The sequence below is a fragment of the Desulfomicrobium macestii genome (genome assembly GCF_014873765.1).
GTDB classification, from domain to species: Bacteria; Desulfobacterota; Desulfovibrionia; order Desulfovibrionales; family Desulfomicrobiaceae; genus Desulfomicrobium; species Desulfomicrobium macestii.
Genome location: NZ_JADBGG010000003.1, coordinates 1 through 57,214 on the forward strand (window position 1 = coordinate 1; position 57,214 = coordinate 57,214).

Here is a 57,214-nt window from a genome sequence, read left to right on the forward strand (position 1 = left end):
GGCGACTCATAAACACGTAATCAGACGAGGTCGTCCGAGCGAAAATCTCTCACTTTTGCTGGATCTATTAGGGTGCCGATCGGTGGCTCCATTAGGGTGCTGATCAACAACTAGGGTACACATAATCTGGGTTTTTGTAATTTGAATCACAGACAGAACAAATATACCCCCGATCAGAAGCTGTCATCGGGACAAGATTCCCATCTTTCTTCCAGCATTTTGTACAATACGCAAGCCTGCTTACATCTTCTCGCATAAAAAATACGCCAATCTTACTGTCAAAATCAAGCCGATCATCTGTTTCCTTGCGCTTGCGCAGTTCGGCAAGCTCTGTCCGCAGGTCAACTATTTCATGCTTAGCATCCAAAACAGTTTGACGAAGATCTAATATCTTCTCAAGCAAATCACAAAGCTCTGAATTTTGTTTGATCTCCTGTACTTTCTTAAATGCTGCATGGGTGTCTTTTAGAACCTGCCCTCCGGCTGCCAACAATGCGAGATCAATCACTTCGCAATCCTCCAGTGCTGAATTTTTATAGGAAACCTTACAAGCATATCACAACAAATCAAGACCGATTTCGGGGTAAAAACCTGAAAGCCCATATATACGATATATCAATACCAAGTTCCCCCATACCTTCAGTCCGCTTCAGATTCTTGGAGAAATCGTCAGCGCCATAATCATCATCCAGCCCTTGCTTCAATAGATAGGCCGTCACCATCCTGGCCACCCTGCTACACCAGCAACCCCTTGACACCAGCAACCCCTTGACACCTGCCTTACCCTCTATTACAAAACCTCCTAACGAACGTAAGCGGGATTTGTAATCAGGAGTAAAGGACATGGCTGAAGGGAAGTTCATCTCATATCTGCGGGTATCCACCGCTAAGCAGGGGCTGTCAGGACTTGGCCTTGAGGCGCAGAGGAAGGCTGTCACCGACTACCTGAACGGCGGGAACTGGACCCTGTTGACTGAATACGTGGAGGTTGAGAGCGGGAAGAAGAACGACAGACCAGAACTGACCAAGGCCCTAGCCCATTGCCACCTCACAGGGGCCACGCTTGTCATTGCCAAGCTGGACCGCCTGTCACGCAATGCCCGTTTCTTGTTAGGCCTTCAGGAAGCTGGGGTTCACTTCATCGCCACCGACATGCCGACAGCAAACGAGCTTACAGTGGGCATCATGGCCCTTGTGGCACAGGAGGAACGGAAGGCCATCTCTGCCAGGACCAAGGCCGCTCTTGCTGCCGCCAAGGAGCGAGGGGTAAAGCTCGGATGCCCCAAGGGAGCCGCTCACCTCCGGCAGTACGGGAACGAGCTTGGTGTAGAAGCAGTGAAGCGTAATGCCGATGAGCGAGCCGGGAAGTTGGTTGATGTGGTCAGAGAGATTCAGGAAGCCCAAGGCATCACCAGCTTGAAAGGTATAGCTGATAAACTGAACAAGATGGGAGTGACCACGCCCAGGGGCGGGGCTTGGCATGCGTCTAGTGTGAAGAACCTACTGGCAAGGCTTGAATCGAGGTAGGCGGATGGCCTGTCCTTGTTTATGTTTCACAAATTATGTTTCACAAACAAACAGTAATCATCTGTTTTATTTTTTTCCGCTTGAGCCCCAAGGACCATCCAACGACCTAGACTGAACCAAGGGCCTCCCTCCTGGCCAAGTCAGGTTACTGGCCTAACAGGATCACCGGGCGGTTATCGTTTCACAGACCACAATAGGGGCATCGGACAAACGCCCCGGCCTTTCCTTCACCGCAGAACAAACAGACAGCCCGTGTCATGATGGCTTGCCCTCCTTGGTCTCTCCTTCTTCTCTCTCTCACATACCACGGGAGGGAGCAACGGGAAGAGAGGGCCTTGGCGTGTGCTGGCTGGGCGTAAGAAAAGCCACGGGGCATTCACGCCTTAACATGAGCATGTTGTGCGAGCCTGCACAGGCGATCTCTATGGCCCGCTTGGCCCGCTCCTGGCCCTTGACCTCCGAGAAGTCCCGCCGGAACTGTTCCTGCTCGCCCCACAGCCCCGCAACGTCGCAGACCAAAGGAGCGGTATCCTCTTCGCCGAGCACGAAACGCACAACCTGAGCCAGGCTTCTGCACCCGTACACCGGCAAACCCTGCACCACGGCGGCCTCCCTGCCGTTGGCCTCGGGCACGATCATGCCCCGGGCACCGGCTTCGCGGGCCCGGAGTGCCAGGGGCAAGGCACCCGGCACGGGTTTGAGTTCCCCGGAAAGTGAAAGCTCTCCGGCCAGATAAAGGCCGGAGAGCTTTTCTCCGGGGATGACTTCGGCCCCGGCCAAAAGGCCAAGGGCCAGGGGGAGGTCGTAGCCCGAGCCCTCCTTGCGGATGTCGGCAGGGGCGATGTTCACCGTGATGCGGCTGGGCGGCAGCTTGAAGCCCGAATTCTTGAGCGCCGAAAAAACGCGCTCCTTGGCCTCGCGCACCGCGCCTTCGGCCAGCCCAACCATGATGAAGGCGGGCATGCCCGAACGCGCCAGGTCCACCTCTAGCTCGATGGAGAATCCGTCGATTCCCAGCAAGGCGGCGGTGGAGACCTTGGCGATCATGCCTATTCCACCAGCTGCCCGATGCGTTCCCAGCGGATGTCGGTCAGGCTGGCCCAGGACCAGTACAGGATGAGCGCCTTGCCTTCGATGGTGTTGCGCTCGACAAAACCCCAGAATCGCGAATCGTAGGATTCGTCGCGGTTGTCGCCCATGACGAAGTATTTGTTCTCGGGCACCATGACCGGTCCGAAATTGTCCCGCCGGGGCACGGACGTCGAGGTGTCGACATGCTGGATGTAGGGCTCCTGAAGTTCCACGCCGTTGCGAAAGACCTTCTTTTCCCGGACCTCGATGACGTCACCCGGCAGGCCTATGACCCGCTTGATGAAGTCCTTGGAAGGATCCTCGGGAAACTCAAACACGATGATGTCCCCGTGCTCGGGACCTTCGCGCTCGATGATCATGGTGTTGGTGAAGGGAATCTTCACGCCGTATGCGAACTTGGTGACCAGCAGATGGTCGCCGATCTGCAAGGTCTGGAGCATGGATCCGGACGGAATCTTGAACGCCTGGACCACGAAAGAACGAATGAAAAACGCCAGGATGAGCGCCACGATAAGGGCTTCGGCGTATTCCTTGAGCATTGTCTGCCAACGAGGGTTCATGTGTTTACCTGCCTGATACGTAATCTGCCAATGCAGTTGTTATCGAAAGTAAGAGTCTATTCGTCCGACTGGAGGGCAGCCAGGAATGCTTCCTGCGGAATCTCCACGCTGCCCATGCGCTTCATGCGCTTTTTGCCTTCTTTCTGCTTTTCCAGGAGCTTGCGCTTTCTGGTAATGTCACCGCCGTAACATTTGGCCGTGACGTTCTTGCGCATGGGCGAAACCCGCTCACGCGCGATGATCTTGCTGCCCACGGCCGCCTGGATGATGATCTCGAACAGCTGGCGGTGGATGACCCGCTTGAGCTTCAGCGCCAGGGCGCGGCCCCGGTACGCCGCGTTGGAGCGGTGCACGATGACGGCCATGGCGTCCACGGGTTCGCTGTTGATGAGCACATCCAGCTTGACCAGATCGGCCACCCGGTAGTCAATGACCTCGTAGTCCAGGGAGGCGAAGCCCTTGGTCACCGACTTGAGGCGGTCGAAGAAGTCATAGACGATCTCCGAGAAGGGCAGCTCGTAGCTGATGACCACGCGGGTGGACGTCATGTAGCGCATGTCCTTCTGGATGCCGCGCTTCTCCTCGCAAAGGCCCAGCACGTTGCCGACATAATCGTTCGGGACGTGAATCTCCATGCGGACAAAGGGTTCGGCAATGGACTGGATCTTCTCCTGCGGCGGCAGGTTGCTCGGATTGTCGATGTCAAAGGTCACGCCGTCAATACGGGTCACTCGGTAGATGACCGAAGGAGCCGTGGCGATGAGCTTGGCCTGAAACTCGCGCTCAAGCCGTTCCTGGATGACCTCCATGTGCAGAAGCCCCAGAAACCCGCAACGGAACCCGAAACCGAGCGCCTGCGAGGTCTCGGGCTCGTAGTACAGGGCGGCGTCGTTGAGTTGCAGCTTCTCCAGCGCGGACTTCAGGGTGTCGTATTCCGCCGGCTCCACAGGATAGAGACCACAGAAAACCATGGGCTTGATGGTCTTGAATCCGGGGAAAGGGGAGGCTGTGGGATTGTCGGGGTCGGTGATGGTATCGCCGACCTGGGCATCTTTAAGCTCCTTGATGGCTCCGCACATGAAGCCGACCTCGCCCGCCGCGAGCTGTTTTATGTCCGTGGGCTCCGGCGAAAAAACGCCGAGCTTGGTGACCTCGAACTTCTTGCCCGTGGCGCACATCTGCACGCGCTGCCCGGTCTTGATCCGCCCTTCCAGAATCCTGAAAAGCACGACCACGCCCTGATACGAATCGTACCAGGAGTCGAAGATCAGGGCCTTGAGCGGCGCGTCAGTGTCGCCTTTCGGCGGTGGTACCCGTTCGACAAGACGTTCGAGCAGGTCTTCCACGCCAAGCCCGGACTTGGCCGAAACCTTGATGATGTCGGTGCAATCGATGCCGATGACTTCCTCGATCTCCTCAGCCACCCGTTCGGGTTCGGCGCTGGGCAGATCGATCTTGTTCAGGACCGGCAGCACTTCGAGGTCATTGTCCAGGGCCATGTAGACGTTGGCCAGGGTCTGGGCTTCCACGCCCTGGGTGGCGTCGACAACCAGCAGCGCCCCGTCGCACGCGGCCAGACTGCGCGAAACCTCATAGGAAAAGTCGACATGACCGGGCGTGTCGATGAGATTGAGGATATAGTTGCGGCCATCTTTCGCCTTGTACGGAATGCGTACGCTCTGGGCCTTGATGGTGATGCCGCGCTCCTGTTCCAGCTCCATGCGATCCAGATACTGATCCTTTTTCTGGCGATCGGAGATAAGCCCCGTCTTTTCCATAATCCGGTCGGCCAGGGTGGACTTTCCGTGATCTATGTGGGCTATAATACTGAAATTTCTGATATTTTCTTGTGTAGCCATATGTCCTGTGTTGGGAGAGAGACTTGCGTTCGTTACGGGTAAAACGTTTATTGATATTTGATTTTCTTTGGGATGTCCATTGAACGCAAGGAGGGACAAAATTCGGCGGAAAGAAACAAAAAGTAATAGATTCAATTGCTTAAAATATGGAGACACAAGCAAAAACAAGCCCGCTCCAAGGCCGGCATCGAAAGCGGGAACAGCGCTTGAGAACTTTTGAAATCAAGGATATATGATCGTTTTCCCACTACCTGCGACCAGGCTGGCGCCATGTCCAAACTCAAAGCGTTGCTTCTTCACCCGGATCCCGAAGTCAGGTCTCAATTGCGAGACATGCTCTCTCCTGTCAAGGAGATTGCCGTGCTCGGGGAGGCCGTGTCCTCGTTCGAGGCCCTGGAGATGCTGGCTTTCATTCCCTACGATGTCTTTTTCATGGGCACCGATCTCCCGCATGGAGTCAGCGGCATGGAACTGGCCGCGCATCTGGCCCAGGGCGACGACCCGCCCGCGCTCATTTTTCTGGCCACGGAAGAGGATCAGGCCTTCACCGCCTTCGAACTCGGTGCCGCCGACTACCTGCTCTGGCCCGCCAACGCGAACCGCTTCGCGCGCTCCATCGAGCGCCTGCGCCCGCTGCTTCCGCGCAAGAAGGCATCGCCGCCGACCCAGCCCCTGCAGGCCCGTCAGCACATAAGTGAAGAGACCGTGCAATTGTCCATGGGCGACGACGAGGAAGAGGTCTTCGTCAACGCCCTGCGCCAGGCGTGGGACATGAGCCGGGAGCGCTCTCCGGAGATCGAGAAGCTGCCTGTCAATCAGGAAGGTCGCCACATCCTCATTCCCTACACGCAGATCGTGTATGTGGAAGCCTACGAGGACTACAGCTTCGTGCACACGGCCCAGGACCGCTTCCTGACATCTTACCGTCTCAAGAACCTGGAAGCGCGCCTGCGGCCACATCGCTTCTGCAGGGTGCACCGCAAGTATCTGGTCAATCTGGACATGGTCACGGAGATCGCATCCATGCCAGGCGGCAATTTCATGCTGCGCACGGCCGGGCGCAAGAAGATCGAGCTTCCGGTCAGCAGGCGGCGCATCGGTGAACTGAAGAAAATTTTGCAGCTCTAGCGGCGCTTACCTGCCCCAAAAGGCCACTAGCCGAGAATGGGCTTTCCCCGAATACTAAAACGAGTACACAATATGGAACGACGCACCGGCATGAAACGCGGCCTGCCGCGCAAGGAGAACGCCATGAAAGAAACCGACATGGCCTATGGCGAAGAACTCGTCTTCCGCCCCCTGCCCCAACTGGTCATCGAGGCCAATGTCAATCCGCAGGAATTTGCCACGGCCCAGGCATCGGCCAAGGCCGACAACCTGGGGTATTGGGAAGACGCGGCCCAGGAGCTGGACTGGTTCAACAAGTGGGATGTGGTTATGGATGACTCCGAGGCCCCTCGCTACCAGTGGTTCAAGGGCGCCCAGTGCAACATCGTGTACAACGCCCTCGACCGGCACATCGCCACGGCCAACAAGAACAAGCTGGCCCTGATCTGGGAAGGCGAGGCCGGGGACACAAAAAAATACACCTATTATGAACTCTACCGCGAGGTGAACAAGCTGGCCAACGCCATGCGTTCACTGGGCCTTGGCAAGGGCGATCGGGTGGTGCTCTACATGCCGCTCATCCCCCAGACCATGATGGCCATGCTCGCCTGCGCCAAGATCGGGGCCGTGCATTGCGCGGTCTTCGCCGGCTTTTCGGCCAAGGCCCTGCGCCAGCGCATCACCGAGGTCGAGGCCAAGCTGGTCGTCACGGCCGACGGGTTCTACCGCAACGGGCGCATCGTCAACCTCAAAGCCACCGTGGACGAGGCGCTGGTGGGCGGGTGCGACTGCGTGGAGACCGTGGTCGTGGTCAACCGCGCCAAGCTGGACGTGGACATGGGCGAGGCCCGCGACATCTGGTACGACGCCCTGGTCCGCCAGGAGCGCTCCGACGCGGCCACGGAGATCATGAACTCCGATGATCCGCTCTTCATCCTGCACACCTCCGGGACCACGGGTGAGCCCAAGGGCATCGTGCACGGCCACGCCGGATACATGGTCGGACTGCACCGCTCGCTGGACTGGGTCTTCGACATCAAGCCCACGGACATCTTCTGGTGCACCGGCGACATGGGCTGGATCACCGGCCACAGCTACGTGGTCTATGGCCCGCTCATCGCCGGGACGACCACGGTCATGTACGAAGGGCACCCCCTCTATCCCCAGGCCGACCGCATGTGGGACATCGTGGCCCGTTACGGCGTGACCATCCTGTACACCGCGCCCACGGTCATCCGCATGCTCATGCGCTACGGCAACCAGTATCCGCGCATGCACGACCTCTCGACCCTGCGCCTCCTGGCCAGCGTGGGCGAACCCATTTCACCCGACACGTGGCTCTGGTTCTACAAATTCATCGGCCACTCCCAATGCCCCATCCTCGACACCTGGTGGCAGACCGAAACCGGCGGATGCATGATCAGCCCCTTTCCGGTCTCGGTCCTGAAACCGGGCTCCGTGCACCGCCCCATGCCCGGCATAGAGGTGGACATCGTCGATGAGGACGGCAATCCCGTGGAAGCCGGAGTCGCGGGCAATCTCATCGTGACCAAACCCTGGCCGTCCATGCTGCTTGATATTTTCGGCAAGCCCGAACTCCGCGACGCGACCTACTGGCCCCTGGGTCCCGGCAAATACTGGGCGGGCGATATCGCCACCCGCGACGAAGACGGCCTGATCTGGATCCACGGCCGCTCCGACGACGTCATGAACATAGCCGGGCACCGCATCGGCAACGTCGAACTCGAAAACGCCTTCCTGACCCACAAGGCCGTGGCCGATGCGGCCGTGATCGGCATCCCGGACAAGATCAAGGGGGAGGTGGCCAAGGCCTACATCGTGCTGCAGGCGGAATTCGCGGCCCTGGACGACCGCAACGAGATCATCCGCATGCTCAAGACCCATATCCGCAAGGAAGTGGGTCCCGTGGCCGTGATCCGGTCCATGGAATTCGTGGAGACCCTGCCCCGGACCAGCAGCGGCAAGATCGTGCGCCGGGTCTTGAAGGCCAGGGAGGCCGGGGTTCAGGTAGATCTGGCGGCAGTCGTGGAAGACTAGGCCGCACAGAAGGTCATGGTCGAAGCGCTCATTCCAAAGCACGGCGGGTAGCGAAGCCTCAAAAGTTTTCAGGTAGCGCTACTGGCCTACGACGTGACAGTGCTATTCTGTGAAAAATTCGTGGCCAAACGCAGCCGCACCCACGACCAGATGGTCCAGGCCGCACGCTCCGGCGTCCAGAACATCGCCGAAGGCAGCCAGGCATCGGGCACGTCGAAAAAGATGGAGCTCAAGCTCACCAACGTGGCCCGTGCCAGCCTGGAAGAGTTGCGCCTGGACTATGAAGATTTCCTGCGCCAGCGCGGTTTGCCACTGCTGGAACCTGAGCATCCGGCGCTGAAGCGATTCAAAGAGAAGCGCTGCGCGAAGCTGGATGATGTTCGGCGGTGGGTGAAAGAAGAAACAGAAAGACAGAAAGCGGTGGGCGAACACGGACTTTCAAGGCTCCCCACGGACAAAGCACAAAACATCCAGTCAGGTCCGGGGTCCGTGCCCGTCCGTGTCAGTCAGTGCCAGTCCACCACACCCTTCAGCCCTCTTTCCCCCGAAACCCTGGCCGCCAACGCCGCCCTTTCCCTCCTGAACCTGGCCTGCCATCTCCTGGATCGACAGCTTGCTGCCCAGGCTAAGGCCTTTATTCAAGAGGGCGGCTTCACCGAGCGGTTGCACCGCGTCCGATCACGGCAGCGCAGTTCCAAATAACAAACCTACCCCAACCCGCCCCTTAGCAGATCGGCATAAAGCCGAGCCTGAATATATTGGGCCAAGGCGGACACCGCGCGGTCGCAGACCGGGAAAACAGGCACGCCCTCGGCCATGAGCACGTCTCGCAAGGGATCATAAAGGCGGCCGCCGTCGATGACGCCGATAATCGGCTTGTCGCTCTGCCGGACCACTTCCGGCAGCAAGCGTGCAATGCTGCCTTCGGCGTGCAGGTCAAAAGCCGCGACATCGGTATCGGCCAGCGTGTGCATGGCCGGGGAAAGCGGGTCCAGACCCAGAACCACGGCGTCCACACCAGTATCGGCGGCCAGGATGGCGGCAATGCGGGCGTGGGCGTCATCGTCGGCGGCGGGGTTGATGTCCAGCGGGTTGACGATGCTGACCAGTGCGTCCAGCCGCTTCTCCCGCAACACCCCGGCGATCTCCTCCACGCTTTCCGGGGCGAATGGCGCAAGCTGCATGGAATAATCGTCGCTCTGGATGGAATCTGCCATGCCCACCGCCTCGAATCCCGCGCCGCTCACGGCCGCCAGCCGATTGCCCCGGATCTTCTTGCCGTTCAGGGTTTCAGCCAGCAGAAAAAGATCCTGAAACTGGTTGAAATTCTGGGCCACGATGGCTCCGGCCTGACGCACGCAGCTCTCGCAGACCATGAAGTCCCCGGCCAGTGAAGCGGTGTGCCCGCTGGTGGCGGACTTGCCTTCGGGTGTACGGCCCGCCTTGTAGAAGACCACCTCCTTGCCTGCCATGACCGCCTCACGCACGGCCCGGCAAAAAGCCAGTCCGTCAAGATCGCTGAAGCCTTCGGCATAGACCGCGATGACATCCACCTGATCCGAATCCTTGAAATAGCTGACCATGTCGCCAAGGGTCAGATCGGTCTGGTTCCCCATTGAAATCATGTAGGCTGGCACCAGTTCCGGGCACTGACTGCTGCGGTGCAGCATGAAGGCTCCGCTCTGACTGACCAGGGCCGCGCGGCGGTAGGGCTTGCCCCGGTCGCGGGGCAGCTTCTCCTCGGGGATGAACCAGGTGTCGTAGCGCCCGGGGCGGGAGACCACGCCCATGCAGTTGGCTCCGAGGAAAATCGGCCCGCCGTCGCCTTCCCCGTGGGCCTGATTGATCCGCGCCACCACCTGCGCGGCCCGCTCGCGGCTGTCCTCGGTCTCACCCATGCCGCCGGGAATGAGCATGACCGCGTGGGCCGCGTCCCTGCTGATGATTTCCTCCACCAGATCAGGCACCTGAGCCGCGCCGACGGCCACGACCAAAAGATCGAGCTTGTGCGGCAGCGCGGCCAGATCAGGCACGCACCGCACCCCGCTCTGATCCGGGACACCTTCGCGCAGGATGGTCACGTTTTCCGGGGCAAAGCCCTGGGCCAGGATGTTTTCCACAATGATGCGCCCGAAATTTCTGCGCGAAGACGAAACCCCGACAATGCCGATACGCTCCGGGTGTAGCAGCTTGTGGATTTTGCCCACCGGCCGACATGCGGGTTGCGACTCGGGCAGGGAAAAACGACACATGCCGTCCAAGGGTACCATCAGATAATCGGTGAAGGCGAAGGGATTGACCTCCAGTTCCTCGATGATGAAGGGCGCGTCCGGATTGTCCGGCGAATAAAAATTGGCCATGGCCACGAAACTTTCAAAGCACTCGATGAGCTGCTCGTCAGTGACGATGCGGCGCTGTCCCCGGGTCAGCCCGGCCAGTTTCTTGTAGGAGATGGTCTGGCGGAAAAGTTCGAAAAATGTCTGTCCATCGGTCATGGCCGTGGACGCCGCCACAATGGCCTGCCCCTTGCGAAAGCGTTGGGCGTAAAGCTCGGTGTCGGTCCCGCCGAGCCCGGCGCTTAAAACCATGCCGAACTCCCGCGTCCGCCGCAGGCCCACGATGAGCTCATGGCCAAAGGTGTCAGAGTCGGGAGGCATAAACTGCACCTGCAGCACACCCTTCAAATCCCGGCTGATGGCGGCAACCAGAGCCTGCCCGCCAAGTCCCCGGTAGGAGGGCGGCGCGGCGTCAGGATTGCGCCCGATCCAGGCTGCATAGTTCTCGGGCACCTCATAGAGCATGCGCCGCTGAGCCGACCGAACCCCCTGCGCCGTCTTACCCACAATCCGCACCCCGCCGACCTCGGTCTTGTGCACGATGGTCGGAGAAACGATCTTGAGCACCGCCTTCTCCCCGGGAATGGCCATCAACTCCTCATCCGAAACCCGCGCCCCACGGACAAGCAAATGGGCCCGAGGAGGAGTCTCGGCGCCGGATTTGGAGAGAAGGGAATAGACTTCGTATTCGTAAAGGAAGTTTCGGGATTCGGCGTGGGCGTGCTGAAACAGGGCCGTGATGGCCTTAAAGTCGATATAGTCGGGTGATTTCACGGGCGCTCCTTGGAGGGGATGATGCAGCGCATCATGCCCGGAGCAAGATTATCGATCAAGGGCGGACTTAAGATCTTTCAGAAGTAAAAAAAGATGATACGGGTCCGTCATGCTCGGCTCGAAATCCCAGGAAGCATACCATTCCCGGGCCTGTGCGTCCTTGGCATGCACAAGAACCGCCCTGATCCCCGCGATGTCCGCTGCCTGCAGCGTTCGCAGCAATGCATTTTTGAGAAGCGCCCGTCCCAGACCGTTACGCTGATACTCCACATCCACCGCCAGCCTGGCCAGAATCATGACCGGCACGGGGTGTCGGGCCAGCCCTTTGGCAACCCGGCACGGTGCATCCGCAGGTGATACGCTCCCAACGGCAAGGGAATAGAAGCCGGCCACGCGCCCCTTTGCAATGCTAACGTAGGTCTGGGCACAGCTGGCCTTCTGATTCATCAGCGCAAACCGCTGCAGAAACTGATTCAGCGCAGGCTGACCACAGTCGAACCCGTCGAGATCGTCACCGGCTTGGAGCTTGCGCACTGGTTCGAACATCAGTCAAGCACTCCGAATTCGGTAATGAGCCTGCGAAGTCGAGCCTTGGCTTGAACCGGTCTGTCGAGAGCCTGCTCGAAGGCTTCCCACTGAACCTCATCAAGCACGAAATGGCGGCGATCGGAAAGAGCCTGGTTTGCAGCATTGATACCTGCGTCCAACAAAAATTCGCTGACGCTCTTATGACTGGCGTGTGCGGCTTCCTGCAGCAGTTGCTTCACAGAAATACTGGCCCGCACATCGATCCTTTCGGTTTTGGACAATGTCGTGGTTGCCATAACCCCTCCTTAGTTCCTCTCTCTATAACGTCATGACAACGTCATGACAATACGTGACCGCAAAAAAGCCATAAGGGGTCAAGTCTTCTTTTGACTAAACTATCCCAAGCTGGCACTTTGCTCCCATGGCACGACCACTAAGAATCGATTTTAACGGCGCATGGCATCATGTCATGAACCGGGGACGGCAGCGGGAGAACATTTTCCGCGACGCCCAAGACTACAAGACATTTACCGACCTGCTCAAAAGCATATCGGAGATGTTCCGGATGAACGTCGCAGCTTATTGCCTGATGTCCAACCACTACCATATTCTGGTCCAGTCTTCCGAGGGCAACTTGGCGCGCGCCATGCGGCATCTCGGCGGCGTATACACGCAGTGGTTCAATCGGCGTTACGGTCTGGACGGGCAGCTTTTCAAAGGCAGATACAAGGCGATCTTGATCGGCGAAGACGAATATCTTCAAGGATTAATCCGGTACATCCACCACAATCCTTTGAAGGCCGGGTTGACCAAGTCACTGTCGGAATATCCCTGGAGCAGCCACGTTGGCTATCTCCGGCGTGGGGACGCATGGAAATGGCTGCATACCGAGACGCTGCTTTCGCAATTCTCCGACGATCCGGCCAAGGCGCGCGCCGAATATCGTCGCTTCATGGCCCGGGACGAAGACGAGGAGATCGAAAGGATTTTCTCCCTTAAGAAATTGCCCGCGATTCTAGGGAATTCGGACTTCGTCCAGACCATCAAAGACCGTTTTTTCGTAGCCAAGCTCAGCCCCGAAGTCCCGGAATCAAAGCAACTTGCGCCGGTCACAGTGGAGGCGATCAAAAAGGTCGTCTGCGAAGCCCATGGCGTCACCGAAAACGTCCTGGCCTCGTCAGTGCGAGGAGTCAATAACGATCCCCGTGACATCTCCATATATCTCTCCAGAATCCTCAAGGGAGACAGCCTGAAACAAATCGGGGAGCACTTCAAAATCGAGAAGTACAGCACCGTCGCCAGCGCCATCGCACGAGTGAAAAGGAAGGTTGATACAGATAAAAAAGAGGCTGAAAGAATTGAGAATATCATCAGGAGAATTAATAAAAGTCAAAAGAAGACTTGACCCCTTTTCTTCGGGATAGCCAAACGCGAGAAACCCTCGTCAATTGACGAGGGTTTAAAAAAAGACTTTGTCATGAAAATAATTTCGAACTAATTAATCGTACAATTTGCTCTTTGGTCTACAAGTGCAGGAGTAGCCGTAAATCCGCCATATTGCCCAGTACCTACTCGGCCGGCGACAAAGTCAATTTCGCCTGTATCTTCATCAATTGATACTTCTGTTGCGTTAAGGCCATTACCCGCAAGATCACTGCAATTAAACGCTTGTACAGCAGAATTATTTGCAAACTGTGCAGCCATCTCATTCATACAATTCCGCAAATCAGAGTTACAACCCTGTACAGCCGCATTTTTCTTATACTTCGTAAACTGCGGAATCGCGATCGCTGCCAAAATACCGATGATCGCCACAACGATCAAAAGTTCGACTAGGGTGAAGCCTTTTTCATTCTTTCTGAACCGGTTCATACAATCCTCCAATAAAGTTGGGTTGAGATATCCATGCTTGTAATGGGCTACTATCATTATCCGTGCCAAGGTGTCATTTCTTTTGTTTTGGGTTGGGCGGCGGTCTGGCGCAGAGTTAATCCTGCGGGGCGGGCCATGTTGGGTTTTGGCGGGAAACTCTTTTTTTTCATGATGTTGGGAAAGGCATGGATCCCCGCCTTCGCGGGGATGACCGAGGTGTGGCGGGAGGATTTTTTTTTGCGAAGGGATCTCTGTGTGCTTTCCTGGTCGCCGGAACAGGCAAACTGATGCGAATTCATGGTAGGGCTGACAAAATTTGTCAGTTCAAACCCATTTTTGGGCCCACGAGCGCCAATCCTTGACTTGCGCCCCAGATGACCTAAATCAGAAGGGCTGATTTCTGGCATCGGGCCGAGCAGGTCGAAGCACTTTTTTGAAGCTCTGGATACTTGCGAGGCTGTCGGAATTCATCCAAAAACAACCATAATGAGGAGGAACAATGAACTTCCAGACTGTTTCCCAGACCCGCACCGATGTGCAGGCAACGAACCTTTTCCTGCGCGGGGTCTACAATTGGATGAGCCTGGGCCTGGGGCTGACCGCTGTGGTCGCCTACGCCGTGGCCACCACGCCCGCCATCGCGCAAGTCATCTTTGCCAATCCCATAATTTTCTGGGGCCTGATCATCGCCCAGTTCGGCCTGGTGCTGGCCATATCCGGGGGCGTTCATCGCATGTCCGCCGGAACCGCCACGGGACTTTTTCTGCTGTACAGCGCCTTGACCGGCGCCACGCTGTCGTCCATCCTGCTGGTCTACACGGCGGCCTCCATCTTCAAGGCCTTCATCGTCTGCACCGGCATGTTCGCGGCCATGAGCGTCTACGGCGCCACTACCAAGAAGGACCTGACCGGCTGGGGCAGCTTCTTATTCATGGGGCTCATCGGCATCATCATCGCCTCCATCGTGAACATCTTCATGGCCAGCTCCGCCCTTGATTTCGTCATCAGCGGCATTGGCGTGCTCATCTTCACCGGCCTGACCGCCTACGACACCCAGAAGCTTAAAGTCATGGGCGAGTCCGCGCCCATGGACGATACCGTGGCCGTCCGTCGCGGCACCATCCTCGGCGCGCTGACCCTTTACCTGGACTTTATCAATCTGTTTCTCTTTTTGCTGCGATTCTTCGGATCTTCCCGAAACTAATCCAGGGGCGGCTGCTAGCCGCCCTTTTCCTTTTTCGGCGCCCATACCATGACTCCTGACCGCATCTCTCGTCTGCAAAGCCAGTTCCCACACATACTGGGCCCCTTAAGCAAGGCCTACGCCCGGCTCATGCGCCTGCGCGCCAGGCTCTACGCCTCAGGCAAACGCGTGTCCTGGCGGCCCCCGGCTCCCTGCATCAGCGTGGGCAACATCTCCTGGGGAGGCACGGGCAAGACACCGGTCGTATCCTGGCTGCTGGACTGGGCCCGTGACGAGGGGCTCCGCCCCACGGTGCTGACTCGCGGCTACGGCGGCAAACCGCCGCACCTGCCCTATGCGGTCCAACTTTTGAGTCCGCCTCACGAGGCGGGTGACGAACCGCTGCTGCTCAAACGCACGCACCCCCAGGCCCAAATCCTGGTCGATCCCAACCGCGTCCGGGCGGGCAAGATCGCGGCCAGAAAAATGGCCGATCTCTTTGTCCTCGACGACGGGTACCAGCACCTGCGCATCCAGCGCGACCTGAACCTGTGCCTCCTGTGCCCGCGCGATCTGGATGAGGAATGGAACCGGGTCATCCCCGCCGGATCATGGCGCGAGGACACCTCGGCCCTAGCCAGGGCCGATGCGTTTCTGATCAACACCATGTTCGACGATGACGGGTGCCTTGAGACCATCGCCCACATCAAGCTGGCGATCCTGGGCAAGCCCATCTTCTTTTTTCGGGTCACCGCCCGGGGCGTGGCCAACGCCTTGACCGGCGAGACACAGGACACGCTGGACGGCCAGCGCTTTATGCTCGTCACGGCCATCGCCAATCCGGACAAAGTGTGTCAGACTTGCAAGACCGATCTCGGAGAAAAGCCGGTCCGTCACCTGATCTATCCCGATCATCACCCCTTTGGCATCTCCGACTGGCAGGCCATTGTCGCGGCCGCCGAACGCAACAACTGCGCGCACATCGTCTGCACGCCCAAGGACGCCGTCAAACTGGCGCCCTTTGCCGATGAACGGCTGTGGACTCCGCAGCTGACGACATCCTTTTCAACCGCTGGCCCTCTGTCGTTTCGCGACTGGCTCGGCGATCGTTTTCACAACCTACCATGGACTTTACATGCCCCCGAAAAAGCAAGCTAAACAAACCAAATTTTCCAAGAAAAACCTCCTTACCGCCCTGCACCAGGCCGGTGCGCCCATGCGCAGCAAGAACATCTACGACCTGTTCGACGCCGACGCCTCCCTCAAGAAGGTCATCAAATCAACGCTGGCCCAGATGGTCGAGGGCGGCGAAATCGTGCAGATGGGCAAGAGCTACGGGCTCCTGGACAACCTGCCGCGCATGACCGGCACCCTCGACGTGCGCCGCTCCGGAGTGGGCTACCTCATTTCCGAAGACAAAAAGCAGAAGGATCTCTTCATCCACCCCAGCAACTTCGGCGGAGCCTGGCCCGGCGACAGGGTCGTCGCCGTCATCGACACCTCGCGCAAGAAGGACTCCCCGGAAGGACGCGTCGTCGAGGTTCTGGACCGGGCCACGCGTGAGCTTCTGGTCAGGGTCAGCCGACGCATCCATCAGGACAGCTATTTCTGCCATCCCACGGACTCGCGCATGCCCTTTTACACTGTGGTCGATACCAGCGGCATCCCCAACCCCGAGAAAGGCGATATCCTGAGCGTCGCGCCGGTGGAGGAGCAGGAAAAGGGACTTTGGCGCTGCACGGCCCTGCGCCGTCTGGGAGAAGAGCGGGATCTGGCCACGCAGGAGCTGCTCGTCAAGACCGGCTATTCCATTCCCGAAGTCTTTCCGGTTCCGGCGCTGCGGCAGGCCGAAGCCCTGCCGGATGCCCCCTCTCCCGAGGACTGGGCGGGCCGAAATGACCTGCGCCGCCTCGCACTGGTGACCATCGACGGCGAGACGGCCAAGGATTTCGACGACGCGGTCTACGTCGAACGGCAGGAGAACGGATACCGCCTGGTCGTGGCCATTGCCGACGTGGCCCACTACGTGCCCGAAGGCTCCCCGCTGGACGTCGAGGCGCTGGCCCGGGGCAATTCCTATTATTTCCCGCTCTCGGTGGAACCCATGTTCCCCGAGGCCCTGTCCAACGGACTGTGCAGCCTGCGGCCGATGGTTCCTCGACTGGCCATGGTCGTGGACACGCCCTATTCGCTTGACGGAGAACCCGGCGCGCCAAGCCTCTACAACGCCGTGATCATGAGTCAGGCCCGCCTGACCTATAATCAGGTGCAGGCCGCCCTGGACGGCTCGCCGGACCAGGACACGGCCCCGCTTCTGCCCATGCTACGCGACGCCGAGGAACTGGCCAGAATTTTCATGAAGCGCCGCATGGATCGCGGCTGCCTGGATTTCGACATCCCCGAGGCCCAGGTCCGCGTGGTCGAGGACATCATCAGCGTCCACGCCGGAACCCGACTCTTCAGCCACCGCCTGATCGAGGAGTTCATGATCGCGGCCAATGAACGCGTGGCCGAATACATGGGCGCGCGCCAGCGCGTCTTCCCGTACCGCATCCATCCCCAGCCCGACGAAAAAAAGCTGGAGACCCTGCTGCGCATGCTCTCGCACACCAGCCTGGTGGACCGCCTGCCCAAGGAAATGAACCAGATGGGCCTGCAGCAGATCTCGCATGCGGCCAAGGGCACGGACATCGAATATCTGGTCAACCGCCTCATCCTGCGCACCATGATGCAGGCGCAATATTCGCCGGACAACGACGGCCATTACGGACTGGCCTCGGTCGCCTACTGTCATTTCACCTCGCCCATCCGCCGCTACGCGGATCTTCTGGTGCACAGGTCACTCAAAAGGTTGTTGGCGGGCGAAGCGGAAACAATGAGCGTGGGAGACGTGCAAGGCATCTGCGAAGGACTGAACGCCCTTGAACGCAAGGCCATGGAGGCGGAGCGGGAGATTCAGAAGAGATCGGCCATTCTGGCCCTTGAGGATCGGATTGGAGAGGAGATGCGCGGGGTTGTTTCCGGAGTGGCCGATTTCGGCTTCTGGGTGGAGCTTCTGGACATGCCCGTGGACGGGCTGGTGCGACTCGCCACCCTGGACGACTTCTTCGTCTTCGACCCGGAACGCCAGGACCTGCTCGGCCAGCGCACCGGAAAAACCTTCGCCATGGGCCAGACCTTGAACGTGATTCTTGAGGCCGTAAGTCTGGAGAGGGTGGAAATCAACTTCACGTTGCCCTGAAACTTGCTCAGTAGAATGTCACGTAATTGCTGAAGTGCAACTTGCATTCATACTGCGTTATGCCCATTCACATGGATTTCCTCTGAGGGTAGACGCCAATTCACCGAGTCATTCCCGCGCAGGCGGGAATCCATCTTCCGGCCATAAAAAGAACAAAGGCATGGATCCCCGCCTGCGGGGATGACTCGAGTGGGGTGCTAGCGTAGCGCGTGCACGCTAGCATGGATCCCCGCCTTTTCAGAGGTCACTGCAAAAAATCGTCATCCCCTTGAAGAAGGGGATCTACGCCTTTCTAAGTATTTGAAAAGAATGGATTCCCGCCTTCGCGGGAATGACACTCAGGTTCATCCACGACTTTTTGCAGGTGCGTCTGAAGAAGGGGAACCCTACCTTTTTTAACTACATGAAAAGAATGGATTTACACTTTCACGGGAATGACATGCAGGTTCTTTCGCTACTTTTTTGCAGTGCAGTCTTTTCATGAAGACGGCAAAAACGAAGTCGCAATGAAACGACAAAATACGTATTTCGTTTACATCCTCGCCAGCAAACTGAACGGAACCCTTTACACAGGAATTACTTCAAACCTTTCCGCCCGCGTATGGCAGCACAAAAACAATGTTGTGGAAGGGTTCACCCAAAAACACTTCGTCCATAAACTTGTCTATTTCGAAGAGCATTCGTCACCAAGTGACGCAATCTTGCGGGAAAAGCAGATCAAAAAATGGAACAGGAGCTGGAAAATCCGATTGATAGAGGAGAAAAATCCTGAATGGAAGGATTTTTGGGAAGACATTACGTCATTCTAAAACATAAAAAAGGCAGGGATCCCCGCCTGCGCGGGGATGACTTCGAGAGAATGCGGATGGTTATTTCAAGAAATCTGCATGCCTCAACGCCGACAACGCTGAGCGTTAACCAACACTATCCGTACATCACAATGTGCATATTCCCGCAAAGACTTGCTTGTGTCCGAAGATTGCCATTCCCCGTTCACTTCCCGATGCAAAATCCGTCGAACACGGCGCTCAGCACCTCCTGGGAGGAAATCTCACCCGTGATTTCCGCCAGAAGGACGCAGGCCGTGTCCAGACGGACGGAGAGGATGTCATAGGGCTGTCCGTCCGCGAGTTCGTCCAGCATTTGCGCAAGCTCTTCGCCAGCACGGACCAGGGCCGTGTGCTGGCGCAGGTTGGGCACCAGCGCACCGGCTTCTGGAGCGCCCGTGGCGGCCACGATCCGGCGGATTGCCGCCAGCAGGTCAGACACGCCCTGGCCATGCTTGGCGGATAGCGGACACAACTCCCGTTCATTCCATGGGCTCTCCCCAAGCCAGGCAGGCTCGCCGCCCACAAGATCCATCTTGTTGGCCACAACGAGCAGATTGTCCGTATTCAGGGCCAGGTCCAGATCCTCGGCTCCGGGCCCGAGCTCGGAATCGATGACCAGCAAAACCAGATCGGCCCTTCCGAGAAGTTCGCGGCTGCGCTCGATGCCCAGGAGTTCAACGCTGTCGAGAGACGCGCGCAGGCCCGCCGTGTCCACCAGCCGCACAGGCAGGCCGTCAATCTGCACGGATTCCTCCAGATAGTCCCGCGTCGTACCCGGAATGTCGGTCACTATGGCCCGGTTGATCCCGAGAATCGCGTTCATAAGGCTCGACTTGCCCGCGTTGACCTGCCCCGCCAGAACCACCAGGGCCCCGTCGCGCCAGCAGCGGCCGCGATCGTAATTGTCGGCCAGCTCGGCCATGGCCTCGCGGACCTCGGCAACACCTGCAGCCAGATCCTCGGGGGCCAGGCACTCGACCTCGTCCTCGGGAAAATCCACAGCCACGCAAAGTTGCACGCGCAAGGCTTCAAGACCGGCCCGAAGCTCGCCGATACGACGCGCCAGCAAACCCTCAAGCTTGCTCCCGGCCAGACCAACGGCAACGGCCGTGGGCGCGCCAACCAGCTCCATGATGGCCTCGGCCTGGGTCAGATCCATGCGTGAATTGAGAAAGGCCCGCTTGGAAAATTCGCCCGGCGCCGCCAGCCGCGCGCCATGCTCCAGACATTCCTCCACCACCCGGCGCAGAACGGCGCCGCCGCCATGACACTGCAGCTCGACGACGTCCTCTCCTGTGAAAGAACCCGGACCTGGCATGAAAGCCGCCAGCACCTCATCCAGAAAATTCCCTCCAGCGTCTCGCAGTTGCCCGTGATGCAGATGGTAGGGTCTAAAAGCCGTGAAGCCCGGACGAGAGGAATGAAAAAGACCGCGCGCGATTTCCCCGGCGGCCGGGCCGCTCAGGCGGACAATGCCGATGGCGCCCTGGCCGGGAGGAGTGGCGATGGCCACGATGGTGTCGGAATTTGTGTTCATGATAAAAAAAAAGCGGGCCGAAGGCCCGCAAAGTTTAGGATTGACGAGCCTGGGCGGCTTCCTGACGTCTGGGTGGCCGACCGCCGGGTTTGCCGCGCTTGACCGGCAGGATGAGAACCCGCTTCATGTGCCCTTCGCCCTTGCTGCGCGTCTGCACGCCACGATCGTCCTGCAAGGCCATGTGCACGACCCGGCGATGGAAGGACGACAAAGGCCGGGTACTCTGTACTCTTCCGGATTTCTTGGCTTTCTCCGAAAGAAACTGAGCAATGCCGAGAAGCTGCTCCTCCTGTTTCTGGCGATAGTCGCCCGCATCCAGCTGGATGCGCGGACTCTGGGGCCAAGATTTGGAGACGATGCGGTTGGCCAGATACTGGAGCGCGGTGATGGTCTGCCCGTCGCGGCCAATGATCAGGCCCGAGTTGTCCTCGTCCTCGATGAGCACGGTGATGGGGCTTGACGCCACGTCGATGGCCAGGGTCACGTTGACCGCGATGGGCTTTATGAGGGCGGTCATGATCGTTCGGATATCCGCTTCCAACCGGACCATCTCCTCGGGGGAAAGCGTCGTGACGGGGCGAGGCTCATCTTCCTCGTCGAAATCAATGACTGCATCCGTCTCAAGGGCGGCATCGTCGGCCAGGACCACTTCCTCATGCAAAGCCGGAGCGGCTGCCTGTACGGCACGCACCGGTTCGGCCACAGCGGGCACTATAGGCTCGTCCACAGCCGGATACAGGCGACGCCTTTTGGCCCGGATGGTCGCCTTTTTGGCGCCAAGGCCGAATATTCCGGATGATCCGCCACTGACGATTTCAATTTCCAGTGCCTCGCGCTGAGTGGCGAAAAACCGGCATGCGTCATCAATGGCCTGGTCCACGGTCTTGGCCTGAAAATCCTTGTATGTATTCATCCAGCTCTCCTTCACGTTCCTGAAAAAATCAAAAAACGCATCACGGCATGCCCGGCGGCGTCCACGAACGGACGCCGCCGGGCATGATCTCAATGCTACTTCGACTTTTTGATCATGTACGACTGCTGAGCGATGGACAGCAGGTTGTTGATCAACCAGTACACGACCAGACCGGAAGGAAAGTTCAGGAAAAGGAAGGTGAATATGACAGGCATGAACATCATGATCTTGGCCTGCATCGGATCGCCCATGGGCGGAGACAGACGCTGCTGCAGGAACATGGTCGCGCCCATGATCAGCGGCGTGATGTAGTAGGGGTCCTTGGCTGAGAGGTCGGCCAGCCAGACCAGATCCGTGAAGGGCAGGGTCGGGATGAAGGCCGCATGCCTGAGCTCGATGGCGCCGAGCAGGGCCTGGTACAGGGCGAAAAACACGGGAATCTGCAGCAGCATGGGCACACAACCGCCAGCCGGGTTGACCTTGTAGGTCTTGTAGAGCTGCATGATCTCGGAGTTCATCTTTTCGCGGTCGTCGGCGTACTTTTCACGAATCTTGGCCATCATGGGCTGCAACTTCTTCATCTGCTCCATGGACTTGTAGCTCTTGTGCGACAAGGGCCAGAAGAGGAGCTTGATGATGATGGTCAGGATGATGATCGCGATACCGTAGTTGCCTACATAACCGTACAGAAATTTCAGAAACTGATTGAGCGGCTTGGCGATGATGTCGAAAAAGCCGTAGTGCATGCTGCCTTTGAGGTCCTTAGGCATGATGGCCAGGTCCTTGTCCGTCTTGGGCCCGAAATAGTAGGACACAGTGCGCAGCTGCGTGATGCCTGGATCAAGCAGGACCTGATCGGCGACGGTCATGCGGTAGACATTGTCCTCAAGCTTGGCGCGGGCAAACATGTCCGAAGAGGTCGGCACCATGGCCAGCAGGAAGTAGTTACTCTCGATGCCGCCCCACTGGGCCGGAGTGGGGGATTCAACACCGATCTGCAGATCCTTCTGGCTATCTTCCTCGGTCAGGCTTCCGGCGGCCATGTAGGCGATCTTTGTCATGTTGTACTTGTCGCTCTCGGCCGTGAGCGGAACGCTGGACACGGAAAAGGCCAGATGTCCCTGAACCTGTGCCGCGGTGACGTTGGTGATCTTGACCTCTTCCTTGACCTCGTACGTGCCGCCGGTGAAGGTCAGCACCCGGTCCATCTGCACGCCGCCGACGACGCCGCTCAGCTGGATGGTACCGCTCTGACCGTCGGAAAGATCCAGATCTCCGCCCTGTACGGTCCATTCGCCCTGGGCCCAGGTCGGCATGGAATTCCAGATCAGACCCATGGGTGCCTTGGTCACGGACTGCGCCGTGACCAGATCGATGTTTTTGGCGCCCGGATCAATGGTTTCCTTGTAATCCTTGAGCTCGAAACTCTCCAGCACGCCACCGGAAGCGTTGATCACGGCGTGATACAGGGGCGTTTCAATGGAAATCTTTTCCCCTGTGGAAGGAGCGAACTGCACGGTTGGCGAGGAAGGCATCACCGGCGTCCCATCCTGGGGAGCGGGAGCCTCGGTCTGATTGGGTGACGTAATATTCTGGGGTGCCGTTTCCAGGGGCGTGACCGGCGGAAACATGTAATTCCAGCCCAGAAGCACCAGCAGCGACAGGGAAACAGCGAGGATGACGCGTTTATTGCTATCCATTGATTTCAATCTCTCTTTGACAAGTTAGGGGAGGGAACCGGATCGTAACCACCGGCACACAGGGGATGACAACGCAACAACCGCCAGATGGCAAGGCCCATCCCCCGAAAAATTCCATGAGACAAGACGGCTTGCCGGGCATATTCGGAACACGAAGGAGTGAAACGGCAACAGGGAGAATAGAGCGGGGATATCAGATACTGATACAGGGAAAGGATGTATACGAAGGCTTGGCGCATGAAAACTCCGGAAAGGCCTAGGCCGCTCCAACCCGGGACACGATTTTTGTCATCAGTGGACCAAGTTCCGAGGACACCTGCGCAAGGTCCATGGAATCCACGCAAACGCCCCGCTTGGGCACCACGACAATGTCCGCGCGCAGGTGAAAATCATGCCTGTGAAGCCGGAAGTACTCCCGGACCAAACGCTTGACCCGATTGCGCCGCACGGACTTGCCAATTTTTCTGCTCACCGTAAGCCCAAGACGCCAGGACTCCCCGGCATCTTCCCGCTCGAGCACAAAGAGGGTGAAACTCTTTGAAAAAAAACGACGGCCCCGGTCATAACAGCTACAAAACTGGGGCCGTCTCTTCAGTCGATACGAGGGAGGGTAGGCTAGACGGCTAATCTTTTTCTTCCCTTTGCTCTTCTGCGGCGCAGCACGGCCTGGCCGTTCTTGGTCCGTGAACGAACCAGAAACCCGTGACTTCTCTTACGCTTGGTGGTGCTCGGTTGATATGTTCTCTTGCTCATTTCATTTCTCCTTCAAAAAAAGTAAACTGGGAATGTAGCCGCAAATACTTAACGCGTCAAGATGCATTGCGCTCTTGCCCGCTGGACAATTCCGCCCGCATCCACCAAACTGGCCAGACCAAGGAGGAGTACATGTTTTTTCATACCCCTGACTGGGAAATGACCCTGTTTCGGTGGATCAATCAGAGCTGGCAAAACCCGCCCTTCGATTATCTCATGCCCCTGTTCTCAAGCTCGGCCTTCCTGTGGGTCCTGGCCATCACCATGGTCGCCTTCGGCCTCAGACAGGGGCGCGTGTCCATGGTCGTCGTGCTTGCCCTGGCCGCAAGCATCGGCGTCTCCGACCTGACCTGTTCCCTGATCAAGGACAGCGTGGGCCGCGTGCGCCCCTACAAGAGCATCGGCGAAACCCGCTACCAGGATTCGGGATCATGGGCGACCCTGCCGCAGGACTTCACGACCACCAAACAACGGGGCTCGTCCTTTCCTTCCGCCCACGCGGCCAACTCCGCAGCGGCTGCTCTCGTCCTTTTCGCCACATTCCGCAAGAAGGCAATATGGGCCCTTCCGCTGGTCATCGGATACTCGCGGATCTATCTTGGAAAACACTTCCCCATGGACGTTCTGGCGGGCTGGGCCACGGGACTGGCCGTGGCCGGAGTCCTGCTCCCGCTCTATCCGTTGCTCTGGAGCCGCTTGCGCTCTCGATGGATCAGATAGAGGTTCCGGGTATAAATGATGGAACCCGTCGACTGGCCGACAATGAAAACGATGTCCTTGCGCAGAATGGCATAGGTCAGCAGAAAAAAACTGCCCAGCAAGCTGAAGTACCAGAAACTTATGGGGATGACGCTTTTCTTCTCCCTCTCGGAGACGATCCACTGCCAGAAAAAACGCATGAAGAAAAATCCCTGGCCCGTAAAACCGATGGCCAGCAACCACCACTGTGTCGTTAATTCCATGTTCCGCCCAAGGCGCACCTGCGCCGTATAAAAAAATCTTCCCGTCTCCACCGTTCGCCCCTATCCATATAATGCAGGACGCGCCGGCAAAGGCGCGAGAAAAAAGGGTCAAGCCCGAAATGTCATTTCACGTTCGTATCGGAGACCACGTATCCGATATGCCGCTTCTGCATCCAGCGCACCGCGAGCAGATCATAGGCAGATGACCAGGCCCGGTCCCATATGCCGTACTTGGAGACGCCCTTGCTGCGTGGACGATGGTTGACGCGCACCTCCGCCACCCGTGCCCCCTCAAGCTTCATGAGAGTGGGCAAAAAGCGGTGCATGCCCGTGAACATGGGAATCCGCTTGACCATCTGCGCACGCATTACTTTAAGAGAGCAGCCCGTGTCACGGACAGTTTCACGGCTGATCCTGTTGCGCACCCAGTTGGCAAAACGCGAGGCGTAGCGCTTGACCACGCTGTCCTGACGCTTGGCCCTCCAGCCGATGACCATGTCGACGCCCTGAGCATAGACCTGAAGCATGGCCGGAATGTCGGCGGGATCGTTCTGCAGGTCCGCGTCCAGGGTCACGACCACGTCGCCGGAGGCATAGCGAAAGCCGGCGGCAAAGGCGGCGGACTGCCCGCAGTTCCGGGCAAAGGACAAGAAGCGGACACGCTCATCCGCCCCGGCCAGGTCCCGAATGACGGCCAGACTGGAGTCCGTGCTGCCGTCATCCACCAGGACAAGCTCCCAAGGGTAGGTCAATCCTGACAGGCTGCGGGTTATCTCGGAGTACAGATCACGAAGATTTTCTTCTTCGTTATACACTGGAATAATTAAAGAAATTTTATTAATTGTGTTTTTCATAAGAAAAAAGTGAATATAGCATTTGACAAGGCTTGTAAACCTACATAGAAAGCTCTTCTCACATGGCGCGGGGTGGAGCAGCATGGTAGCTCGTCGGGCTCATAACCCGAAGGCCGTAGGTTCAAATCCTGCCCCCGCTACCAAAGAAATCTAAGGCTTAAGAGCAAAACTCTTAAGCCTTTTTCTTTTGTGCCCCTCTTGCCATCCAGAGATTTTCCGCTTTTTTGTTCACCGCCCGAAATAATATCTTCTCCTTTGCACGATGCTTGACGAAGCCGTTCACGGTGAATTTGCCATGACGAATTCGGCCCGAGCCTGGGGGCGGGCAGGCAAATTCAGCCAGGAGAACCAATCATGGCCCGCCATGAGCAAAAAGGCATGCCCCATCTTCGGCCGGTATTTGCCCGTTCTGTAAATGCGCGAGGCAAAAAATCCGGGCCGCCGGTCAGCTTAGTCTCCTCCCGGCAAAGGCCGCCGCAAGAATGACCGCCATGCCGATCACGGCGTGCGGGGTCACGGTGGCGCCCCGGATCAGGGCGGCCAGCAGCACGGCCAGAGGCGGGGTCAGGTATGAAAGATAGCCGATGAGGGTCATGTTGCCTGTGGTCACGGCACGGTTCCAGAGCGTGAAGGATAGCCCCAGCGGCACCAGGCCCAGATAAAGGGCCGAGAACAGGGCCCCCGCCGGAGGCAGGGCCTGCGGAGCGCTTGCGGCGTAGACCAGGGTGGAAAAGAGGGCGGCCAGGACCGTGAAGGCAGGCATGTAGTCACGGGTGAGTCGAAGACGGGACAGCGCAACCGAGAAGCTGCTCCAGACCAGTCCGCAACCGAGGGCCATGAGGTAGCCGGGCAGATAGCGCGTTTCAAAATGCAGGCCTTTGCCTCCGGACACGACCAGGCCCGCACCCACGAGTCCGACCAGCGCCACGCCCAGAACAGGAAGGGACAGGCGCTTGTTGGCCAGAATGGAGGACATGACGACTATCCAGAAAGACCAGGTCGTGGTCAGAATGGCTCCCTCCACCAGGGGCGCGTGGTCGAGGGCCAGGTAGTACAGCGCGTGGTAGCCGAAGATGCCGGCCACGCCCAGCGCCGTGAGCTTCAGGTCCGGCCAGGGGATGGCCCGCCGCCGGGAGATGATCATCTCCTGCGCCACGAGATAAAGCGCCGCCGGGACAAAGCTGAAAAAAAGCAGCTCCGTGACATCGAGCCCGTCCAGACCGCTGCCCGTGGCCGCCGGCAGACTCGCCCAGCACAGCACCGCGCCGAATGCGTAGAGATAGGGTTTCATGGTCGTCCTAGAAAAGCTTGCTGCCGATCTTGGCGTTGACCGCCGGGGAGACAAAGGTCGCTTCGCCGCTGTCCCTTCCCGGGTACTGCACGCCAAGGACCAGCACTTCGGAGACAACCTCCCCCATCCGGCGCGGCGGGAAGTTGAGCACCGCGAGCACCAGCCGGCCTGCCACCTCTTCCGGCGGATGCGCGGTGAAGCGACCGTAACTGACGCGTCGGCCGTATTTTCCGAAATCGACGACCATCCTGTAGGTGGGCTTTGGCGTCGCGTCGCAGGGTTCAGCCGAAACGACACGCCCGACGCGAATGTCCAAAAGTCCCAGGGATTCTTCAAAATTCACTGACGGTTTGAGTTCCGAAGCCACAAAAATCCTCCTTGGCTGATGAACACAGAGTCAAGGGGCCACCCCACGCGAACGTGGCCAGGGCCAGATCAACCCTGATGGAACATGCCCGCCTGAAGGGCAAGTTCTTACGCCCTGGCCCGTGCCTAGCGCAAGCCCAGGGTTCTTGCGGCTTGTACCTGTCAAGGAACTCGGGTAATCTTTATCGTTATTGATTGCATCGTCGGTTCAAGGAGTCTTCATGTCCGTCCGCGCCAAAGTGTTCACCATCATCCTTGTCCTGTTCGCCTCTCTGGGCGTGGCGGATTTTTTCGTCCAGCGTTTCGTCGTCTACCCCAGCTTTCTGGAGCTCGAACATCAGCAGGCGGGACAGAACCTCCAACGCATATTTCACGCCATCGACAGGGAAAACTACCATCTGGAGCGCATCTGCCGCGACTGGGCGACCTGGGACGACACCTACGACTTCATGAACACACGTTCCGAGACCTACAAAACAAGCAATCTCTACGACGAAGCGCTGGACAGCATCTCGGTGAATGTAATGATCTATTGCGCGCAGGATGGAACGATCGTCTGGAGCAATGCCCGCGACACGATTCAAAAAAGTGCCATCTCTCTTGACCTGCTGACGCAGAGACGCATCGCCCCGGACCACCCACTGCTGAAAATTCCTGGGGCGGAAGAAGGACAAAAAGGCATAACCGGAGTCGTCAATACCGAGCTTGGCCCCCTGCTTTTTGCCACACGTCAGATCCTGCGTTCGGATGGAAGCGGTCCCGGCAACGGCTTCCTGGTCATTGGACGAATCTTGAACCAGGACATGGTCAAAACCCTGGGCGAACAGACCCGCATCGCCTTTGAAATCGTCTATCCCTACGCAAAAGAACAGACGCTGTGCGGAAAAAAAGAAGTCACTTACGCCAGCATCGACAACCTCGATTACTTCACCCTGGACGAAGGCGAATTCGTCAAGGTTTGCGGGGCATATCTCGATCCGACAGGGTCGCCCGTCTTCGGCATCCACTACCTGTTCCCCCGGGATATTACCCAAAAGGGCATCTCGAGCATCCGCTACGCCATGGTCCTGGTGGTCTCGTCCGGACTTTTGGTGCTCGTATTGCTGAATGTTTTGCTGCAGGCCGTTGTGCTCAGGCCCCTGCAAAGGCTGACCAGGCATGCGGCCAGGCTGCAACAGGATGGGGATTATTCCCTGCGCATCGATCTGCGGCGCAACGACGAGGTCGGAATCCTGGCCAAAAGCTTCGACAACATGGTGCAAACCATCCGCGAACGCACCGAGGATCTCAAGCGCGCCAACGAACAGCTGAAGCAGCTGTCCCTCCTGGACGGCTTGACGGGAGTCGCCAACCGCCGCATGTTTGACAATTGCCTGAAGCAGGAATGGCGGCGGGCCATGCGCGATCAGACTCCCATCGGCATCATCCTGGCAGATGTTGATTTTTTCAAGGATTACAACGATAAACATGGACATCTGCAGGGTGATCAGTGCCTTATCGCCGTGGCGGCAGTCATGCAGCGCATGATGCAGCGCCCGGCGGATCTGGTCACACGCTTCGGCGGCGAGGAATTTGCCGTCATCCTGGCCGACACTGACGCCGAGGGCGTGACGCATGTGGCCGAGGCCATGCGCCAGGCGGTGCTGGACCTGCACCTGGAGCATGGCGCATCCCAGGTGGGGCCCTTCGTGACCGTGAGCTTTGGCGTGGCCTCCATGACCCCTCGGCTTGAAGACGGTGATGACGGCATGGCGAAGCTGCTGCAGAAGGCGGACAATGCCATGTACCAGGCCAAAAGATCGGGGCGCAACCGGGTCGTGGCTTCGAGTGATGACCAACCCGCCATGCCTTCCGAATGATTTTTCCTCCGCTCCGGATGTTCCGGCGCGGTTCCTTTTCTTCATCGTCACGGCTCCATGCCGACAAGGATATATATGTCTTTTGATTCCCTTGGGCTCCCGCCCGCTCTGGTTCAGGCCCTGCAGACCCGCAAGCTCGACACGCCCCTGCCCGTGCAGGAGGCCGCGCTGCCGGTGCTGATGGCCGGAAAATCGGCCATGCTCGTTTCTCGAACCGGTTCGGGCAAGACGCTTGCCTATCTGCTGCCCATTCTGGCGGGCATCAACGCCGAGAGCATGCACGTGCAGGCCGTGGTGCTGGCTCCCACCCACGAGCTGGCCATGCAGATCCACCGCGTGGCCACGGACCTGTCCCGCGACGCCGGCCTTGGCGTGCGGGTGCAGTCCCTCATCGGCGGGGCAGCGGTCAGCCGCCAGATCGAGGGGCTCAAGAAAAAACCCCATCTGGTGATCGGCTCCGCCGGCCGCATGACGCACCTCATGGAGCTTGGAAAACTCAAGCTGAAAGAAACCGTATGGCTGGTCCTCGACGAAGCGGATCGTCTGCTCATCGAGGAAGGGTTGGAGCACATCCGCAAGATCACGGGCCAGCTTGGTCCCGAGACCCGTTTCGTCTTCGTCTCCGCCACCGAGGGCCCGGCCACGACCCGCATCGCTCGCGGGCTGGCCCCGAACCTTGAATTCGTGCGCGCGCAGGACGGAATCAGCCCGGCCATCCGGCACTGCTATCTGGTCTGCGAGGAACGCGACAAGACCGACTGGCTGCGCAAGGTGCTGCGCGGCCTTTCCCCCGAGCGGGCCCTGGTCTTCGTGCACCGGGGAGCCAGCGCCGAACGCATGTCCGAACGCCTGGAACATCACCAGCTGGCCGTGGCCGATCTGCACGGCGCGCACGACAAGTTCGAACGCCAGGCCGCCCTGGACGATTTCCGCAAAGGCAAGGCCCAGACGCTCATCGCTTCGGACATCGCAGCCCGGGGGCTCGATATTTTCGGGGTGGAACTGGTGGTCAACGTGGACGTGCCAAGCCAGAGCCGCGATTATCTGCACCGCGCCGGGCGCACGGGACGAGCCGGCGCCGAGGGCCTTGTGCTGTCCCTCATGACCGAAGCTGAGAGCCGTCTGGCCAAGCGTTACGCCCAGGATCTGGATATCATCCTGGAACAGGTACAGCTCGTGCGCGGCGCCCTTGTCCCGGCCACGGGCGACTCCGCACAGACCCTGCGCCCGGCTCCGCGTCCTTTCGGCTCCGGCCGGGGCGGCAAAAAAAGACCAGCCCCCGCAGGCCCTGAAACCCGCAAGGAATCCGCCGCTACGACCCCGCCCGCTTCCGCCAGGCAACCGCAGTCCCACGACAAGGCCGCGCCCCCCGTGGCCCGCAAACGCGGGCCCGCGCTCCCCGGCGCAAAGTCCGGCAAGACCGGACAAAAAGCATGGTCGGGACCCAAGCGGAACAAACCCGCCTGATCCTTGCCCGCCCGGCGCGAAACACGCGCGCCGGGCCCTTTCTGCCTGCACCGTCCTTAAGCCGCCTTCGACAAACCAAGCCCCTCCAAATATCTTCGCATCCAGACTGCCAATAAAATCCGGTTGTTGACAAAAATATGGATTCCCGGATAGCTACGGCCATTGATGTTATTATTTTTCAATTAGTGCTATTCTTGAGGCCGGTTTTCCAATTCCATAGTTTCAACTCGCAAATCCTGGCGCGATCCGTATTGCCAAAGACCGGCCAGGAGGGGAGGTGCATTTCCATGTTCAGAACTCTCGCGCTTTGTCTCACCATGCTTTTCTGCCTTTCGGGCGTGGCCCTGGCCCATTTCGGAATGGTCATCCCTTCATCAAGCATCGTCATGGAGAAAAAGGATGCGACCGTCTCCTTTGCCCTGTCCTTTTCCCATCCCATGGAAATGGTCGGCATGCCTCTTGTCGCTCCGGCCTCGTTCAAGGTTTTCGTGGACGGAGAGGCGCAGGAGATGAAGGATGCCCTGAAGCCCGCCACGATCATGGAACATCCATCCTGGACCGCCGAGTACATGATCAAAAGACCCGGCGTGTACCAGTTTGTCATGGAACCCACCCCTTACTGGGAACCGGCCGAGGACTGCTTCATCGTCCATTACACCAAGACCGTCATCGCCGCCTTCGGCGAGGAAGAGGGCTGGGGCGAACCCCTTGGCCTCAAGACCGAAATCGTCCCCCTGACCAGGCCCTTCGGCAACTATGCCGGCAATGTCTTCCAGGGCCGGGTGCTCCTCGACGGTAAACCCGTTGCGGGCGCGGACGTCGAGGTGGAATTCTACAACAAGGACAAAAAGTACGAAGCGCCAAGCGACTACATGATCACCCAGGTAGTCAGGACCGACGCCGACGGCGTATTCACCTATGCCGTGCCTTTCGCCGGATGGTGGGGTTTTGCGGCCCTCAATACGGCGGCTGAAAAGATGGATCACGAAGGTACGCCCAAGGATGTGGAGCTGGGCGCAGTGCTGTGGGCCCAGTTTTTCGATCCCGTGCGCAAATAGGGGGTCCATGCCGGGGCCCGCTCCGGGACCCGTAACATGTGCCGGGCATGGACACATGCCCGGCTTTTTGTCATGCCTCGCCGAACCACGCGAAGAGAGGGCAGAAAAGTGCACATTTCCGAAGGGGTTCTATCTCCCGCCATACTGGGCCTGGGCGCGGTCCTGACCGTCGGCGGCACGGCTCTTGGCCTGCGCCGTCTCGATTACGACAGGCTCATGACCGTGGCCATCCTGGCTGCGGCCTTTTTCGTCGGCTCGCTCATCCACATTCCCATCGGGCCCTCCAGCGCCCACCTGATCCTGAACGGCCTCCTCGGGGCTATTCTCGGCTGGGCCGCTTTTCCGGCCATCCTGGTGGCGCTCATGCTGCAATCCGTGCTCTTTCAGTACGGAGGGTTCACGGTGCTGGGCGTGAACGCCTTCAACATGGCTTTTCCGGCCGTGCTTTGCTTTTTGCTCCTGCGGCCGCTCTTGTCCCGTCCAGGGCGGATACGCACGGTGGCGGCGTTTTGCTGCGGGGCCCTGTCCGTGGCCGGCGCAGGCCTGTTCACGGCCCTCTCGCTGGCCTACACGGACGAAGGCTTCCTGCAGGCCGCACGGCTGCTCTTTCTGGCCCATGTCCCGGTCATGATCGTCGAGGGCATCGTGACCACGCTGGCCGTATCCTTTCTGTCCAGGGTCCGACCCGAACTCCTGCATTTTGCATCAAATTTTGAAGGAGGAACACGTGCGTAGCCTTTTCCTGCTCCTTGTCTTCGCCTTGCTGGCTTCGGGCCCGGCCCTGGCGCACCGGGTCAACATTTTCGCCTACGTGGAAGGCAACGAGATTGTCGCCGAGTGCAGCTACAGCAAATCCAAACGGGTCAGGCACGGCACCATCGAAGTCCGTGACGCCGTCACCGGACGGACGCTGCTGCAGGGAACGACCGACGAGGAGGGACTCTTCCGTTTCCCCGTCCCGGACCAGGCGCGAAAAGCAGGAGCCGACCTGCGCATCCTGCTTCAGGCCGGAGAAGGGCATCAAAACGAGTGGATCGTGGAAGCAGCTGAATTCATGGACGCGCCGGTTCCCAGGGCCCCTGCGCCGGATGCGGGAAAAGCCGCTGAGCCCGCCGCTGCGGGGAGTCCGGATGACTCAGGCACAAAGACGCGGGCGCTATCGCGGGCCGACGTGGAAGAAGTGGTGAGCGCCGCCCTCGACGCCAAGCTTGCCCCCATCAAGCGCACTCTGCTCGAACAAAGCCAGGCCGGGCCGAGAATGCGGGAAATTATCGGCGGCATCGGCTGGATTTTCGGACTGGTCGGCATAGCCGCCTATTTCAAGAGCCGCCCCCGTGTTTGACGAACCTTTTGCCCGTGGCCGCTCCCTGGTGCACGATCTCGACCCCAGGATGCGCCTGGCCATGGCGGCGCTTTTCTCCGTCTGCGTGGCCCTGCTCAAGGACCCTTTCGCGGCCGGCGCGGCGCTGATTCCGGCCGTGACTGTCCTGAGCCTGAGCGCGCCGCCCCTGCACGTGCTTTGCAAACGCGTGGCCCTGGTCAACGTCTTCATTCTTTTCCTGTGGCTGACCGTGCCCCTGACCATGCCCGGCACGCCCTTGGCGACCCTTGGCCCGCTGACGGCAAGCCGTGAGGGCGCCGAGCTGGTTTTGCTCGTCACACTCAAGTCCAACGCCATCCTGCTGACCTTCCTGGCCCTGGTCACGACCATGGATTCTCCGACCATGGGGCACGCCCTGGACCGCCTCGGCGTGCCGTCCAAGCTGGTATTCCTGTTCCTTTTCACTTACCGCTACCTGCACGTCATCGCCGACGAATGGCAGCGGCTGGTCACGGCGGCCAGGTTGCGCGGGTTCACTCCCCGCACCGGCATGCACACCTACCGCACCATCGGGAACCTTCTGGCCATGGTCCTGGTCAACAGCTTCGACCGTTCGAGCCGGGTCTATCAGGCCATGGTCCTGCGCGGATTTCAGGGCCGTTTCGTCTCCGTGGTCCGCTTCAAGGCGCAACCTAAAGACGCGATCTTTGCCTTTTTGTGGATGGCGGCCACGGCCAGCATCGTGCTCATGGACTTTTTTCCGGAGATACTCCTTGTCTGAAACGCCCATTTTCGCCCTGCAGGACGTGTCCTTTGCCTATCCTTCCGGCCACGCGGTGCTGCACGACGTGAACTTCGCCTTTGAACCCGGACAGCAAATCGGGCTCTACGGGACCAACGGCAGCGGCAAGACCACTCTTTTCCACATTGTCATGGGCCTCATGGCTCCGCAACGCGGCAAGGTCCTCTTCCATGGCAGGCCGGTGCGCGGTGAAAAGGAATTTCAGGCCCTGCGCCGCGAGGTCGGCATGGTCCTGCAGAACGCCGAAGACCAGCTCTTCAACCCCACAGTGCTCGACGACGTGGCTTTTGGCCCGCTGAATCTTGGAATGTCCGTGGACGAAGCACGGGAGAGGTCTCTTGCGACCCTGAAGGAGTTGGGCCTGGACGGGTTCGAGGATCGCCTGACCCACCGCCTGTCCGGAGGAGAAAAGAAGCTGGTGTCGCTGGCCACGATCCTGTCCATGCAGCCCAAAGTTCTGCTGCTGGACGAGCCCACCAACGGCCTGGACCCGCAGACCAGGGAGCGCATCATCGAGATCCTTGCCGCCCTGCCCACGGCCCGCATCATCATTTCGCATGACTGGGACTTTCTGGCGCAAACAACCTCGCGGTTCATGACCATAAAGGACGGCCGCCTCGTAACCGACGTGCCGCACTTGCCGCACCGGCATGTGCATGCCCACCCCCTGGGCGACGAGCCGCATCATCACCACGACTAGAGCGCTCGCCATGCGGGCGCGAATGGGCATTTCTTCGGGCTGCCCGGCGCAGGAGGGAAAAGCCCCGGGAACGATGGAGACTTCAGAAGAATTTCAAGGCAGGGCGGAGCCTTGCGTAAACGGCGCGCGCCTCTTCCATGCGTCCGCGCTTGCCGGCCAGCTCCATGTCCCGGGCCAGATCCCCGAGTTCCAGCAGCCCCATGTTGAAAAGAGCCCCTTTGAGCATGTGTCCCGCGTCCGCGATCTCCCGCGCGTCCCCCTCGCCGGAAAAGGCGATTTCAAGGCGGCTCAGCGTGGCGCCCACCGTCTGACAACCAATACCGTAAAGTTCATCGATGTCATCCATGCCCAACCCATAGACCCTGCATAAATGTTCCTTGACCCGCTGCTTCATGCTTTTCTCCGCGCATAGTTTGTCCGGACAAAATCCTTTAAATGTTGAATCAGCACCATGTAGAGAGCCTGGGAGCGACTGACAAGCATCTCGTCAAAACGAAGACCGAGCCCCCATCATGCCCGCCCAGAAGCGAGACGAAGAGTCCCTGGCCTGAAGTGTTTCGCGGACATCGAAACCTTTCTGCCCGCCAAAAAATCCAGGACTTGCTCCCGTCTTGTGGTTGACCCCGGCCACAAATTTTCTTTATGAAATTCCACGGTGTGAAGTTTTTCCACCCACGCACCCCCCAAGGAGAATCACATGGACCCTTCGCTGGCCAAACCCTTCATAAAAGCAACGAAAGATGTTCTCGCCGCCATGGCCGCCCTCGAAGTCGTGGCCGGCACGCCTTACGTCAAAAAAGACAAGATGGCCCGGGGCGATGTTTCCGCCGTGATCGGCATCACCGGAGACAAGCAGGGCACCTTCTCCATATCCTTTGACCGCAAGACCGCCGTGCACATCGTCAAGCAGATGCTCGGCGACGCCATCGAGGACATCCTCCAGGACGTGCAGGACGCCATGGGCGAGATCACGAACATGATCTCCGGCCAGGCCCGCGTCGGACTGGTGGACATGGGCCTCAAGCTGCAGGGCTCCACCCCTTCGGTCATCATGGGCGACAACCACACCATCGCGCACATGAGCTCGGCCCTGGCCATCGCCATCCCCTTCTCCTGCGAAGCCGGGACCTTCACCCTGGAATTCTGCTTCGAATAGGCCCATGAACGGCGCGGGCAACATCAATGAACAGGTTGCCGAGCTTCTGCTCGGGGCCAGTGCCAGGTCGCTGACGGCTCCCAAGGAATTCGACCTCATGGAGATGCCGCTGGAGGGAGTGGCCGCTTTTTGGCTGTCTGTTAAAAAAACCATGGACTCCAAGAAAAAGGGCGACGAATTCCTGCTTGAGGAGGCAAAACACACCCGCGAACCCCACGTCAGATTTCTCCTGGAACTGGCCGCCTCCTCGTTTTCGCCCGCCCGCTGCGAAGAGCTGGCTCAGGTCAGAAAGAAAAACATCCTGGGCGAGCTACACCGCAAATACGTACTCATGGCCATCGGCCTCTTGGGCATCGTGTCCAAGGAAAACCCGCAAAAGGTGATGGTCCGCTTTTTGTCCAAATTTCACATCGCGCCCATTTTCGAGAAACAGGTCTTCGAGGTCGCCCAGCTCATGCTCAGGAATCTGGACAACGCCGAGCTGAACAAGACCAAGTTTCTCAATATCGACCACAAGCTAAAAATCGAGGCGCTCATCATAAACCTCATCTTCTACTGCATGCTGGCCAGAAGAAACGGGGTGGAGCATCTCCTTGGGTTTCAGGAATACATCTCCTCCCAGTATTTCAAGGACGGCCTGATGCTCATCCATGACGGATTCGACTACGACTTCGTCAAATTCCGGCTCAATCTGGTCAAGAAAGAAATCCTCGAAGCCACGGAAACAAAGATGGACCTGTCCATGCAGATGATGTCCGCCATCAAATCCGGGACGCCCTTCAACGACCTCTACCTCATCGCCAAGGCCTTCCTGCCCTGACCTGTCCGCAAAACAGATCCAAATTGCATTATGGCGGCGTACGCTCCTCCACGACCCGGCCATGCCGGACTTATCCTCTTGCGCGCCAAAGACGTGTGCCCCGCTTCAAAGATCCATGATCAGAAGTAGCAGCTCCTCTCCCCAGAGCAGCGTCAGGACCGCCCCGAGACAGAGAAACGGACCGAAGGGGATCGCTGTGCGCAGCCCCTGCCCTTCGGGACGGCGCAGGTAGACCACGGCGAGCGCAAGGGCGCACAGGGCGGATAGAAGGATCATGAGCGGCAGCAGGGACAGCCCGACCAACGCACCAAGACTGAGCATGAGCTTTATGTCGCCGGTGCCCAGGGCATCGATCCCGCGCAGACGCAGGTAGGCCTGCTGCAGGAGAAGAAATATCCCCGCGCCGAAAAGAGCGCCAAGCACGGTTTCAAGCCAGTCGACTGGCAGAAAGAGCGGGGTCGCCAAGGCCAGGACGGCCGCCGGATAGGTCAGGACGTCGGGCAGGATGAAGACCTCCAGATCGATGAAGGAAGCCACCAGAAAAATTCCCAGAAAGACCATGTAGGTCAGCCACTCGCCCGTCGGGCCGAATTTGACCGCAAAGAGCAGCGCCAGGACTCCAGAGAGAAGCTCCACGGCCGGATAGCGCCAGTGGATCTTCCCCTTGCAGGAGCGGCATTTGGCTCCAAGCAGAAAGTAGGACAGGACCGGGATGTTTTCCCACCAGGACAGCACGTGACCGCAGGCCGGACAATGCGAGCCGGGGCTGATCACGGACTTGCCCACCAGATAGCGGTGCACGCAGACGTTGTAGAAGCTGCCCAGGCACAGTCCCAGAATGAGGGCCATGGTGTAAAAAAACGCGGGGTACGAAAAAAGCTCAACCATGCGAACACCTTGGAAGATAATTAAATATGGGATAATTGTAAATTCTTACGCATTTCATGGGCACGAGCTCAGCTCGTGACCCAGACCGCCCAGATCGAGGCTTCGGCGGATAGCCTGTTGACGAGGGTGATGGGCACCCCGAGCTGCTCGGCCTTCCTGTTCAGACGTCTCCAGTTGCAGCGGTCTATTTCATCAAGCAGGGCTAGCCAGACCGCGTTGGTGTCGTCCGGATCGGTCAACGCCCGCTTGATGGCGGGGTCCAGGGGGATCTCCTCCAGCACCAGGTCCATGGACTGGTCCAGAATGGCGTCGAGCAGGGAAAAAAAGCCCAGAAGAAACATGCCGTCCCGGTCGAACACCGTAGGACGGCTCATTGCCAAAAGATGCAGAAAGCGGGCCCGCTGCACGGAAATGCGGACCAGCTCTTGAGCCTTGTCCTCGGTGCCGACATCGGACAGGACGACCACCTGAAGCCACTGCCGCAGGTTCCGGGAACCGAGCATGGAAGCCGCGCGCGGGATGGAGGTGATCTTGACCTGCAGGCCGAAGAATGCGGAATTTATGTATCTGAGCAACCTGTAGGAAATGGACAGATCCGTCTGGATGATTTCCACCAGCCGGGAAGAATCCACGTCCGGGGCGCTCAATTCCTTTAACAGCTTGACCTTGTTGATTTGCGAGGCGGAAAGTTTTCGACCGGGTATAAGCTCGGGACGATTGAAGAAAAAGCCTTGAAAATACGTAAAGCCCAGCTTCCTGCACACCTTGAAGACGTCGTGGTTCTCCACTTTCTCGGCCAACAGCAGCGCATCGAATTTTTTGACCCCCGTGGCGATGGCCTCGACCTGCGCCGGAGTCTTGCCGAGGACGTCGACCTTGATGATATCGACGATCTCGCACAGGGGTTCAAGGCCCGGGTCCCCTTCGAAATCGTCCAGGGCCAGCATGTAGCCGCGCCTCTTGAGCTCCCGACAGGCGCTGATGACTTCGGCTTCCGGCAGGACGGTTTCAAGGATCTCCACCACGCACTGGTCGGCAGGCAGAACATAGGGAGCCTCGCCGAGGAGCACGCTGCGGGGAAAATTGACCAGCGCCCTGGCTCCCTGACGCAACCCCTGCACCGCGAGATTGTAGCCGTCGGCTATGATCTGTGTCGTGGCCTGATCCCCATCGGCGAACACGGCCTCCTGGATGTTTTCGCCGTGCCGGAAAAGAAGCTCGTAGCCCCATATCTGCATCCGTGCCGTGAATATGGGCTGCCGGGCGACAAAAAACTTGTCGTAAAGCTGTTCCGGATACGTCTCTTCCATCACCGGGTCCTCTTTGAAAGGCGCATGGTGCGCCCCCTGCCGCTTCACAGACCTTGAACAGTGAAAGGCTCCCAAAAAATCAAACCGCAAGTATCCAAAGCCCTCCCTAGGACGCACCTCCCATGACTTCATCGGTCCACATCGCGGCCTCGATGGCGGCGTTGTCGACCAGCTCCATGGGAATGCCCATCTGTCCCGCCTTGTCCTCAAGTCCGGCCCAACTGCCGCGATCAAGCTCGTTCAAGAGCTCGATCCAGACGGCATGCTCGCTTTGAGGATCGACCAGGCTGGCCTTGATGTCCGGGTCAAGAGAAATATCGTCGAGAACCTGCGCCATTTGCTGATCGAGGATGGCGTCGAGCACGGAAAAAAAGCCCATCACGAACATGCTGTCCGGCGAAAACGGCGCGGCGCCGGATGTCGCCAGAAGCTGGAGGAAGCGGCCACGCAGCACGGATATGCGGACCAGCTCCTGGCCCTTGTCCGTTGAATTGACATCGGACAAAATGACCACCTGCAGCCATTGGCGCAGATTCTGACGACCGAGCATGTTCACGGCGCGCTGGATGGATTCGATCTTGCCGCGCAGGCTGAAGCGGGCGGAATTGATGTATTTGAGCAGACGATAGGAAATGGACAGGTCCGTCTGAATGATTTCCACCAATCGGGACAGCTCCGCCTCGGATTCGTTGAGTTCCTTAAGGAGCTTGATCTTGGTACTCTGGCTGGCGGAGAGCTTGCGCCCGGGGACGATCTCGGGCTTGCTGAAGAAATACCCCTGAAAATATTCGAAGCCAAGGCGCTTGCAGACGTTGAACATGTTGATGTTCTCGACTTTCTCGGCCAGGAGCCGGGCCTTGTACCCTTTCAGGCCGTTGACGATGGACATGACCTCGGTCGGCGTCTTGCCCAGGATATCGACCTTTATGATGTCCGCTATCTCGCACAACGGCTCAAAACCCGGATCTCCCACGAAATCATCCAGGGCCAGGGTGTAGCCGTTTGCCTTCAGCTCCCGGCACGCCTCCATGACATCATCCTCGGGCAGCACCGTCTCCAGGATCTCCACCACGCAACGCTCGGATGGAAGTACGTATGGCGCTTGGCCAAGAAGGACATTGCGCGGAAAATTGATCAGCGCCTTGACCTTGCTCCCCATGCCCCGGACTCCCAGAGCGAAGCCGTCGGCGATGACCTGTGTCGTGGCCTGGTCGCCGTCCGTGAACACGGCGGACGGAGTTTCTCCATGCCGAAAAAGGAGCTCGTAGCCCCAAATCTTCATTTCTGCAGTGAAAATGGGCTGCCTGGCGACAAAGATCTTGTCGTAAAACTGTTCAGGCATTTGCTCTGTCATTAAACGCCTCTAAGGCATGAGTGGCGCAAAAGGAAGACCGGCACCCTCTTCCAGGCCCAGCATGAGGTTGGCATTGGCAACGGCCTGACCCGAAGCGCCGCGGCAAAGGTTGTCTATGGCCGAAACCACGATGAGTCTGTCCGTGCGCGGGTCCGTGACCAGCCCGAGATCGCAGAAATTGGTGCCGCGCACCCATCTGGTTTCAGGCAGGGTGCCCTGGGGCAGAAGGCGGACCCACCGTTTGCCCGCATAAAACTCCTGGTAGCAGACCCGGATTTGTTCCAGATCCGCACCGGGGGAAAGTTTGGCGTAGGCGGTGGTCAGGATGCCGCGATTGATGGGCAGCAGGTGCGTGTTGAAGGAGAGGCGTATTTCCCGCCCGACGGCCACGCCCAGCTCCTGCTCAATCTCAGGGGTGTGACGGTGTTTGGTCAGGTTGTAGGCCCGAAACGTGTCCGAGACCTCGCAGAAGAGAGTGCCGACCCCGGCCTTGCGTCCGGCCCCGGTGGTTCCGGACTTGGAATCGACGACCAGATCCTCGGGCGAGATGAGCCCCGCGGCCAGCGCCGGATACAGGGCCAGGATGGCGGATGTCGGATAACAGCCGGGATTGGCCACCAACCCGGCCCCGGCGATGCGTTCGGCGTAGAGTTCGGGCAGTCCGTAAACGGCCTCGGCCAGCAGGGCGGACTGCGTGTGCGGGACCTGATACCAGCTCTCGTAGACCGCGTGGTCGCGCAGACGAAAATCCGCGCTCAAGTCAACGACCCTGGTGCCGAGCCCGCGCAGCTCGGCGGCCATCTCCATGGCCGTGCAGTGAGGGACGGCCAGGAAGACGAGGTCGCACTCAGCGGCCAGCACCGTGCAGTCCGGGGCTGATATCTCAAGATCGCCAAGCTTTGTGCCCTGCAGGAAGGGATAAATCTTTTGCAGGGGCTGCCCGGCCTCCTTGCGTGACGTGACCTTGGTCAGGCGCAGGCCGGGATGGCCAAGCAGGATGCGGGTCAACTCCATTCCCGTGTAGCCGGTAACCCCGACCAGACCGACGCGCTTCATCATCCTCGATCCCCCTATTTCGCCTTCTGCACGTATTTCATGCGCAGTTCAAAAAGCATGTCCCGAAGCAGCCGGGCTTCCTGATCCGTCAGATTGCCCCTAGTCTTGCTTTCGAGCATGCACAGGATGTCGATGGTCTGCTTGGCGGCCAGCACGTTTTCCATAACCTGACCGGTCTCGGGCTCTGGTACCTCGCCCAGATAGACCAGGGCGGAAGAGCTCATGGACAGGACAAAGGTCCCAAAATCCAGCTGAGGCATTTCCGGACAGGAACAGGACAATTCCTCATATTCTTCGGCCAATTTCTTCTCTTCGCTCATATTCACTCCTTACGCCCGAATTTCGGGGCAACCGTCGCGCAGCGCTTCTTCATAGGCATTCACGGCATCTTCCAGATACGTCCTGGCGGCGCAATATCCACCGGCCGCATGCAAGCCCACGCGCAGGGCGTGAAGTCCCGCCAGGACGTCGCTCCAATCCACATGGCCCATGTGGCCGAGCCTTACGAGGCTCTTCTTGAGTTCGCCCTGGCCCCCGGCCATGATCACTCCGCAGCGTTCCGCCGCCACCTTGAGCACTTCGCTTCCATCGACGCCCACCGGCAGCTTGATGGAGGTCAGACCCCAGGTGAAATGTGTCTTGGCCAGAAGTTCAAGGCCCATGCTCACCGCTCCGGCCCGGGCCATGGAGGTCAGGGCCCATTGCTTGGCGTACACAGCCTCAAGGGTCTGTTCCCTGAACAGATCGAGGCTCACGGCCAGCCCTTGCAGCAGGTTGACCGGGGACGTGAAGAGGGTCTGGTGGCCCAGACTCTTGTCCCGCTCGGCCAGCAGGTTGAAATAGAAATTGGAGGAACCGACCGCGCGCACCCTGTCCCAGGCGCGCTCGCTTAGGGCGAGCAAGGCCAGGCCGGGCGGAAGCATGAGGCCCTTCTGGGACCCGGTCAGCAGGCAGTCGATGCTCCAGGCGTCCATGGGGCAAGGCGAAATTCCGACAGCCGAGATGCCGTCGACGACAAGAAGCACGTCTTTGTCCCTAGTCACCGCGCCAAGCTCGTGCACGGGATGCAGCACCCCGGTGGAGGTCTCCGAGGCCTGGACCAGCACGCCGCGAAGCGAGGGGTCCGCCTCCAAGGCCGCTCGCACATCCCCGGCGGCAACGGCGTCGCCGTTTTCAAGGACCAGGGAGGTGACCACAAGGCCATGAGCCTCGGCGATCTCGCGCCAGCGCTCTCCGAACTTCCCGCCCTCGACAACGAGCACCTTTTCGCCGGGCGCGAAGAGGTTGGTCACGGCCGCGTGCATGGCTCCCGTGCCGGAACAGGACAGAGGCAGGACCTGCTGCGTGGTGCCGAAGAGATACTTGAGGCCGGGCTGAATGCGCTCCATGACCTGCACGAAATCGCGCTTGCGGTGATGGACCATGTCCTTGGCCAGGGCCAGGCGAACCTCCTCCGGCAAGGGAGTGGGGCCGGGTGTCAGCAATCTTGATTTATTGAGCATATCGTATCCGCAAAAGATGTTTGCAAATGTTTATTGATGAGCCGCGCTCCAGTCCTCGCCAACGCCCCAATCAACCACGAGGGGCACGGAGAGGCTGTACACGGAGGACATGATCCCGGCGACGGCCTGGCCCACTTCCCGGGCCTTTGCCGCCGGGGCTTCGAGCAGAAGTTCGTCGTGAATCTGCAGGATCAGGCTCGCGTCTAATTCGCCAATAACCGGGCTCTTGTCCACTTCGAGCATGGCCTTTTTGATGATATCCGCCGCCGAGCCCTGGACCACGGTGTTGATGGCCATGCGCCTAGCCTGCTGCGCCATGTTCACGTTGCGGGAATTGATCCCGGGCAGCATGCGCCTTCTCCCGGCCAGGGTGGTGACATAGCCCAGAGATCTGGCCCCGGCCTCGATCTCCTCGTAGAACTCCCGCACGCGGGACAGTTTGCTGAAGTAGACCGCGATGAACTCCTTGGCCTCCTTCAGGCTGATGCCAAGCTCCCGCCCCAGCTTCTGCGGGCCCATGCCGTAGAGCAGGCCGAAATTGATGGTCTTGGCCTTGCGCCGCTCGTCGGCGCTGACCTCGGCCTTGTCGAAGAGAATCCCGGCCGTGCGGGCGTGGATGTCGTGACCGGCGGCAAAGGCGTCCGTGAGGGTCGGATCCCCGGACATGTGCGCCAGCACCCTGAGCTCGACCTGCGAATAGTCCGCGGCCACAAGCCGGTTTCCCGGCGCGGCCACGAAACAGGAGCGCATGCGCGGACCGAGCACTCCCCTGATGGGTATGTTCTGCAGGTTGGGATTGCTGCTCGAAAGGCGGCCGGTGGCCGTGGCCAGCTGGTTGAAGGTGGTGTGGATGCGCCCGTTCTTGTCGGCCAGCCGGGGCATGGGCTCAAGATATGTGGAGCGCAGCTTCTCGTACATCCTGAATTCAAGCACGTCGGCGACGATGGGATGCTCCCCGGCCAACCCTTCAAGCACGCTGCTGGACGTGGATTGAGCCCCGCCCGGAGTCTTCTGCTTGCTGGCCAGGCCCAGCCTTGAAAAAAGCACCTCGCCCAATTGCTGGCTGGAGCGGATGTTGAACTCTTCTCCGGCCTGCTCATGAATTTTCTGCGTCAGCCGATCCAGCTCGGTCTGGACCATGGAAAGAAAATCCTGGAATCTGGCCTCGTCGATGCGGATGCCGCGTTTCTGCATGCGCACCAGCACCTCGGTCAGGGGCAGCTCAAGGTCCTGCATGAGTCCGAGCAGCTCCGAACCGGCAAGCCGCGCACGCAGCAGGCGGCCTACGGCAAGCACTGCCTGTCCGTGATTTTCACGGTGCACGTCGATCTCGTCACCCAGGCCGTCGCGAATCCGCTCCAGGGTGTAATTGCGCTCTTCAGGGCTCAAAAGATATGCGGCAAGCTCTATGTCGAAGACTTCGGCGCAGGCCGAGAGATCAAGACGGCCCTGTTCGAGCACGCCCTTGTAGGAAGTCACGAACACATGCGCCCCGGTCAGCGCACGGCACAGATCCGAGGCCGCGCCCATGTACAGGAGCTCTTCGGCATCCGTGCCCAGAATCCATTTTTCGCCCTCGGCATAAAGGCCCACGTCCTTGCCGGCCATGGCCTCAAGACTTGGAACCAGACGCGGTTCAACCCGCGCCGGGCCGGGTTTTTCATCACCGTCCGGGACCGGATCGGTCTTGACGGCCGCTTCCGGCTGGGTACCGGCCGTATTGGCGCGCCCGTTCTTGCGGGCCAGGGCCTGAAATTCCGACAACAGGGAGCGGAACTCATATTCCTTGAAAAAATCCAGCGCCCCGCCGTCAACCTCGCCCACGGCCAGATCGTCAAGACCGTACTCCATGCACATGTCCGTGCGCAGGGTGGTCAGCTCCCGATACACGAAGACCTGCTCCATGTGCGGGGCGAGCAGGGTCTGCTCCTTGGCCGTGAGCCGGTCGAAATTTTTCTTGAGCTCATCAAGGCTCGGAAAGCGCCGCAGAAAGCCCATGGCCGTCTTCGGGCCCACTTTCGGGATGCCGGGGATGTTGTCCGCCGCGTCACCGGTCATGGCCTGAAAATCCGCCCACTGGTCCGGCTTGAGGCCCGTCTCCTCCACAAAGCCTTCGCGGGTGATGAGCTTCTCCTTACCCTGGGCGGGGTCCCACATGACCACGTTCTCATCCAGGCACTGCCGCAGATCCTTGTCCGCGCCGACAATGACCACGCTGCGGTCTTCCTTGAAACGGGCGGCCAGGGAGGCGATGCAATCGTCGGCCTCTCCGCCTTCGGCTTCAAGCACGCGAATGCCCAAAAGCCTGAGTCCGGCCTTCAAGGGTTCGAGCTGCGCGGCAAGCCCTTCGGGCATGCGGGGCCGATTGGCCTTGTAGGAGGGCAGAAGCTCGTGTCTGAAGGTGGGGGCACGGCCGTCGGTGACAAAAACGAGGTGGGACGGGTTCTCTTCGCGCAGGAGTTTCAGGACCAGCTTGAAGACGATATACATGGCGCTGGTCGGAAACCCGTCGGAGCGCTTGAAATCGGGATAGGCGTAAAAACCGCGATAGATGAAGGCGTGGCCGTCGATCAAAAAAAGCGGCTCGGTTTTGAGTCCGAGCCTTGTTTGCAAACTCATGCGCCCTCCGGTTTGGTGGAAGCGGGGCCGGTTACGAGGCCCCGTTCGGTGCTGTCTCCAGCTCTTTCTTCTTTTTCTTCACATCCGCTCCGCCATGCAGGCGCTCCCACACAAACTGGCTGGCATGCTGACAGCCCAGCTTCTCCATGGGAATCTCGGCCCGGGCCATGGACTTGTGTCCTCCGGCCGAACCCACGTCGCCGAAAAGGCGCTTGGCGAACTTGCCCATGTCACGGCGCAGGCCGTCACCACGAAACACGACAACGAGCTTGTCCTCGCTGATGCCGCTGATCATGGTCGTAGACAGCCCGTGCACGCGCAGGAAAAAATCGGCCAGGACGACCAGGATGTCGGAAGAATCGACCTTGCCCATGAAAATGGTGATGGTCTTGCCGGTGACGCGCATCTTGCGGAAAGCCTGGGTGAAGTACTTGAGCCACTCCAGGCGGAATTCCGAGCGGATGATCTTGTGCAGCAGGGGTTTGTTGTAGAATTTCGAGAGATAGCGAAAAGCCTTCATGTCGTTGTCATGAAACTCGCGCTCGAAACTCTGGGTGTCGGTCTTGATCCCGTACAAAAGGGCGGTGGCCAGCAGCTTCCCCGGACGCAGGCCCAGATTGTAGAGATACTCGGTCATGATGGTCGCGTTGGAACCGTACTCGGAAACGATCTCGACGAAATCGGCTTCCACGGGCGTCCCCGCGACCTTGGGATGATGGTCGATGACCACGGAAAAATGGATGTTCGCGAAATCCGGGTGGTGGTGCGGCTGGGAATCGACCAGCGCAAAGCGGTCGTACTGGGCCAGAAGAAGCGGATTGAGCTTCTTGGTCGCGATGCGCAAAAGACGGATCATGGCCAGGTTGTCGGGCCTGGTGATCTCGTTGACATGGGCGATGGCGACCTGCTCCACACGACCGGCGAGGATGCGCTTCAATGCCATGGCCGAAGCCAAGGCGTCAGGATCGGCATTGATGAGGATCAGCCAGCGCTCATTTTTATTCAGCAATTCTTGAAGCTTGGCTAGCTTCGGATCCAGCTTTCGAAAATAGGCCATGACCTTCTCACTTGAGTTTTTGGGCCAACCCGGCAACGACCAGATACACACTTGTACTGACACTGGCAATTTCACGGTTGAGTTGGCCCAGATCACGGGCAAATGCCCGTATTTCGCCATCGAATGCAAGAGGCCCAAGCCCCATTTCAGTCGAGACTAAAATCAGATTTCCGCCTTCGTGGAACTGAAGGCGGGCAAAAAAATCATCTCTCTTGCGCCTGGCGTCTTCCCGGCTTTGGCCCGCCAGCGAAAACATCCAGAAATCAAGACTGTCCACCAGGACACTGCCGCCAAGGGGGGCCAGGGCTCCAAGCGCGCCTGCCAGGTCGGTGTCCACTTCCTGTACCGCTATTTCCGCATCCCGGCTCAGACGATGGGTAATGATCTGCCGCCGAAAGGCAAGGTCCCGGGATTTCCCCGTGGCCACAAGCGTCCAGGGGCGCGGCCCCCGGCACAACAGCTCAAGTCCGAAATCGGATTTGCCGGACTTGTTCCCGCCAAGGATCAGATCAATCATGATGCATGCCCCACCCAAGCAGCCAGGACCGAAGCAGATTCAGGGAACGCCCGAGCTCTTCAAGGGAAAAGATTTCAACCACCAGCGTTTCATCCCCCTTCAGGCGTAACAGGATATCGCGCAACAGGTTCGGATCGGGCAACTGCCCAAGGCCCGCATGTCCGCGCTCCGATTCTCCGCCGTAAATGTGGAGAATGCGCACGCGCTCGAAAAATCCTGGCAGGTCCATCACTCTTTCCTGCCCGTAACTGACCATGTGCCCCACATCCAGACAGACTCCAAGCCCAAGGGCGCCTATCTCGTCCCAGAGCTCGCAAAGATCCCTCTCGCGCGTGTTTTCCAGCCAGAGCCTGGAAGACAGGCCGGGCCTGTGCCGCAGCAGTCCGGAAAGGTCCCCGGGCTCAGGAGGATGGAGCACATAACCGCGTGGGCGCAGAAAGGCAATTTTTTGCTCAAGAGCGAAAATGACGTCGCCGACGGCGGCCGGACCGTCCTTCCAGGGCAGGTCGAGGGGCAGATGGGCATGATAGCCAAGGCCAAGCCCTGGCAGATCCGCGGGCAGATCAAGCTCATCGTACTCCAGGCAACCGCGAGTCTCAAGAAGCATGAGCGCGACCTCCCCCACCATGGAAGAAAGTGCCCGGCAATTGGGCCCGACCCGGTCGGGAATGACGCAGGATGGGGCGGCCAGTCGAAATCGCATGGGGGTCAAAAGAGACTCAGCTGCCGTTCACTCAGGCGCACATGACGCTTGATGGCGCTCTTGCGCAGCATGTCCTGGGGCAAACGGCGCACCAGGGACGACAGGGCGAGTTTCAGGGTCTTGCCGAAAACGCGCCGGCTGGCGCAATGGCTGAGAAAGAGCATGGACTTGGCCCGGGTCAGGCCGACGTAGAAGAGGCGGCGTTCCTCGTCCATGTCGAGCACATTGTCGTCGCCGGGCTTGCCAAGGAGCATGTCCATGCCCGCAAAGGGCAGGATGCCCTCTTCAAGGCCAGGCAGAAACACGACCTCGAATTCAAGCCCCTTGGCCCCGTGCATGGTCATGATCTGTACTTTCTGCGCCTTGGCCCTGATGGCGCAGAGCTCGGTTTCAAGCCTGACCATGTTCAAAAGCCCGCGCCAGCCCGAGCAGACCTGGAAGGTCTTGACCAGGTCCACGAAAGCCTTGCTCTTCCAGAACAGCGCGTCAAAAGGCGGGGTCGCGGAGAAATGGACGGCCATGGCCAGCGGGCCCTTCTCGACCACGTCCTCGGGACAGGACGGGATCTGTTCGTCCAGGGCGTCGGGCAGCCCGAGCACGTTTCCGGCAATACGCAAGATGAGGTCCACCCGGGCATCGACAAAAAAGGATTCCTGTTCGGGCACGGAAACGGGTATCCCGGCACCCTCCAGAGCCTTGGCGATGGGCGGGATGAGAGCCTTGAAGCGCACCAGAACGGCGATGTCGCCGGGGGAAATGTTCTTTCCCTCGTGCGTGTCGGCCTGCCAGTGCCCCGTGCCCCCCAGAAGCTCGCGCACCCGCCCCGCGATCCAGCCCGCCTCCTGCTCGGCGCCCTGGGCTTCGAACAGCACAAGGGACGCCGACAGGGATTTCCGGGCCACCAGGGTCTGCCTCTCCGTGAATAGATGCGCCGCAAGGCTCAGGATCTGCTGCGCCGAGCGGTAGTTGTGCACCAGCCTGATCCTCTTGAGATCCGGCCACAGATCGCGCAGCCTGGCCTCGACATTGCGCACCGCGCCACGAAATCCGTAAATGGCCTGGTTCGGGTCCCCGATGGCAAAAAAACCCCGCCCGCCCTGGGAGCAAAGCATCGTGACCAGTCCGAGCTGCAGCGCGGAGAGATCCTGCACCTCGTCGATCAGAACGTGATCGTAGTCCGGGACGCATTGGCCAAGCTCCAGGTGTTCAAACCAGAATTCGAGCAGGTCGGTGTAATCGACCAGATTGAAGCGGACCTTGTCGTCCAGATAGCGTCTGGTGTGTTCGCCGGGAATGCGCACCCCGTCTTCGCGGGCCAGGGATTGCTCGTTCCACGCGGTCCTTAGCTCCTTGCCCTGCAGATCGGGATTGGCCGCCGCGAAAAGCCTGCGGCTGCTCTCCTCGGAAAGAAGGATCGGGGCCTCTCCCATGACGGAGGTCCAGTACTCAAGCCCTAGGGCGTGCAGGGTGTCGGTCTTGGGCAGCACGGGCAGGCCTGGACAAAGCCGCTGCAGGCGGTCTTTCAATTCCCGCGCGGCCTTGCGGGTGAAGGTCAGGATCAGGATTCGCGCCGGATCGGCGCCCTGTTCGAGCAGGTGCCGCACCCGTCCCATGAGGGTCTGGGTCTTGCCCGTGCCGGGACCGGCCAGGACCAGCACCGGCCCGGGTCCGGCAAGAATCGCGGCCATCTGCATTTCATTGGCCGCCAGGACCGTGTCCTCCGGCAAGGGGGACGCCTCCGCGCTGGTCTTCCGCCAGCGCTGTCCCAAGACTTCCGGCGGCGCGGACCGGGCGGCCATGGACAACATGCGTCCGTGTTTGAATTCGAGCAGTTCCTGAGGGGCGAACATGGAAATGCGCCCATACTCGCCGTCATAGCCCGAATGCCTGTGCACCACGCCCTGACGCATCCTGCGCACTGCCTCGGCCAAAACCGTGGAGGAGCGCCGCAGATCCTCTTCGGGGACGCAGCGCAATATGTTGAACTCTGAACCGAAATCCCGCACCAGTTGATTGTACATGCCGAGCACTTTCTTTGTGCCTGGGCCCACTCCCAGAATTTCCGAAAGGACTTCGGTCAGGGGCACCAGGGACGAGAATCCCGGATGATGGGCGGGCCGCACGGGCAGATCCCGGTCCGAGAGGGCAAAGATGCGATTGAGCACGCCGATTGTCAGAGGTTTGCCGCAGACCGGACAAAGCCCCCGATGCGCGGCCGTCTCCTGGGGTTCAAGCACCACCCCGCATTTACGGTGGCCGTCGAGATGGTATTTCCCTTCCTCGGGATAGAATTCAAGGGTGCCTTCAAAACGCGTCGTTTCGCTCTTGCGCCCCAGGGCGGCGCGAATGCCCGCAAAAGACATTTCCCCTGAAAAAATATTGACTTCCCGTCCCAGTTTTTCCCCGGAATGGGCATCGGAATTCGACACCAGTGTGAAACGATCCAGGGCGCTGACCATCCAGTTCATTTCGGGATCGGAGGACAGGCCGGTTTCCAGGGCGAAGATTTCTGCACTCAAATCCTCGAAACAGTCTTCGATACGATCAAAGCCGGACTTCGAGCCGAAAAGGGAAAACCACGGAGTCCAGATATGGGCGGGAATGAGATAGGCCAGCGGATCGGTTTCCAGAACCATTTCAAGAAGATCATGCGCATCGAGTCCGAGAATGGGGCGGCCGTCCGAAGCGAGATTGCCGACCTGCGCCAGACGGGTGTTGAACCTGAGGGCCGCGTCGATGCTCGGCATGAAGACCAGATTGTGGATTTTGCGGACCTTGCCCCTCTTCTTGTAGATGGAGCTGATTTCGGTGCAGAGCATGAACCGGATGTGCGCCGTGTTCATGCTCCCGGAATACCAGGGCAGTTCCTGTTCGAGGGCCTTGTCATCGCGCAGGCGCAGCAGTCCGCTTTCCTCGGCTTCGAGCTGTCCGGTGATGATGTCCATCCAGCCCGGGTGGGTGAAGTCGCCCGTGGCCAGGATGTCGATGCCCTTGATCCCGGCCCAGGCCACCAGATTTCTCGGTGTGAGGTTCTTGCTCGTGGCCCGGGAAAATTTGGAATGAATGTGCAGGTCGGCGATGAAATTGTTCACGTTGTATCCTGGGGATCCTTTTGGGTCCGGAAAAAGGAGAGGTCCTGAACCAGCACGGCCCGGGTTCCTCCCGAGGGAATATTGACAAGATCAATGAATGTTCCGTTCTGAGCCGCGAGCCTGCGGGCGATGGCCAGGCCCAGACCCGAGCCCACGGCCTTGCTGGTCACGAACGGATCGAAGCACTTGTCCAGCATGTCCGGCGCCAGCCCCGGACCATTGTCGGCAATGATCAGGGTTCTGCTGTCCTGCCCGTGCGTCTCACGGATGCTGATCTTCGGATTTTCCGTATTTTCAAGAGCCTGCAAGGCATTGACCAAAAGATTTATGAGGATCTGGTGCAACTGGTTGCGATCAAAATAAAACGGCTCGTCCCCGACTTCAATTTCGATTGCAACTCCTTGATATTGAAGGCGAAGTGGCATGAGCACATGCTCCAGCTCCCTTGCCAGATCAAGGGCTGCCAGCTCGGGCGCCTTGGGGCGGGCAAAGATCAGGAAATCCTTGAGCAGAAAATCAAGTCGGTCGATATCGCGCAGTATGACCCGTGAGAGCCTGTCGGAAAATTCCTTTTCCAGATCATCCGAGAGAAGAAGCTGAAGACTGGTCTTGATCCCGGCCAGCGGGTTCTTCATTTCATGGGCCAGACCGGCTGCCAGTTCGCCGACGCTGGCCAGCTTCTCCATTTCCTTGACCTGCCGTTCGAGTCTTTGCACTTCGGTGATGTCGGAAAAAAGAATCATCCAGCCCTGATTTTCGGGCAATTCGGTGATCTTGAACCCGAAAACCAGTCCACGCTCATTGCTTATGACCATGTTCCGTCGCAGACAGGCAAGTTCGCGATCATTCCAGAAGGGAAGAAACTCGGGGAAATAGACATCGAATCTGGTGCCGATCATCTCGTTGCGATCGTGTCCGGGAAGCCAGTTCAGGGTGCGTTGATTCACGGTCGTGATTCTGCCGTCATTATTCACGACCAGAAGTCCGGCATCGATCCAGTCAAAAACGCGGTATTTAATCTCCTCGGCTTTGCGCAGGGCTTCTTCCTGCTCAATGATCCTGTATAAAAGACGATTCTCCGCCGTGCGGCTCAATTTGACCAGCGAGCTGACCAGAATGAGCGCAAGCGTCAGCAAGCTGTAATTATAGGCAAGGTCGGAACCGCGAATGTGAGCCTGATCCCAATAGTGCGGAAAGTAGAATTGAAAACAGGATATTATGAAAAGAAGAACCCAGACAAGAAAAGAGGAAATTATTATCGTTTTAAATCCGATTATCCGGCCATAGAAAAAAAGGCATAATATATAAAGAAAAACAAAAGAGCTAAATGATCCACCAGTTAATACAACCCACCAAGTCGTTAGAAAAATATCTGCAAAAAGCTGAATTCTGAATAATAGAAAAGAGCTGATGAATCTTTTTGCTGCCAGAAGATATATGATACTTAATGAAAAACCGCTTATGAAAAACAGAATATACTGAAAATCTCTGTTTAATTCTAGCCTCATGCCTCTATCCGAGATATTGACGATCTCGGCCAAGGCCAAAACCAAAAGAAAGACCATGATCCCGAGACGGATCACGGAGAATTTGATGTAGAAATTTTTGAATTCGTCGGAAGGTTTCAGTACAGGGTTATTGTCCACAATCCCTAGGATCTCCCTGCAGTTTTTCCACCGCATGCTTGAGCGCGGGCAAGATGGCGTGCAGATTTTCGCGCACGGCCTTGGGGCTTCCCGGCAGATTGACAATCAGGGAGAGTCCCATGACTCCGGCCACGGCGCGGGAAATCATGGCATGCGGAGTCTTGGCAAGGGAGGTTTGGGTCATGGCGCGTTCAAATCCTGGAAGGCGCTTGTCCAAAAGAGGCAGGGTCACTTCGGGCGTGATGTCGCGGGGGCCTACTCCGGTTCCGCCGGTGGTGAAGACAAGATCGAAGCCCTGGAAGAGGCAACAGTCCACAAGGGCTGCTTTCAGGATTTCAGACTCGTCGGGAATGATCATTCCCCGGGCAAGGTCTATCTCCATGGCTTCCATGGCCGCGTCGCGAATGGCCGGTCCGCTGGCATCGACGCGCTCGCCCCGAGAACCCTTGTCGCTCAGAGTGATCCAGGCCAGGGAAAAACCCCGCCGGGACCGCGTGCACGAAAATTCTCCCGGTACGAACACGCCCTTTTCCTTTCGTGCAACCCAGGCAGGCATGAAGAGTCCGTCTTCCCGGCAGAGCCGAATCCGGTTTTCAAGCTGCACGGAGCAGGTTGGGTCATGGATGATGTCGCCAGCCCGCAGCTTTTCATCAGCATCGAACCAGCCATGAATCAGCGGATGATCCTGTCCCTGACCAATGATCACCGTACCGGCGGTATAGGCATCCTTCCAGGTAACACGCATGCAGGCCCCTTGTGCTTCGATTTTTTTTTGTATTGACCTGTTTTGCCTACCAAAGCCCGGCGCGGTTGTCATTACCGCAATCAGCCGGCACTTGTCCGTGAAGTGGGTCTGGAGTAGTGCTTTGCTGTCTTGAAACAGCACCAAAAGGATCAATCCCATGAAAGGAATCATTCTGGCCGGAGGCTCGGGCACACGCCTCTATCCCTTGACTCTCGGCACCAGCAAACAGCTTCTCCCCGTTTATGACAAACCCCTCATCTACTATCCCCTGTCCATTCTCATGCTGGCGGGGATAAGGGACATTCTCATCATCTCCACTCCCCAGGACCTGCCGCGCTTCAAGGACGTGCTCGGAGACGGCAGTGAACTTGGCCTTAAGTTCTCCTATATCGTGCAGCCCTCGCCCGACGGATTGGCCCAGGCCTTCATCCTCGGCGCGGACTTCATCGGTACGGACAGCGTCTGCCTCGTCCTGGGCGACAACATCATCTACGGCGAAGGCCTGTCCAAGGTTCTGAAAAGCTGCGCCAGACTCGACAAGGGCGGCATCGTCTTCGGCTATCCGGTCAAGGATCCGCAACGCTATGGAGTCGTGGAATTCAACTCCTCGGGCGAGGTGGTCAGCATCGAGGAAAAACCGCAAAAACCAAAATCGAAATACGTTATTCCGGGCATTTATTTCTATGACAACGAAGTCGTCGAAATCTCGAAAAACCTGCGCCCCTCCCCGCGCGGGGAGCTTGAGATCACCGATGTCAATCGCGAGTACCTGCGCCGCGGCAGCCTCAAGGTCGAACTGCTCGGCCGGGGATATGCCTGGCTCGACGCCGGAACCCACGAATCCCTGCAGCAGGCGGGCAGTTTTGTTCAGGCCATCCAGGACAGACAGGGTTTCAAGATCGCCTGCATCGAGGAAATCGCTTTTTCGAAAGGGTTCATTGATGCAGGCCAGCTCAAACTGCTGGCCGCTCGATTCAAAAAAAACGAGTACGGAAAATATCTCGATGAAATCGCTGATGAGCCTGTTTAAACTCATATAAATCAAAATGTTATCATACAAAGGAACACTTGGTGAAAACTTTGTTCCAAACATGTCCCCATGTTCCTTGTTTTTCAGGAAGCCCGAATCAGGCAACCTGAAAAACAATCAACCTGAAAATTACCAAACTATTAAATTACAAATATTTCAATATGTTGATTAAGAAACGCACATAATGTGCCCACTAATAATCCCAATAACCTAATCTTTTCTTTATTTAAGAGGCTCAAAAGACCTTGAAGACTGAACTCTTTTTCTCACGATTGAAGTCTGGGGCCTTCTCCAGTACAGAGAAAAACCGATCAAGAAGAATCAATTATTTTCAATAGCTATACAATAATTTCAAGGAAAGTGAGGTATCCATGGACGTTATGAAAATGCCGGCTGATCTGCCCGACGTAAATCTCAATTCCAACGCCGAGTTGGTGCTGAAAAAACGTTATCAGCGAAAGGGGCTGGATGGGACGCCCATCGAGACCGCCAAGGAAATGTTCTGGAGGGTGGCGGCAAGCATAGCATCCATGGAAAAGAACTACCCCTCTTCGCCGTTCAAGACCAAGGATCTGGCCCGCACATTCTATACGTTGATGACGCAGTACGATTTTCTGCCCAATTCCCCGACACTCATGAACGCCGGAACTGAACTGGGACAACTGGCGGCCTGCTTCGTTCTGCCTGTCGGGGACTCCATGGACGAGATTTTCGATGCGGTGAAACACGCGGCGCTGATCCACAAGTCCGGCGGCGGAACGGGTTTTTCCTTCACTCGCCTGCGCCCCAAGGACAGCCGGGTCGGTTCAACCGGCGGCGTTGCTTCCGGGCCCATCTCCTTTCTCAAGATTTTCAACACCGCGACCGAGCAGGTCAAACAGGGTGGAACCAGGCGCGGGGCCAATATGGGCATTCTGCGCGTCGACCATCCCGATATCCTGGAATTCATTCGGGCCAAGGAACGCGAGGGAGACCTCAACAATTTCAACCTGTCCGTGGCGTTGACCGAAAAATTCATGCAGGCCGTTGAAAACGATGAGGAATATCCCCTTATCGCCCCGCAATCGCAGGAGGTCATCGAAACGCTGAAGGCACGCGAAGTCTTCGAACTTCTGGTGCGCAAGGCCTGGGAGAGCGGAGATCCGGGGATCATCTTCATCGACCGCATCAACCGCGACAACCCCAACCCCGACCAGGGCGAGATCGAGAGCACCAATCCGTGCGGCGAGCAGCCCCTGCTGCCTTACGAAGCCTGCAACCTCGGCTCCATCAATCTGGCCCGGTTCGTGCTCGAAAAGGACGGCGGGATCGAGGTCGACTGGGACAGGTTGCGTGAAGTGGTGCACCTCAGCGTCCGTTTTCTGGACAACGTCATCGACGCTTCGGAATATCCGCTGGAACGCATCACGGAGACCGTGCGCAAGAACAGGAAGATCGGACTTGGCGTCATGGGCTGGGCAGATCTTCTGTACCAGCTGGGACTGCCCTACGACAGCCGCCGGGCCATCGTGCTCGCCGAGCAGATGATGGATTTCATCCAGAAGGAATCAAGGTCGGCGTCCAAGAAACTCGCCATGGAGCGCGGACCCTTTCCGTCCTACGAGACCTCCATCTACAAGGAACAGAATCTGGGGCCCTACCGCCACGCCACGACCACGACCATCGCCCCCACGGGCACCCTGTCCATCATCGCCGGATGCTCGTCCGGGGTGGAGCCTCTTTTTGCCCTGTGCTTCGTGCGCCAGGTCATGGACGGCGAAAAGCTGACCGAGGCCAACAGCTTCTTCGTCAAGGCCTTGCACGATCAGGGCTGTTATTCCGAAAAGCTCATGGCCGAGGTGATTGAAAAGGGCTCGGTCCGGAACATGGAATTTCTCCCCGAGGAACTGCGCAGTGTCTATGTCACCTCCATGGACATCGATCCGCAGTGGCATCTCAAGATGCAGGCGGCCTTCCAGAAGCATACCGACAATGCCGTATCCAAGACGGTCAACCTGCCCAATTCGGCCACCCAGGAAGACATCTACAAAATCTACTGGATGGCCTATGAAGAGGGCTGCAAAGGCGTCACGGTCTACCGCGACGGCTGCAAGAGCGTGCAGGTCCTGTGCACCGGAGAAGGCCAGAAGGATGAAAAGGGCGATGACCATTGCCGTCCCATGGACCGGCCCGACATCGTCTACGGATTCACGCAGAAGGTGCGCACCGGCCTTGGCGATCTTTACCTGACGGTCAACGAGGTCAACGGCAAGCCCTTCGAGGTTTTCACCACCATCGGCCGGTCGGGCAGATCCATCACGGCCAAGGCCGAAGCCATTGGACGGCTGGTTTCCCTGGCGCTGCGTTCCGGGGTGCATGTTCGTGAAATAGTCAAGCAGCTCAAGGGGATCGGCGGAGAGCATCCTGTTTTTCAGAAAAAGGGCATGCTTCTCTCCATTCCCGACGCCGTGTCCTGGGTGCTTGAAAACAAGTATCTGCAGGGAACGACACCGAGCAGTTCCTATAAATCCCTGTCCAAGACCGAGTGCCCGGAATGCACCACGGAGCTGGTCTTTCAGGAAGGGTGTTTTGTCTGTCCGTCCTGCGGCTTCACCAAGTGTGGATGATCGGACAGGATCATGGAGCAGTCTAACGGGATAGAGCAGTTTCTGCGCAGCATGATGGCCATTCTGGCCAGCAGGGCCATGAGCGCGGCGGAGAAGCTCCATTGCGGGGGCATGCTCATCCAGACGAGGATCAAGAGCCGCAACGCCTCGGTCATGTTGTTCGACGATGAAAAACGGGGACTCAAGGTCGTTGCGGCCAGCCGGAAGGAGATAGTGGGGCTGACTCAGCCCCTCTCTCCGGAAAGCATTTCCGGATATGTGTGTACGCACAAGGTTCCGCTTCTGATCGAGGATATCGAAACCGATCATCGTTTTTGCTGCCGTAACGGCAACTACAAGACCAAATCGCTCATTTCCGTGCCCCTGCTTTCCGATCAGGAACGGGTCATTGGGGTCATAAACGTTTCCGACAAGGAAGGCGGGGGGCCTTTCACCAAGTCCGATTTGTCCGCCCTCCTCGAATATGCGGCCTGGATCACTCCCCTGATCGAGAGCCTGGCCATGTTCGAAAGACTGGAGGCGGAAAAGGAGCGGTATCAGGAATTGGCGCAGGAGCTTGAGAT

54 protein-coding genes, 1 tRNA gene and 2 pseudogenes (1 of these 57 cut by a window edge) are annotated in these 57,214 nt (G+C 58.7%); 24 read left to right on the forward strand and 33 right to left on the reverse strand.

All coding sequences use genetic code 11. From position 1 onward, the window contains the following. Nucleotides 1-103: 103 nt before the first annotated feature. A complete protein-coding gene (locus H4684_RS02410; protein ID WP_192622708.1) occupies nt 104-508 on the reverse strand; it encodes a hypothetical protein in 405 nt (134 codons plus the stop codon). 335 nt (nt 509-843) lie between these two features. Here H4684_RS02410 and H4684_RS02415 point away from each other — a divergent pair, with 335 nt between their 5' ends. Continuing rightward, nucleotides 844-1,527, forward strand: a complete 684-nt coding sequence (locus H4684_RS02415) for a recombinase family protein (protein WP_192622709.1) — start codon at nt 844-846, stop codon at nt 1,525-1,527. 384 nt (nt 1,528-1,911) lie between these two features. Here H4684_RS02415 and H4684_RS02420 read toward each other — a convergent pair. The 3 genes and pseudogenes from H4684_RS02420 to lepA form a co-directional block, all read right to left on the reverse strand. Continuing rightward, nucleotides 1,912-2,574: pseudogene (locus H4684_RS02420) on the reverse strand (magnesium chelatase domain-containing protein); the annotation flags it as partial. Nucleotides 2,575-2,576: 2 nt separating this feature from the next. Beyond that, nucleotides 2,577-3,179: a signal peptidase I gene (gene lepB, locus H4684_RS02425; RefSeq protein ID WP_092189934.1), complete on the reverse strand. Its 603-nt coding sequence runs from the start codon at nt 3,177-3,179 to the stop codon at nt 2,577-2,579. Nucleotides 3,180-3,235: 56 nt separating this feature from the next. Then, nucleotides 3,236-5,038: a translation elongation factor 4 gene (gene lepA / locus H4684_RS02430; RefSeq protein ID WP_092189932.1), complete on the reverse strand. Its 1,803-nt coding sequence runs from the start codon at nt 5,036-5,038 to the stop codon at nt 3,236-3,238. A 270-nt stretch (nt 5,039-5,308) separates the two neighbouring features. Between lepA and H4684_RS02435 the strand changes: the two genes are divergently transcribed. The 4 genes and pseudogenes from H4684_RS02435 to H4684_RS21090 all read left to right on the forward strand — a co-directional run bounded on the left by H4684_RS02435 (nt 5,309) and on the right by H4684_RS21090 (nt 8,905). Further along, nucleotides 5,309-6,166: a LytR/AlgR family response regulator transcription factor gene (locus H4684_RS02435; RefSeq protein WP_092189930.1), complete on the forward strand. Its 858-nt coding sequence runs from the start codon at nt 5,309-5,311 to the stop codon at nt 6,164-6,166. A 90-nt stretch (nt 6,167-6,256) separates the two neighbouring features. Further along, nucleotides 6,257-8,203 (forward strand): acetate--CoA ligase, encoded by a 1,947-nt coding sequence (gene acs / locus H4684_RS02440; RefSeq protein ID WP_192622836.1) that lies wholly within the window; start codon nt 6,257-6,259, stop codon nt 8,201-8,203. 75 nt (nt 8,204-8,278) lie between these two features. Beyond that, nucleotides 8,279-8,467 (forward strand): annotated as a pseudogene (locus H4684_RS20935) (four helix bundle protein); the annotation flags it as partial. 225 nt (nt 8,468-8,692) lie between these two features. After that, nucleotides 8,693-8,905, forward strand: a complete 213-nt coding sequence (locus tag H4684_RS21090) for a four helix bundle suffix domain-containing protein (protein WP_318779607.1) — start codon at nt 8,693-8,695, stop codon at nt 8,903-8,905. 5 nt (nt 8,906-8,910) lie between these two features. On the opposite strand, the gene H4684_RS02450 is transcribed toward H4684_RS21090, so the two are convergent. The 3 genes from H4684_RS02450 to H4684_RS02460 are packed head-to-tail and all read right to left on the reverse strand — an operon-like array spanning nt 8,911 to nt 12,137. Further along, on the reverse strand, nt 8,911-11,313 hold the full coding sequence (locus tag H4684_RS02450) for an acetate--CoA ligase family protein (protein WP_192622710.1): 2,403 nt from the start codon (nt 11,311-11,313) through the stop codon (nt 8,911-8,913). Between the two features lie 48 nt (nt 11,314-11,361). Further along, nucleotides 11,362-11,859: a GNAT family N-acetyltransferase gene (locus H4684_RS02455; protein ID WP_192622711.1), complete on the reverse strand. Its 498-nt coding sequence runs from the start codon at nt 11,857-11,859 to the stop codon at nt 11,362-11,364. Then, on the reverse strand, nt 11,859-12,137 hold the full coding sequence (locus H4684_RS02460; RefSeq protein ID WP_192622712.1) for a type II toxin-antitoxin system TacA family antitoxin: 279 nt from the start codon (nt 12,135-12,137) through the stop codon (nt 11,859-11,861). The genes H4684_RS02455 and H4684_RS02460 overlap by 1 nt, the downstream gene beginning before the upstream one ends. 125 nt (nt 12,138-12,262) lie before the next feature. Here H4684_RS02460 and H4684_RS02465 point away from each other — a divergent pair, with 125 nt between their 5' ends. After that, complete coding sequence (locus H4684_RS02465) at nt 12,263-13,246, forward strand: transposase (protein ID WP_192622713.1); 984 nt, start codon at nt 12,263-12,265, stop codon at nt 13,244-13,246. A gap of 89 nt (nt 13,247-13,335) precedes the next feature. Here H4684_RS02465 and H4684_RS21095 read toward each other — a convergent pair whose 3' ends face one another. Together H4684_RS21095 and H4684_RS02475 are read right to left on the reverse strand one after the other, a co-directional pair. Continuing rightward, complete coding sequence (locus H4684_RS21095) at nt 13,336-13,713, reverse strand: prepilin-type N-terminal cleavage/methylation domain-containing protein (RefSeq protein ID WP_318779603.1); 378 nt, start codon at nt 13,711-13,713, stop codon at nt 13,336-13,338. Nucleotides 13,714-13,769: 56 nt separating this feature from the next. Next, nucleotides 13,770-14,120 (reverse strand): hypothetical protein, encoded by a 351-nt coding sequence (locus tag H4684_RS02475; protein WP_192622714.1) that lies wholly within the window; start codon nt 14,118-14,120, stop codon nt 13,770-13,772. Between the two features lie 92 nt (nt 14,121-14,212). On the opposite strand from H4684_RS02475, the gene H4684_RS02480 reads away from it, so the two are divergent. The 4 genes from H4684_RS02480 to H4684_RS02495 all read left to right on the forward strand — a co-directional run bounded on the left by H4684_RS02480 (nt 14,213) and on the right by H4684_RS02495 (nt 18,946). Continuing rightward, nucleotides 14,213-14,917 (forward strand): Bax inhibitor-1/YccA family protein, encoded by a 705-nt coding sequence (locus H4684_RS02480; RefSeq protein ID WP_192622715.1) that lies wholly within the window; start codon nt 14,213-14,215, stop codon nt 14,915-14,917. 48 nt (nt 14,918-14,965) lie between these two features. Further along, nucleotides 14,966-16,054 carry a tetraacyldisaccharide 4'-kinase gene (lpxK, locus tag H4684_RS02485; RefSeq protein WP_192622716.1) on the forward strand — a complete coding sequence of 363 codons (1,089 nt, stop codon included), beginning with the start codon at nt 14,966-14,968 and terminating at the stop codon, nt 16,052-16,054. Then, a complete protein-coding gene (gene rnr / locus H4684_RS02490; protein WP_192622717.1) occupies nt 16,032-18,137 on the forward strand; it encodes a ribonuclease R in 2,106 nt (701 codons plus the stop codon). The genes lpxK and rnr overlap by 23 nt, the downstream gene beginning before the upstream one ends. A 506-nt stretch (nt 18,138-18,643) precedes the next feature. Then, entirely contained in the window at nt 18,644-18,946 is a 303-nt protein-coding gene (locus H4684_RS02495) for a GIY-YIG nuclease family protein (protein WP_192622718.1), read from the forward strand. A gap of 184 nt (nt 18,947-19,130) precedes the next feature. Here the strand turns inward: H4684_RS02495 and mnmE are convergent, their stop codons facing one another. The 6 genes from mnmE to rpmH form a co-directional block, all read right to left on the reverse strand. Continuing rightward, on the reverse strand, nt 19,131-20,504 hold the full coding sequence (mnmE, locus tag H4684_RS02500; protein WP_092190226.1) for a tRNA uridine-5-carboxymethylaminomethyl(34) synthesis GTPase MnmE: 1,374 nt from the start codon (nt 20,502-20,504) through the stop codon (nt 19,131-19,133). 34 nt (nt 20,505-20,538) lie between these two features. After that, the gene (locus H4684_RS02505; protein ID WP_192622719.1) at nt 20,539-21,417 is read right to left on the reverse strand and encodes a Jag family protein; all 879 of its coding nucleotides are present in this window, start codon (nt 21,415-21,417) and stop codon (nt 20,539-20,541) included. A gap of 95 nt (nt 21,418-21,512) precedes the next feature. Next, a complete protein-coding gene (gene yidC / locus H4684_RS02510) occupies nt 21,513-23,117 on the reverse strand; it encodes a membrane protein insertase YidC (RefSeq protein WP_092189914.1) in 1,605 nt (534 codons plus the stop codon). A gap of 5 nt (nt 23,118-23,122) precedes the next feature. Next, entirely contained in the window at nt 23,123-23,356 is a 234-nt protein-coding gene (gene yidD, locus H4684_RS02515; protein ID WP_092189912.1) for a membrane protein insertion efficiency factor YidD, read from the reverse strand. 17 nt (nt 23,357-23,373) lie between these two features. Then, nucleotides 23,374-23,745: a ribonuclease P protein component gene (gene rnpA, locus H4684_RS02520; protein ID WP_092189910.1), complete on the reverse strand. Its 372-nt coding sequence runs from the start codon at nt 23,743-23,745 to the stop codon at nt 23,374-23,376. Next, nucleotides 23,733-23,870, reverse strand: coding sequence for a 50S ribosomal protein L34 (gene rpmH, locus H4684_RS02525; RefSeq protein ID WP_015775318.1), 138 nt, complete (start codon nt 23,868-23,870; stop codon nt 23,733-23,735). The genes rnpA and rpmH overlap by 13 nt, the downstream gene beginning before the upstream one ends. 132 nt (nt 23,871-24,002) lie before the next feature. On the opposite strand from rpmH, the gene H4684_RS02530 reads away from it, so the two are divergent. Next, a complete protein-coding gene (locus H4684_RS02530) occupies nt 24,003-24,590 on the forward strand; it encodes a phosphatase PAP2 family protein (RefSeq protein WP_092189908.1) in 588 nt (195 codons plus the stop codon). On the opposite strand, the gene H4684_RS02535 is transcribed toward H4684_RS02530, so the two are convergent. Continuing rightward, the gene (locus H4684_RS02535; protein ID WP_092190224.1) at nt 24,545-24,832 is read right to left on the reverse strand and encodes a lipid-A-disaccharide synthase N-terminal domain-containing protein; all 288 of its coding nucleotides are present in this window, start codon (nt 24,830-24,832) and stop codon (nt 24,545-24,547) included. The two genes, H4684_RS02530 and H4684_RS02535, sit on opposite strands and share 46 nt — an antisense overlap. A gap of 122 nt (nt 24,833-24,954) precedes the next feature. Then, entirely contained in the window at nt 24,955-25,686 is a 732-nt protein-coding gene (locus H4684_RS02540) for a glycosyltransferase family 2 protein (protein ID WP_092189906.1), read from the reverse strand. A gap of 66 nt (nt 25,687-25,752) precedes the next feature. Here H4684_RS02540 and H4684_RS02545 point away from each other — a divergent pair. Next, nucleotides 25,753-25,829: transfer RNA gene (locus tag H4684_RS02545), tRNA-Met, on the forward strand. Between the two features lie 302 nt (nt 25,830-26,131). Here H4684_RS02545 and H4684_RS02550 read toward each other — a convergent pair. After that, nucleotides 26,132-26,977, reverse strand: a complete 846-nt coding sequence (locus H4684_RS02550; protein ID WP_092189904.1) for a DMT family transporter — start codon at nt 26,975-26,977, stop codon at nt 26,132-26,134. A gap of 7 nt (nt 26,978-26,984) precedes the next feature. Next, nucleotides 26,985-27,344, reverse strand: coding sequence for a tRNA-binding protein (locus H4684_RS02555; protein ID WP_092189902.1), 360 nt, complete (start codon nt 27,342-27,344; stop codon nt 26,985-26,987). Nucleotides 27,345-27,564: 220 nt separating this feature from the next. On the opposite strand from H4684_RS02555, the gene H4684_RS02560 reads away from it, so the two are divergent. The 7 genes from H4684_RS02560 to H4684_RS02590 all read left to right on the forward strand — a co-directional run bounded on the left by H4684_RS02560 (nt 27,565) and on the right by H4684_RS02590 (nt 34,550). Next, nucleotides 27,565-29,202, forward strand: a complete 1,638-nt coding sequence (locus H4684_RS02560) for a sensor domain-containing diguanylate cyclase (protein ID WP_192622720.1) — start codon at nt 27,565-27,567, stop codon at nt 29,200-29,202. A 75-nt stretch (nt 29,203-29,277) separates the two neighbouring features. Beyond that, nucleotides 29,278-30,669 carry a DEAD/DEAH box helicase gene (locus H4684_RS02565; protein ID WP_192622721.1) on the forward strand — a complete coding sequence of 464 codons (1,392 nt, stop codon included), beginning with the start codon at nt 29,278-29,280 and terminating at the stop codon, nt 30,667-30,669. A gap of 287 nt (nt 30,670-30,956) precedes the next feature. Next, on the forward strand, nt 30,957-31,727 hold the full coding sequence (locus H4684_RS02570; RefSeq protein ID WP_192622722.1) for a DUF4198 domain-containing protein: 771 nt from the start codon (nt 30,957-30,959) through the stop codon (nt 31,725-31,727). Nucleotides 31,728-31,835: 108 nt separating this feature from the next. Further along, nucleotides 31,836-32,462 carry a cobalt transporter CbiM gene (gene cbiM, locus H4684_RS02575; protein ID WP_192622723.1) on the forward strand — a complete coding sequence of 209 codons (627 nt, stop codon included), beginning with the start codon at nt 31,836-31,838 and terminating at the stop codon, nt 32,460-32,462. After that, a complete protein-coding gene (locus tag H4684_RS02580; protein WP_192622724.1) occupies nt 32,455-33,069 on the forward strand; it encodes a cobalamin biosynthesis protein CbiL in 615 nt (204 codons plus the stop codon). Before cbiM ends, H4684_RS02580 begins: the two co-directional genes overlap by 8 nt. Continuing rightward, nucleotides 33,062-33,829 (forward strand): cobalt ECF transporter T component CbiQ, encoded by a 768-nt coding sequence (cbiQ, locus tag H4684_RS02585; protein ID WP_192622725.1) that lies wholly within the window; start codon nt 33,062-33,064, stop codon nt 33,827-33,829. Before H4684_RS02580 ends, cbiQ begins: the two co-directional genes overlap by 8 nt. Further along, nucleotides 33,822-34,550: an energy-coupling factor ABC transporter ATP-binding protein gene (locus tag H4684_RS02590; protein WP_092189888.1), complete on the forward strand. Its 729-nt coding sequence runs from the start codon at nt 33,822-33,824 to the stop codon at nt 34,548-34,550. Before cbiQ ends, H4684_RS02590 begins: the two co-directional genes overlap by 8 nt. 82 nt (nt 34,551-34,632) lie before the next feature. On the opposite strand, the gene H4684_RS02595 is transcribed toward H4684_RS02590, so the two are convergent. Continuing rightward, entirely contained in the window at nt 34,633-34,944 is a 312-nt protein-coding gene (locus H4684_RS02595; protein WP_092189886.1) for an Hpt domain-containing protein, read from the reverse strand. A gap of 303 nt (nt 34,945-35,247) precedes the next feature. Between H4684_RS02595 and H4684_RS02600 the strand changes: the two genes are divergently transcribed. Both H4684_RS02600 and H4684_RS02605 read left to right on the forward strand, forming a co-directional pair. Continuing rightward, nucleotides 35,248-35,706 carry a chemotaxis protein CheX gene (locus H4684_RS02600; RefSeq protein ID WP_092189884.1) on the forward strand — a complete coding sequence of 153 codons (459 nt, stop codon included), beginning with the start codon at nt 35,248-35,250 and terminating at the stop codon, nt 35,704-35,706. Nucleotides 35,707-35,710: 4 nt separating this feature from the next. After that, complete coding sequence (locus H4684_RS02605; protein ID WP_092189882.1) at nt 35,711-36,526, forward strand: MotA/TolQ/ExbB proton channel family protein; 816 nt, start codon at nt 35,711-35,713, stop codon at nt 36,524-36,526. A gap of 105 nt (nt 36,527-36,631) precedes the next feature. Here H4684_RS02605 and H4684_RS02610 read toward each other — a convergent pair whose 3' ends face one another. From H4684_RS02610 to H4684_RS02670, 13 genes are all read right to left on the reverse strand, one after another. Then, entirely contained in the window at nt 36,632-37,414 is a 783-nt protein-coding gene (locus H4684_RS02610) for a prepilin peptidase (RefSeq protein WP_192622726.1), read from the reverse strand. A 68-nt stretch (nt 37,415-37,482) separates the two neighbouring features. Then, complete coding sequence (locus H4684_RS02615) at nt 37,483-38,724, reverse strand: EAL and HDOD domain-containing protein (protein ID WP_192622727.1); 1,242 nt, start codon at nt 38,722-38,724, stop codon at nt 37,483-37,485. 106 nt (nt 38,725-38,830) lie between these two features. Then, a complete protein-coding gene (locus tag H4684_RS02620) occupies nt 38,831-40,066 on the reverse strand; it encodes an EAL and HDOD domain-containing protein (protein WP_225940195.1) in 1,236 nt (411 codons plus the stop codon). A gap of 21 nt (nt 40,067-40,087) precedes the next feature. Beyond that, nucleotides 40,088-41,137, reverse strand: coding sequence for an N-acetyl-gamma-glutamyl-phosphate reductase (argC, locus tag H4684_RS02625; protein WP_407644763.1), 1,050 nt, complete (start codon nt 41,135-41,137; stop codon nt 40,088-40,090). An 11-nt stretch (nt 41,138-41,148) separates the two neighbouring features. Further along, nucleotides 41,149-41,454, reverse strand: a complete 306-nt coding sequence (locus H4684_RS02630) for a DUF1844 domain-containing protein (RefSeq protein ID WP_092189872.1) — start codon at nt 41,452-41,454, stop codon at nt 41,149-41,151. Between the two features lie 9 nt (nt 41,455-41,463). Then, nucleotides 41,464-42,636 carry a pyridoxal-phosphate-dependent aminotransferase family protein gene (locus H4684_RS02635; RefSeq protein WP_192622729.1) on the reverse strand — a complete coding sequence of 391 codons (1,173 nt, stop codon included), beginning with the start codon at nt 42,634-42,636 and terminating at the stop codon, nt 41,464-41,466. A 30-nt stretch (nt 42,637-42,666) separates the two neighbouring features. Further along, on the reverse strand, nt 42,667-45,255 hold the full coding sequence (gene polA / locus H4684_RS02640) for a DNA polymerase I (RefSeq protein ID WP_192622730.1): 2,589 nt from the start codon (nt 45,253-45,255) through the stop codon (nt 42,667-42,669). Nucleotides 45,256-45,286: 31 nt separating this feature from the next. After that, on the reverse strand, nt 45,287-46,312 hold the full coding sequence (locus H4684_RS02645) for a DHH family phosphoesterase (protein WP_092189866.1): 1,026 nt from the start codon (nt 46,310-46,312) through the stop codon (nt 45,287-45,289). A 7-nt stretch (nt 46,313-46,319) separates the two neighbouring features. Next, entirely contained in the window at nt 46,320-46,829 is a 510-nt protein-coding gene (locus H4684_RS02650; RefSeq protein ID WP_092189864.1) for a bifunctional adenosylcobinamide kinase/adenosylcobinamide-phosphate guanylyltransferase, read from the reverse strand. After that, a complete protein-coding gene (gene cbiR, locus H4684_RS02655) occupies nt 46,822-47,532 on the reverse strand; it encodes a cobamide remodeling phosphodiesterase CbiR (protein ID WP_192622731.1) in 711 nt (236 codons plus the stop codon). Before cbiR ends, H4684_RS02650 begins: the two co-directional genes overlap by 8 nt. Nucleotides 47,533-47,537: 5 nt before the next feature. Further along, the gene (locus H4684_RS02660) at nt 47,538-50,624 is read right to left on the reverse strand and encodes a UvrD-helicase domain-containing protein (protein WP_192622732.1); all 3,087 of its coding nucleotides are present in this window, start codon (nt 50,622-50,624) and stop codon (nt 47,538-47,540) included. Next, nucleotides 50,621-51,760, reverse strand: a complete 1,140-nt coding sequence (locus H4684_RS02665; RefSeq protein ID WP_192622733.1) for a two-component system sensor histidine kinase NtrB — start codon at nt 51,758-51,760, stop codon at nt 50,621-50,623. Before H4684_RS02665 ends, H4684_RS02660 begins: the two co-directional genes overlap by 4 nt. Before the next feature lie 499 nt (nt 51,761-52,259). Further along, on the reverse strand, nt 52,260-53,015 hold the full coding sequence (locus H4684_RS02670) for a MogA/MoaB family molybdenum cofactor biosynthesis protein (protein ID WP_192622734.1): 756 nt from the start codon (nt 53,013-53,015) through the stop codon (nt 52,260-52,262). A gap of 157 nt (nt 53,016-53,172) precedes the next feature. Here H4684_RS02670 and rfbA point away from each other — a divergent pair, with 157 nt between their 5' ends. The 3 genes from rfbA to H4684_RS02685 form a co-directional block, all read left to right on the forward strand. Continuing rightward, nucleotides 53,173-54,045, forward strand: a complete 873-nt coding sequence (rfbA, locus tag H4684_RS02675) for a glucose-1-phosphate thymidylyltransferase RfbA (RefSeq protein WP_192622735.1) — start codon at nt 53,173-53,175, stop codon at nt 54,043-54,045. A 371-nt stretch (nt 54,046-54,416) separates the two neighbouring features. Next, complete coding sequence (locus H4684_RS02680; protein WP_192622736.1) at nt 54,417-56,651, forward strand: vitamin B12-dependent ribonucleotide reductase; 2,235 nt, start codon at nt 54,417-54,419, stop codon at nt 56,649-56,651. Nucleotides 56,652-56,663: 12 nt separating this feature from the next. Continuing rightward, on the forward strand, nt 56,664-57,214 hold the start of the coding sequence (locus H4684_RS02685) for a GAF domain-containing sensor histidine kinase (RefSeq protein ID WP_192622737.1). 739 nt of this gene lie beyond the right edge of the window; 551 of the gene's 1,290 nt are visible here — the first part of the coding sequence; its start codon is at nt 56,664-56,666; its stop codon lies beyond the right edge, outside the window.

Coding starts and splice junctions, on each gene's coding strand:
- lepB (WP_092189934.1), bottom strand. CDS start 3,179: ATGAACCCTCGTTGGCAGACAATGCTCAAGGAATACGCCGAAGCCCTT.
- rnr (WP_192622717.1), top strand. CDS start 16,032: ATGCCCCCGAAAAAGCAAGCTAAACAAACCAAATTTTCCAAGAAAAAC.
- H4684_RS02680 (WP_192622736.1), top strand. CDS start 54,417: ATGGACGTTATGAAAATGCCGGCTGATCTGCCCGACGTAAATCTCAAT.
- polA (WP_192622730.1), bottom strand. CDS start 45,255: ATGAGTTTGCAAACAAGGCTCGGACTCAAAACCGAGCCGCTTTTTTTG.
- H4684_RS02635 (WP_192622729.1), bottom strand. CDS start 42,636: ATGCTCAATAAATCAAGATTGCTGACACCCGGCCCCACTCCCTTGCCG.
- H4684_RS02455 (WP_192622711.1), bottom strand. CDS start 11,859: ATGTTCGAACCAGTGCGCAAGCTCCAAGCCGGTGACGATCTCGACGGG.
- H4684_RS02595 (WP_092189886.1), bottom strand. CDS start 34,944: ATGAAGCAGCGGGTCAAGGAACATTTATGCAGGGTCTATGGGTTGGGC.
- H4684_RS02495 (WP_192622718.1), top strand. CDS start 18,644: ATGAAACGACAAAATACGTATTTCGTTTACATCCTCGCCAGCAAACTG.
- H4684_RS02460 (WP_192622712.1), bottom strand. CDS start 12,137: ATGGCAACCACGACATTGTCCAAAACCGAAAGGATCGATGTGCGGGCC.
- lepA (WP_092189932.1), bottom strand. CDS start 5,038: ATGGCTACACAAGAAAATATCAGAAATTTCAGTATTATAGCCCACATA.
- H4684_RS02550 (WP_092189904.1), bottom strand. CDS start 26,977: ATGAAACCCTATCTCTACGCATTCGGCGCGGTGCTGTGCTGGGCGAGT.
- acs (WP_192622836.1), top strand. CDS start 6,257: ATGAAACGCGGCCTGCCGCGCAAGGAGAACGCCATGAAAGAAACCGAC.
- rfbA (WP_192622735.1), top strand. CDS start 53,173: ATGAAAGGAATCATTCTGGCCGGAGGCTCGGGCACACGCCTCTATCCC.
- argC (WP_407644763.1), bottom strand. CDS start 41,137: ATGATGAAGCGCGTCGGTCTGGTCGGGGTTACCGGCTACACGGGAATG.
- H4684_RS02605 (WP_092189882.1), top strand. CDS start 35,711: ATGAACGGCGCGGGCAACATCAATGAACAGGTTGCCGAGCTTCTGCTC.
- yidD (WP_092189912.1), bottom strand. CDS start 23,356: ATGCGCCAAGCCTTCGTATACATCCTTTCCCTGTATCAGTATCTGATA.
- H4684_RS02570 (WP_192622722.1), top strand. CDS start 30,957: ATGTTCAGAACTCTCGCGCTTTGTCTCACCATGCTTTTCTGCCTTTCG.
- mnmE (WP_092190226.1), bottom strand. CDS start 20,504: ATGAACACAAATTCCGACACCATCGTGGCCATCGCCACTCCTCCCGGC.
- H4684_RS02435 (WP_092189930.1), top strand. CDS start 5,309: ATGTCCAAACTCAAAGCGTTGCTTCTTCACCCGGATCCCGAAGTCAGG.
- lpxK (WP_192622716.1), top strand. CDS start 14,966: ATGACTCCTGACCGCATCTCTCGTCTGCAAAGCCAGTTCCCACACATA.
- yidC (WP_092189914.1), bottom strand. CDS start 23,117: ATGGATAGCAATAAACGCGTCATCCTCGCTGTTTCCCTGTCGCTGCTG.
- H4684_RS02615 (WP_192622727.1), bottom strand. CDS start 38,724: ATGGAAGAGACGTATCCGGAACAGCTTTACGACAAGTTTTTTGTCGCC.
- H4684_RS02535 (WP_092190224.1), bottom strand. CDS start 24,832: ATGGAATTAACGACACAGTGGTGGTTGCTGGCCATCGGTTTTACGGGC.
- H4684_RS02465 (WP_192622713.1), top strand. CDS start 12,263: ATGGCACGACCACTAAGAATCGATTTTAACGGCGCATGGCATCATGTC.
- cbiR (WP_192622731.1), bottom strand. CDS start 47,532: ATGCGATTTCGACTGGCCGCCCCATCCTGCGTCATTCCCGACCGGGTC.
- H4684_RS02620 (WP_225940195.1), bottom strand. CDS start 40,066: ATGCCTGAACAGTTTTACGACAAGATCTTTGTCGCCAGGCAGCCCATT.
- H4684_RS02600 (WP_092189884.1), top strand. CDS start 35,248: ATGGACCCTTCGCTGGCCAAACCCTTCATAAAAGCAACGAAAGATGTT.
- H4684_RS02630 (WP_092189872.1), bottom strand. CDS start 41,454: ATGAGCGAAGAGAAGAAATTGGCCGAAGAATATGAGGAATTGTCCTGT.
- H4684_RS02560 (WP_192622720.1), top strand. CDS start 27,565: ATGTCCGTCCGCGCCAAAGTGTTCACCATCATCCTTGTCCTGTTCGCC.
- H4684_RS21095 (WP_318779603.1), bottom strand. CDS start 13,713: ATGAACCGGTTCAGAAAGAATGAAAAAGGCTTCACCCTAGTCGAACTT.
- H4684_RS02480 (WP_192622715.1), top strand. CDS start 14,213: ATGAACTTCCAGACTGTTTCCCAGACCCGCACCGATGTGCAGGCAACG.
- H4684_RS02645 (WP_092189866.1), bottom strand. CDS start 46,312: ATGGCCTATTTTCGAAAGCTGGATCCGAAGCTAGCCAAGCTTCAAGAA.
- H4684_RS02475 (WP_192622714.1), bottom strand. CDS start 14,120: ATGCCAGAAATCAGCCCTTCTGATTTAGGTCATCTGGGGCGCAAGTCA.
- rpmH (WP_015775318.1), bottom strand. CDS start 23,870: ATGAGCAAGAGAACATATCAACCGAGCACCACCAAGCGTAAGAGAAGT.
- H4684_RS02565 (WP_192622721.1), top strand. CDS start 29,278: ATGTCTTTTGATTCCCTTGGGCTCCCGCCCGCTCTGGTTCAGGCCCTG.
- H4684_RS02610 (WP_192622726.1), bottom strand. CDS start 37,414: ATGGTTGAGCTTTTTTCGTACCCCGCGTTTTTTTACACCATGGCCCTC.
- H4684_RS02530 (WP_092189908.1), top strand. CDS start 24,003: ATGTTTTTTCATACCCCTGACTGGGAAATGACCCTGTTTCGGTGGATC.
- H4684_RS02670 (WP_192622734.1), bottom strand. CDS start 53,015: ATGCGTGTTACCTGGAAGGATGCCTATACCGCCGGTACGGTGATCATT.
- H4684_RS02505 (WP_192622719.1), bottom strand. CDS start 21,417: ATGAATACATACAAGGATTTTCAGGCCAAGACCGTGGACCAGGCCATT.
- H4684_RS02540 (WP_092189906.1), bottom strand. CDS start 25,686: ATGAAAAACACAATTAATAAAATTTCTTTAATTATTCCAGTGTATAAC.
- H4684_RS02415 (WP_192622709.1), top strand. CDS start 844: ATGGCTGAAGGGAAGTTCATCTCATATCTGCGGGTATCCACCGCTAAG.
- H4684_RS02650 (WP_092189864.1), bottom strand. CDS start 46,829: ATGATTGATCTGATCCTTGGCGGGAACAAGTCCGGCAAATCCGATTTC.